The 40,858-nt window shown below is 69.7% G+C and carries 28 protein-coding genes (1 of these 28 cut by a window edge); 10 read left to right on the forward strand and 18 right to left on the reverse strand.

From position 1 onward, the window contains the following. Together ABZ803_RS17895 and ABZ803_RS17900 are read left to right on the forward strand one after the other, a co-directional pair. On the forward strand, positions 1-12,203 hold the end of the coding sequence (locus tag ABZ803_RS17895; protein ID WP_357038893.1) for a non-ribosomal peptide synthase/polyketide synthase. Its footprint begins 13,072 nt before the window's first position; only the last 12,203 of its 25,275 coding nucleotides appear in the window; its start codon lies off the left edge, out of view; its stop codon occupies positions 12,201-12,203. A 38-nt stretch (positions 12,204-12,241) separates the two neighbouring features. Further along, positions 12,242-12,460 (forward strand): MbtH family protein, encoded by a 219-nt coding sequence (locus ABZ803_RS17900; protein ID WP_357038896.1) that lies wholly within the window; start codon positions 12,242-12,244, stop codon positions 12,458-12,460. A 60-nt stretch (positions 12,461-12,520) separates the two neighbouring features. Here the strand turns inward: ABZ803_RS17900 and ABZ803_RS17905 are convergent, their stop codons facing one another. Beyond that, the gene (locus ABZ803_RS17905) at positions 12,521-14,245 is read right to left on the reverse strand and encodes a helix-turn-helix transcriptional regulator (protein ID WP_357038899.1); all 1,725 of its coding nucleotides are present in this window, start codon (positions 14,243-14,245) and stop codon (positions 12,521-12,523) included. Positions 14,246-14,317: 72 nt separating this feature from the next. Between ABZ803_RS17905 and ABZ803_RS17910 the strand changes: the two genes are divergently transcribed. Then, positions 14,318-14,584: a hypothetical protein gene (locus ABZ803_RS17910; protein ID WP_357038903.1), complete on the forward strand. Its 267-nt coding sequence runs from the start codon at positions 14,318-14,320 to the stop codon at positions 14,582-14,584. 257 nt (positions 14,585-14,841) lie between these two features. Here ABZ803_RS17910 and ABZ803_RS17915 read toward each other — a convergent pair whose 3' ends face one another. The 4 genes from ABZ803_RS17915 to ABZ803_RS17930 form a co-directional block, all read right to left on the reverse strand. Then, positions 14,842-15,717, reverse strand: a complete 876-nt coding sequence (locus ABZ803_RS17915; protein ID WP_357038905.1) for an aldo/keto reductase — start codon at positions 15,715-15,717, stop codon at positions 14,842-14,844. Positions 15,718-16,045: 328 nt separating this feature from the next. Beyond that, positions 16,046-17,299, reverse strand: coding sequence for a helix-turn-helix domain-containing protein (locus ABZ803_RS17920; RefSeq protein WP_357038908.1), 1,254 nt, complete (start codon positions 17,297-17,299; stop codon positions 16,046-16,048). 149 nt (positions 17,300-17,448) lie between these two features. After that, on the reverse strand, positions 17,449-18,690 hold the full coding sequence (locus ABZ803_RS17925; RefSeq protein WP_357038911.1) for a TetR family transcriptional regulator: 1,242 nt from the start codon (positions 18,688-18,690) through the stop codon (positions 17,449-17,451). Between the two features lie 288 nt (positions 18,691-18,978). Further along, positions 18,979-20,316: a cytochrome P450 gene (locus ABZ803_RS17930; RefSeq protein WP_357038914.1), complete on the reverse strand. Its 1,338-nt coding sequence runs from the start codon at positions 20,314-20,316 to the stop codon at positions 18,979-18,981. Positions 20,317-20,531: 215 nt separating this feature from the next. Between ABZ803_RS17930 and ABZ803_RS17935 the strand changes: the two genes are divergently transcribed. From ABZ803_RS17935 to ABZ803_RS17945, 3 genes are all read left to right on the forward strand, one after another. Next, positions 20,532-20,714 carry a hypothetical protein gene (locus ABZ803_RS17935; RefSeq protein ID WP_357038917.1) on the forward strand — a complete coding sequence of 61 codons (183 nt, stop codon included), beginning with the start codon at positions 20,532-20,534 and terminating at the stop codon, positions 20,712-20,714. A gap of 256 nt (positions 20,715-20,970) precedes the next feature. Then, positions 20,971-21,180 carry a type II toxin-antitoxin system VapB family antitoxin gene (locus tag ABZ803_RS17940; RefSeq protein WP_357038920.1) on the forward strand — a complete coding sequence of 70 codons (210 nt, stop codon included), beginning with the start codon at positions 20,971-20,973 and terminating at the stop codon, positions 21,178-21,180. Beyond that, positions 21,177-21,611: a PIN domain nuclease gene (locus ABZ803_RS17945; RefSeq protein WP_357038923.1), complete on the forward strand. Its 435-nt coding sequence runs from the start codon at positions 21,177-21,179 to the stop codon at positions 21,609-21,611. The genes ABZ803_RS17940 and ABZ803_RS17945 overlap by 4 nt, the downstream gene beginning before the upstream one ends. A 47-nt stretch (positions 21,612-21,658) precedes the next feature. Here ABZ803_RS17945 and ABZ803_RS17950 read toward each other — a convergent pair whose 3' ends face one another. From ABZ803_RS17950 to ABZ803_RS17975, 6 genes are all read right to left on the reverse strand, one after another. Continuing rightward, positions 21,659-23,608: an acetoacetate--CoA ligase gene (locus ABZ803_RS17950; RefSeq protein WP_357038926.1), complete on the reverse strand. Its 1,950-nt coding sequence runs from the start codon at positions 23,606-23,608 to the stop codon at positions 21,659-21,661. 31 nt (positions 23,609-23,639) lie between these two features. Beyond that, positions 23,640-24,452: a CoA ester lyase gene (locus ABZ803_RS17955; protein ID WP_357038929.1), complete on the reverse strand. Its 813-nt coding sequence runs from the start codon at positions 24,450-24,452 to the stop codon at positions 23,640-23,642. A 166-nt stretch (positions 24,453-24,618) separates the two neighbouring features. Then, complete coding sequence (locus ABZ803_RS17960; protein WP_357038932.1) at positions 24,619-25,104, reverse strand: MaoC family dehydratase; 486 nt, start codon at positions 25,102-25,104, stop codon at positions 24,619-24,621. Beyond that, positions 25,101-26,261, reverse strand: coding sequence for an acyl-CoA dehydrogenase family protein (locus ABZ803_RS17965; protein ID WP_357038935.1), 1,161 nt, complete (start codon positions 26,259-26,261; stop codon positions 25,101-25,103). The genes ABZ803_RS17960 and ABZ803_RS17965 overlap by 4 nt, the downstream gene beginning before the upstream one ends. Then, positions 26,258-28,312, reverse strand: a complete 2,055-nt coding sequence (locus ABZ803_RS17970; protein ID WP_357038938.1) for a biotin carboxylase N-terminal domain-containing protein — start codon at positions 28,310-28,312, stop codon at positions 26,258-26,260. Before ABZ803_RS17970 ends, ABZ803_RS17965 begins: the two co-directional genes overlap by 4 nt. 5 nt (positions 28,313-28,317) lie before the next feature. Further along, positions 28,318-29,916, reverse strand: coding sequence for a carboxyl transferase domain-containing protein (locus ABZ803_RS17975; RefSeq protein ID WP_357038941.1), 1,599 nt, complete (start codon positions 29,914-29,916; stop codon positions 28,318-28,320). Positions 29,917-30,009: 93 nt separating this feature from the next. Between ABZ803_RS17975 and ABZ803_RS17980 the strand changes: the two genes are divergently transcribed. Beyond that, the gene (locus ABZ803_RS17980; RefSeq protein ID WP_040870070.1) at positions 30,010-30,603 is read left to right on the forward strand and encodes a TetR/AcrR family transcriptional regulator; all 594 of its coding nucleotides are present in this window, start codon (positions 30,010-30,012) and stop codon (positions 30,601-30,603) included. Between the two features lie 8 nt (positions 30,604-30,611). On the opposite strand, the gene ABZ803_RS17985 is transcribed toward ABZ803_RS17980, so the two are convergent. Both ABZ803_RS17985 and ABZ803_RS17990 read right to left on the reverse strand, forming a co-directional pair. Further along, positions 30,612-31,358, reverse strand: coding sequence for a 3-hydroxybutyrate dehydrogenase (locus tag ABZ803_RS17985; RefSeq protein ID WP_357038944.1), 747 nt, complete (start codon positions 31,356-31,358; stop codon positions 30,612-30,614). Further along, positions 31,355-32,740 carry an MFS transporter gene (locus ABZ803_RS17990; protein ID WP_357038947.1) on the reverse strand — a complete coding sequence of 462 codons (1,386 nt, stop codon included), beginning with the start codon at positions 32,738-32,740 and terminating at the stop codon, positions 31,355-31,357. The genes ABZ803_RS17985 and ABZ803_RS17990 overlap by 4 nt, the downstream gene beginning before the upstream one ends. Positions 32,741-32,841: 101 nt before the next feature. On the opposite strand from ABZ803_RS17990, the gene ABZ803_RS17995 reads away from it, so the two are divergent. Further along, positions 32,842-33,798: a LysR family transcriptional regulator gene (locus ABZ803_RS17995; RefSeq protein WP_357038950.1), complete on the forward strand. Its 957-nt coding sequence runs from the start codon at positions 32,842-32,844 to the stop codon at positions 33,796-33,798. Between the two features lie 146 nt (positions 33,799-33,944). On the opposite strand, the gene ABZ803_RS18000 is transcribed toward ABZ803_RS17995, so the two are convergent. Continuing rightward, positions 33,945-34,772 (reverse strand): class I SAM-dependent methyltransferase, encoded by an 828-nt coding sequence (locus tag ABZ803_RS18000; protein ID WP_357038953.1) that lies wholly within the window; start codon positions 34,770-34,772, stop codon positions 33,945-33,947. 70 nt (positions 34,773-34,842) lie between these two features. Between ABZ803_RS18000 and ABZ803_RS18005 the strand changes: the two genes are divergently transcribed. After that, positions 34,843-35,445: a TetR/AcrR family transcriptional regulator gene (locus ABZ803_RS18005; protein ID WP_357038956.1), complete on the forward strand. Its 603-nt coding sequence runs from the start codon at positions 34,843-34,845 to the stop codon at positions 35,443-35,445. Between the two features lie 98 nt (positions 35,446-35,543). Here the strand turns inward: ABZ803_RS18005 and ABZ803_RS18010 are convergent, their stop codons facing one another. Beyond that, complete coding sequence (locus ABZ803_RS18010; RefSeq protein WP_357038958.1) at positions 35,544-36,194, reverse strand: hypothetical protein; 651 nt, start codon at positions 36,192-36,194, stop codon at positions 35,544-35,546. Positions 36,195-36,869: 675 nt separating this feature from the next. Here ABZ803_RS18010 and ABZ803_RS18015 point away from each other — a divergent pair. Further along, positions 36,870-38,744 (forward strand): arabinofuranosyltransferase, encoded by a 1,875-nt coding sequence (locus ABZ803_RS18015; protein ID WP_357038961.1) that lies wholly within the window; start codon positions 36,870-36,872, stop codon positions 38,742-38,744. A 7-nt stretch (positions 38,745-38,751) separates the two neighbouring features. Here ABZ803_RS18015 and ABZ803_RS18020 read toward each other — a convergent pair whose 3' ends face one another. The 3 genes from ABZ803_RS18020 to ABZ803_RS18030 all read right to left on the reverse strand — a co-directional run. Beyond that, positions 38,752-39,081, reverse strand: coding sequence for a hypothetical protein (locus ABZ803_RS18020; protein ID WP_357038964.1), 330 nt, complete (start codon positions 39,079-39,081; stop codon positions 38,752-38,754). Between the two features lie 978 nt (positions 39,082-40,059). Next, the gene (locus ABZ803_RS18025) at positions 40,060-40,317 is read right to left on the reverse strand and encodes a hypothetical protein (RefSeq protein WP_357038967.1); all 258 of its coding nucleotides are present in this window, start codon (positions 40,315-40,317) and stop codon (positions 40,060-40,062) included. A gap of 14 nt (positions 40,318-40,331) precedes the next feature. Beyond that, on the reverse strand, positions 40,332-40,858 hold a 527-nt coding region (locus ABZ803_RS18030; protein WP_357038970.1), incomplete at its 5' end, for an ADP-ribosyltransferase domain-containing protein.

Here is a 40,858-nt window from a genome sequence, read left to right on the forward strand (position 1 = left end):
ACGACGCGGAGCGGGCGCTGGTGCTCGACCGATGGAACGACACCGCCGCCGCCGTCGACCCGGCCGCCACGCTGGTCTCGCTGTTCGAGGCGCAGGTGGCCAGGACTCCGGACGCGCCCGCGGTCACGGTCGAGGGACACATCGTGGCCCACTCGTCGCCCGACCACCACCCCCACATGAGTAGTTACGCGACGCTCACCTACTCCGAGTTCGCCGGACGGGCGCGACAGCTGGCGCGCTGGCTGGCCGGGCAGGGCGTCGGCCCCGGCACCCCGGTCGCGCTCGGCATGCGCCGGTCGCTGGACCTGGTGCTCGGCATCTACGCGGTCACCCTCGCGGGCGGCGCGTACGTCCCGCTCGACCCCGACCATCCGGCCGAGCGGCTGGAATACGTGCTGTCGACCGCGCGACCGGTGTGCGTGCTCACCTCCGGCCTCGATCTGGACGCGGGCGCGGCACGACAGGTCCGGATCGACCGGCTCGACCTGACCGGGTACTCCACCGCCCCGCTGACCGCCCTGGACCGGCTCGGGTCACCCGCGCCCGGGCACACCGCCTATGTGATTTTCACCTCGGGATCGACCGGACGCCCGAAGGGCGTCGCGGTCACCCACGGGGCGATCGTGAATCGCCTCACATGGATGCAGTCGGCCTATCCGCTGGCCGCCGACGACGTGGTGCTGCAAAAGACCCCCGCCACCTTCGATGTTTCCGTCTGGGAGTTTTTCTGGCCCTTGGCTTTCGGTGCCCGGCTGGTGGTCACTCGTCCAGATGGTCATCGCGACCCGGCGTATCTGGCGCGCGTGATCGTCGAGCAGCGCGTCACGACGGTGCACTTCGTGCCCTCCATGCTGGGGGTTTTCCTGGCGGAGCCACGCACAGGTGAGTGCATTACGCTGCGCAGCGTCTTCGCATCGGGCGAGGCATTGCCCGCGGTTACCGCGCAGCGGGCGCGAGAGCTGATCGGAGCGCGGGTGCACAACCTGTACGGCCCTACCGAGGCCGCTGTCGACGTCACCTATCACGAGGTGACCGACGAGGACCTGGTGTCCGTGCCGATCGGCAGGCCGGTGGCCAACACCCGCTTGCTGGTGCTGGATGCCCGGCTGCGGCCGGTGCCCGTCGGCGTGCCGGGGGAACTGTACCTGGCAGGCGCGCAGCTGGCGCAGGGTTACGTGGCGCGCCCGGAACTGACCGCCGATCGGTTCGTGGCCGGTCCGTTCGGGCCCGCCGGGGCGCGGATGTACCGCACGGGCGACCTCGTGGCCTGGCGGCCGGACGGTGAACTGGAGTACCTGGGTCGGACGGACTTCCAGGTGAAGCTGCGCGGGCTGCGCATCGAGCCGGGCGAGGTCGAATCGGCGCTGCTGGCGTCGGCCGCGGTCGCGCAGGCGGTGGTGCTGGTCCGTTCGGACGAGCGGTTGGGTGATCAGTTGGTCGCCTACCTGGTCGCCTCGGGCGGCCACACGATCGACACCGAGCAGATGCGTGCCGCGCTGAGCGCCGAACTGCCCGCGTACGCGGTGCCGACGGCGTTCGTCGTCCTCGAGCGGTTCCCGGTCAACGCTTCGGGCAAGCTGGACCGGGCCGCACTGCCCGCGCCGGAGTTCGCGACCGCGGGCTACCGGGCGCCGGCCACCCGCGTCGAGGCGACCGTCGCGCGGATCGTCGCGGCGCTGCTCGGCGTCGAGCGCGTCGGCGCCGACGACGACTTCTTCGCCCTCGGCGGCAACTCGCTGATCGCCACCCGGGTCGCCGCCCGGCTGGGCGCCGAACTGGACGCCGAGATCCCGGTGCGCCTGCTGTTCGAGGCGCCGACCGTGACCGCGCTGGCCGCACGGGCCGAACGGCTCGCGGGTACGGGCGCCATGCCCGCGCTCGGGCCGCGGCCGCGTCCGGAACGCGTACCGCTCTCGCCCGCGCAGCAGCGCATGTGGTTCCTCAACCGCTTCGATCCCGCCGAGACCGTGCACAACATCGCGGTGGTGGTCCGCCTCACCGGCTATCTGGACCCGGACACCCTCGCCGCCGCCGTCGGCGACCTGGTCGGCAGGCACGAAACCCTGCGCACCGTGTACCCCGACCACGACGGCATCGGCTACCAGCGCATTCTCGACGCCACCCACGTTCCGGCGATCCAGGTGCTGGATGCGGCGGGCGCGCTGCGGCAGTTCGTCGCCGCCCCCTTCGACCTCGCCGCCGAGGTGTCGCTGCGCATCGGCCTGATCACCCGGTCCGACCGCGATCACCTGCTGGCCCTGGTGGTGCACCACATCGCGGCCGACGGCTTCTCGATGGGCCCGCTGGCCCGCGATCTGGCCGCCGCCTACGCGGCCCGCGCGACGCGCACCGCCCCGGTCTGGACCGAACTCGACCTGCAATACGCCGACTACGCGCTCTGGCAGCGCGAGGTGCTCGGCGCCGAGCACGACCCGCGCTCGGTGGCCGCGCGGCAGCTGGCGTACTGGCGCGAGACGCTGCGCGCGCTGCCCGCTCAGCTCGACCTGCCCGCCGACCGCCCGCGCCCCCCGATCGCCTCGCACGCCGCGGCGAGCACGACCACGACGCTGCCCGGCGAGGTGGGCGACGGCATCGCCGCCGTGGCCGCGCGCTACGAGGCCACACCGTTCATGGTCGTGCACGCCGCGCTGGCCACCCTGCTGGCCCGGCTGTCCGGCACCGACGACATCGCGATCGGCGCGCCCGTCGCGGGCCGCGGTGACGCGGCGCTGGACGATCTGGTCGGCATGTTCGTCAACACCGTGGTGTTGCGCGCGCGGGTCCCCGGCTCGGACACCTTCGCCGCTGTGCTGCGCCGGGTGCGCGAGGGCGACCTAGACGCCTTCGCCCACGCCGACGTGCCGTTCGAGCGCCTGGTCGAGGCGCTCGACCCGCCGCGCTCGCAGGCCCGGCACCCGTTGTTCCAGATCGCGCTGTTCTTCCAGAACCTCGCGCCGGTCACCCTGGACATGGCGGGCGTCGCCGTGGCGGAGCACGAATTCGACTACGAGACAACGCCGTTCGACCTCCAGCTCACTGTCACCGGCGACGCGCTGCGCTTCACCTACGCCACCGATCTGTTCGACGCCGCCACCGTCGAGACCTTCGCCGCGCGCTTCGCCCGCCTGCTCGCCGCGGTCACCGCCGACCCGGAACAGGTGGTCGGCGACATCGATCTGTTCGGCACGGGCGAACTGCGCCGCGTGGTCACCGAGTGGAACGACTCCGCGCACACCGCCCTGGCCGACGAACTGCTGCTCGACGAATTCGAGGCGCAGGCCGCCGCGACGCCCGATGACCCGGCGCTGGTGTTCGTGCCAGACAGCGCGACGCCCGCGTCCACCGTGACCTACGGCGATCTCGACCGGCGCGCCAACCGGCTGGCCCGCCACCTGATCGCGGCGGGCGTCGGCCCCGAATCGCTGGTGGCGCTGGCGATCCGGCGCTCACCGGAGCTGGTGATCGCGATGTACGCCGTGCTCAAAGCGGGCGGCGCGTACGTGCCGATCGACCCCGACCACCCCGCGCGGCGCATCGCGCACATTCTCGAGACCGCGCGGCCCGTGGCCGTGCTCACCACGACGGCCGATCGGATCGACGCGGGCGAGTCCGTCGCCACCGTCCTGGTCGACGCCATCGCGCTGGACGGCTACTGCGACGACCCCATCGCGGCGGACGAACGTTCCGCGCCGATCCACCCCGGCAGCCCGGCCTATGTGATCTTCACCAGTGGCTCCACCGGAAAACCCAAGGGCGTCAGCGTGTCACACGCGGCGATCGTCAACCAGATGACCTGGATGCAATCGCGATACGGCCTCACAGCCGACGACGTGTACCTGCAAAAGACCGCGACCACGTTCGACGTGTCGCTGTGGGGCTATTTCCTGCCCCTGCGCGTCGGCGCCACACTGGTGCTGGCCGCACCGGACGGCCACCGCGACCCGGGCTACCTCACCCAGGTGATCGCCGAACGACGAGTCACCGTCACCGATTTCGTGCCGTCGATGCTCAGCGTCTTCGCCGGGCACGTCGCGGCCGCCGGGCACAGCGCCGCACTCGAGTCGCTGCACACGGTGTTCGTCATCGGCGAGGCGCTGCCCGCCGAGACCGTGCGGGCGTTCGGCGCGGTGAGCGCCGCACGGGCGCACAACCTGTACGGCCCGACCGAAGCGGCGGTGAGCATCACCCACCGCGACGTGACGGGCGAGAGCGACCGCACCGTCCTGCCGATCGGCAACCCGGAATGGAACAGCCGGGTCTACGTGCTGGATTCGCGGCTGCGCCCGACGCTGCCCGGCGTCGCGGGCGAGCTGTATCTCGCGGGCGTCCAGCTCGCGCGCGGCTACCACGACAGGCCGGATCTCACGGCGGAGCGCTTCGTGGCCAATCCGTTCGGCGCGCCGGGGCAGCGGATGTACCGCACCGGCGACCTGGTGCGCTGGGACACCGGCGGCGACACCGCCGAACTGGTGTATCTGGGCCGCACCGACTTCCAGGTGAAGTTCCGCGGCCAGCGCGTCGAACTCGGCGAGATCGAGGCCGCCCTCGCGGCCGCCCCCGGAGTGGCGCAGGCGGCGGCCCGGGTGGTAACCACCGTCACCGGCGACGACCACCTGGTCGGCTACCTCACCGCCGCGCCGGGCGCGGCGTTGTCGGACGCCGAGGTGCTGCGCGCCGCCGCGGCCGCGCTGCCGTCGTACATGCTCCCATCGGCGCTGGTCACGCTGAACGCCTTCCCGCTCAACGTCTCCGGCAAGCTGGACCGTAAGGCGCTGCCGGAACCGGTGTTCGACCGCGTCGCCTACCGCGCCCCGGTGACGCCCGCCGAACGGGTGGTGGCCGACGCCGTCGAATCGGTGCTGGGCTCCGGCCCGATCGGCCTCGACGACCACTTCTTCGCCTTGGGCGGCAACTCGCTCAGCGCCACCCGGGTACTGGCCAGGATCGGCGACCGGCTCGGTCGCCGCGTCCCGGTTCGGCTGCTGTTCGAGGCGCCGACCGTGGGCGCGCTGGCCGAACTGCTCACCGCGGACGCCGCCGCGACCGAGCGGGTGGTGCCGCTGGTGGCGGGGCCACGCCCGGAACGCATTCCGCTCGCGCCCGTCCAGCGCGGCATGTGGTTCCTCAACCGGCTCGACCCGGCTTCGCCCGCCCACAACATCCCGGTCGCGCTGCGCATCGAGGGCGAACTGAACGTCGACGCCCTGGTGGCCGCGTTCGCCGACGTCGTGGCGCGGCACGAGAGCTTGCGCACGCTGTACCCGGCCGACGCGACCGGCGCGGGTCACCAGGTGATCCTGCCGCCGGACAGCGCCGCCGTGCGATTGACGGTCGAAGCGCCGGACGGCCGTGCCGTCGACGACCGGATCGCCGAAATCCGCGCCGCCGGTTTCGATGTCACCGCCGAGGTCCCGGTGCGCGCCACACTGCTGCGCGAGCACGCCGCCAGTCACGTACTGGTCGCGGTGGTGCACCACATCGCGGCCGACGGCTACTCGATGAGCCCGCTGCTGCGCGACCTGCTGACGGCCTATCTCTCCCGCGTCCTCGGCACGCGCCCGGTCTGGCCCGCTCTCGCCGCCCAGTACGCCGATTACGCCCTGTGGCAGGACGCCGAGCTGGAAAGCACCGTCGCGCAGCAGCTTCCGTATTGGTCCGAGACGTTGCGCGACCTGCCCGACGAACTCGAATTGCCCGCCGACCGTCCACGTCCGGCCATCGCGACCGGGCGCGGCGCGAACGTGCGGGCCAGAATCGGCGGCGGTGTCGCCGCGCGCGTCGCCGAACTGGCCGCGCGACACGACGCGACGCCGTTCATGGTGGTCCACGCCGCCCTCGCCGTCCTGCTGGCCCGCCTGTCCGGCTCCGACGACATCCCGATCGGCACTCCGGTGGCAGGCCGCGGCGCGGCGGCCCTGGACGACCTGGTCGGCATGTTCGTCAACACCGTGGTGCTGCGCGTCCGCCCGGACCAGGACCGCTCCTTCACCGACCTGCTCGCCCGGACCAGAGCCGCCGATCTCGCCGCCTTCGAGCACGCGGGCGTGCCGTTCGACCGGGTGGTCGACGCACTCGGCGTCGAGCGCTCCCAGGCCCGGCATCCGCTGTTCACCGTGGCGCTGAGCTACCTGAACGCCGGAACCGGCCCCTTCACCGTGCCGGGCCTCGAGCTGACCGCCGTCGAGTTCGACGAGCCGGTGGCCCGATTCGACTGGCAGTTCACCGTGTCCGCCGAGCCGGACGCCGACGGTCATCTCGCGGTCGAACTGGACTACGCCACCGACCTGTTCGACGGCGCCACCGCTCGCGCCGTGCTGCGCCGCTTCGGCAGGCTGCTCGGCGCGCTCACGGCGCGACCGGACGCGCCGATCGGCACGGTCGACCTGCTGGCGCCCGCCGAGCGCGCCGACCTGCTCGGCCGCCGGGGCGACGCGCCGGTGCCGCCGCACACGCTGGCCGAACTCATGGCCGTCGCGGTCGCGTTCGATCCGGACGCGGTCGCGCTGGTCGCGAGCGACCGGCAGCTGACCTACCGGACGCTGGACGAGCAGTCGTCGCGGTTGGCGCGCATGCTCATCGGACACGGAATCGGCGCCGAGGACGTGGTGGCCGTGGCGGTGCCGCGCTCGATCAGCTCCGTGCTCGCGGTGTGGGCGGTGGCCAAGACCGGCGCGGTGTTCGTCCCGGTCGACCCCACCTATCCGGCCGAGCGGATCGCGCACATGCTCACCGATTCCGGTGCGGCGCTGGGCCTGACGATCGCCACCTGCCGCGCGGCACTGCCCGGTGCCGTCGACTGGCTGGTGCTGGACGCGCCGTCCACGGCGGCGCGGATGCGCCGCAACAGCGGAGCACCGATCGATGCCGCCGAGCTGATCCGCCCCGTGCGGGTGGAGAACCCGGCTTGGATGATCTACACCTCCGGCTCCACCGGCACGCCGAAGGGCGTGGTCGCCACGCACGGCGGCCTCGCCGGAGTCGCCCTCGCGCAGCGGGACCGGTACGCCGTCACCGCCGACGCGCGCGTCCTGCACGTGGCCTCGCCCAGCTTCGACGCGTCCATGCTCGAACTGCTACTGGCCCTGTCCGCCGGGGCGGCGCTGGTGATCGCGCCCCCTGGCGTCTACGGCGGCGCGGAACTCACCGCGCTCATCCGCGACCGGCGGGTGACGCACGCGTTCCTCACCCCGGCGGTCCTGCCGACGCTCGACCCGGCCGAGCTGAGCTGCCTGCGGCAACTGACGGTCGGAGGCGAGGCCTACGGCCCGGACACGGTGCGGCACTGGGCGCCCGGCCGGTCGTTCCACAACACCTACGGCCCCACCGAGACCACCGTCATCGCGACGATCGGCGCGGCGTTGCGGCCCGGCGATCCCCTCGATCTGGGCACGCCGATCCACGGCATGTCCGCGCTGGTGCTGGACGGCAGGCTGCGGCCCGTGCCGGTCGGCGTCACCGGCGAGCTGTACCTGCGGGGTCCGGGCCTGGCCCGGGGATATCACGCGCGGCCCGGTCTTTCGGCGTCCCGGTTCGTCGCCGACCCCTACGGCCCCGCGGGCGGACGGCTGTACCGGACCGGTGACCTGGTGCGCTGGACCCGGTCGGGCGCACTGCGCTATGTCGGGCGTTCGGATCACCAGGTGAAGGTGCGCGGCCTGCGCATCGAACTCGGTGAGATCGACGCCGTGCTCGCGGCACACGAGACGGTGCGCACGGCCGTCACCGTGGGCCACACCGACGCCTCGGGCGCGGTGTCGCTGGTCTCCTACGTCGTCGCCGCGCCCGGCCACACGATCGTCGTCGCCGACCTGCTGGCGCACGCCGCTCGCTCGCTCGCCGGGTACATGGTGCCGAGCGGCCTGCTGGTACTGGACGAACTGCCGTTGACGCCGGTCGGCAAGCTCGACCGCACCGCGCTGCCGAGGCCCGAGCTTCGCGCGGCGCCGTTCCGCGCGCCCGGCACCGAGGTCGAGCGAACGGTGGCGCGAACGGTCGCGGAGGTCCTCGGACTCGAGCGCGTCGGCGCGGACGACGACTTCTTCGCTCGCGGCGGCAACTCGCTGACCGCGACCCAGCTGGCCGCGCGGCTCGGGGACCGGCTGGCGGTCGCCGTCGGCGTCCGCGCGGTGTTCGAGCACCCGACGGTCGCCGCGCTGGCCCGCGCGCTGGAGATCGCCTCCGGTGCGGCACCCCGCCCCGCGCTCACCCGGCGCGCGCTGACCGGCCCCGTGCCCCTTTCGCTCGCGCAGCAGCGAATGTGGTTCCTCAACCGCCTCGATCGGCAGTCCACCGCCTACAACATCCCGCTCGCGGTGCGCCTGACCGGCGAGCTGGACGTGGCGGCGCTGAACGCCGCGATCGGCGACGTCGTCGCCCGCCACGACGTGCTGCGCACGGTCTACCCGCTGCACGCGTCCGGGCCGGTGCAGGTCGTCTTGCCGGTCGCCGACAGCACACCGGTGCTGGCGCCCATCGCCGTCGCGACCGACGATCTCGCCGCGGCGGTGGCCGACTTCGTCGGCGGCGGGTTCGACGTCACCGACACCGTCCCCGTCCGCGCTCGGCTGTTCGCTCCGGTCGACGGCGCCGCGGCGGATCCGGTGACCGAGCACGTGCTCGTCGTCGTGGTGCATCACATCGCCGCCGACGGCTCGTCGCTGGCGCCGTTGGCCCGCGACGTCATGCTCGCCTACGCGGCACGCAGACGCGCAGCCGCGCCGGACTGGTCGCCGCTTCCGGTGCAATACACCGATTTCAGCGTGTGGCAGCGCGAACTGCTCGGCGCGGAAGACGATCCCGCTTCGCTGCTGGCGCGTCAGATCCGGTTCTGGACCGAGACGCTGGCCGATCTGCCCGCGCAGCTGAACCTGCCCGCCGATCGCCCGCGCCCCGCCGTGGTCGCGACGCGCGGCAGGCACGTCGATTTCGCGATCGCCCCGGACGTGCACGCCCGGCTGACCGAACTCGGCCGCGAATCCGGCGCGACGCTGTTCATGGTGCTGCACGCGGCGTTCGCGGTGCTGCTCGCCCGCCTCTCGGGCACCGCGGACATCGCGGTGGGCACGCCGGTGGCCGGGCGCGGAGCGGCCGAACTCGACGACGTGGTCGGCATGTTCGTCAACACGCTGGTCCTGCGGGCCCGGGTCGACGCGGGTGAGGGTTTCGCGGGCCTGCTCGCTCGCGTCCGCGCCACCGATGTCGCGGCCTTCGCGCACGCCGACGTGCCGTTCGAGCGTCTGGTCGAGGTGCTCAACCCGGAGCGGTCCACCGCCCGCCATCCGCTGTTCCAGGTCGGCTTCTCCTTCCACAACCAGGCGGAAGCCGATTTCTCGCTGGACGGATTGACCGCCACCGCCGCCGATTTCGACTCCGAGGTCGCCCAGTTCGACCTGCACTTGGTCGTCACCGACCGCTATGGTCCCGGCGGAACCCCGGCGGGCATGGCGGCCTCGCTCACCTACGCCACCGCCCTGTTCGACGAGTCCACGGTGGCCGGGTTCGCCACCCGCCTGCAACGGCTGCTGAACGCGGTGTGCGCGGACCCGTGGCTGCCCGTCGGTGATCTCGCGCTGCTGGACCCGGCCGAGACCGAGCGCGTGCTGGTGACCTGGAACCGAGCCGGGCAGGCCTTCGCCGCGACGACGCTGATCGCCGAGTTCCAGGCGCAGGCGGCCAGGACCCCGCAGGCGGTCGCCATCGTCGACGACGCCACCACCCTCACCTACGCGGAGTTCGCCGCGCGGGTCAACCGCCTGGCCCGTGTGCTCATCGCACGCGGGATCGGCCCGGAGGCGCCGGTGGCGCTGGCCATTCCGCGCAGCGTCGACCTGCTCGTCGCGATGTACGCGGTGGTGACGGCCGGCGGCGCGTACGTTCCGCTCGACCCGGCGCATCCGCTGGAACGCACCGCGAGCGTGCTCGCCGCCGCGGGACCGCACCTGGTGCTCACCTCGGCGCGCGAGCCGATGCTGCCCGTGACGGCGTCGGAACACGGTGTGGTGCTCGATATCTCGACCGTCGCCGACACCGTGGCCGACCATCCGGTGCGCGACGACGAACGGATCGCCGCGCTCTCGCCCGCGAACACCGCGTACATCATCTTCACCTCCGGTTCCACCGGTGTGCCGAAGGGTGTGGCGGTGCCGCACGCGGCGGTCGCGCATCAGCTGGACTGGATGCAGTCGGAATACGTGCTCGGCTCGGACGACGCGGCGCTGGTGCTCACCTCGGCTGCCTTCGACCTGTCGGTGTGGGAGTACTGGTGGGCGTTGCGAACCGGAGCCCGGCTGGTGCTCGCCCCGCAGGACGCGCAGCGCGACCCGGCGGGCCTGCTCGACCTGGTTCGCCGCGCGTCGGTGACGACGCTGACCCTGGTGCCCTCGCTGCTGGCGATGCTGGCCGAAGCCTCCGGCGAGCGCAGGCTGCCGCGTTCGCTTCGCCGGTTGCTCGTCATCGGCGAGGCGTTGCCCGCCGCGACGGTGCGGCGGGTCGCGGCGCTCACCGCGGCCGGGATCGACAACCTCTACGGACCCACCGAAGCCGCGGTGTCGGTCACCCGCTTCCGGGCGGAAACCGATGTCCGGCAGGCGCTGGTGCCCATCGGCACGCCCCAATCCGGTAACCGGGTCTACGTGCTCGACGACCGGCTGCACCCGGTGCCCGCCGGGGTGACCGGTGAGCTGTACCTCGGCGGCGCGCAGCTGGCCCGCGGCTACCACGGCCGAGCCGAACTCACCGCGGAACGGTTCGTGGCCGACCCGTTCGGGCCCGCGGGCGCCCGCCTGTACCGCACCGGCGACATGGTGCGCTGGGCCGCCGACGGCAACCTCGAGTACGTCGAGCGGCGGGATTTCCAGGTGAAGATCCGCGGTTACCGCATCGAACTCGCCGAGATCGAGCACGCGCTGCGCTCGCGGCCCGAGATCGGCGCGGCGATCGTCCTCGCCTACGACACCGACGGCGCGAACGCCGTGCTGGCCGGTTACTTCACCGCCGCCGAGCGGCTCGACCCGAGCGCGCTGCGCGCCGCGCTGGCCGATGTCCTGCCGAGCTACATGGTGCCCACGCAGCTGCGGCAACTGGAGGCCTTGCCGCTCACCGCGAACGGCAAGGTCGATCGCGCGGCCTTGCCGCGCCCTGAGCCGCACGCGGGGGAATCCCGCGCCCCCGGCACCGATCTGGAACGTGCCGTGTGTGGGGACTTCGCCGAGGTGCTCGCCGCCGAGCGGGTCGGCCTGGACGACAACTTCTTCGAACGCGGCGGCAACTCGCTGCTGGCCACCCGCTTGGCCGCCCGCCTGAGCGCGGCTCTGGGCGAACAGATCCCGGTGCTCTGGCTGTTCGCCGCGCCGACGCCCGCGCGCCTGATCGCCCAGCTGGAGCAGCACCGCCGCGGTCGCGGCCGGGTCGACGCGGCCGCCGCGTTCGACGTCGTGCTCGCGCTGCGCACCGGCGGCGCTCGGGAGCCGCTGTTCTGCATCCACCCCGCCGGTGGCGTGGCGTGGTCGTTCGCGGGTCTCGCGGCGCACCTGGACCCGGAGCGGGACGTGTACGGCATCCAGTCGCCGATGCTGAACTCGGGTGAGGGCCTTCCGGAGTCCATCGACGACTGGGCGCGCCGGTACGTGCGGGAGATCCGCGCCGTGCAGCCCGAGGGGCCGTACCACCTGCTCGGCTGGTCGCTCGGCGGCGTCCTGGCGCACGCGGTGGCGACGCAATTGCAGGAGCAGGGCCAGCGGGTCGCGGTCCTGGCCATGATGGACAGCTCGCTGCGGGTCGAGGCCGAGGAGGCCACCGCCCTGCCGGTCGCCGATCTGCTCGGCGGGTTGCTCGGCGAAGCGGCCGACGACGGCTATGCCGAACTGGACCTGCCCCGCCTCGCGCGCCGGATCGCACAGCTGCCCGAGCCGTTCGCCTCGTTCGGCGCCGACCGCCTCGACCGAGTGCTGAGCGCGGGGGCCGGATCACTGGAGCTGATCCGGCGCTACCGTCCCCGCCCGTACAAGGGCAACCTGCTGTACTTCACCGCCGCGCTGGACGATCCCACCGGCGCCGCGGGCGCCGCGAGCTGGGCCGACGCCGTGGACGGCACCGTGCACAACCACGCGGTGCACGCCTCGCACTGGCGGATGACCTCGGAGTCCGCGCTGGCGCGGATCGGCCACGTCCTCACCGCGGCAATGGCGGACACCGAGCGCCCCTAGATCCCCCCTGACCCGACCAGGAAGAAGGAAAACCCGCAATGACCAATCCGTTCGAGAACGACGACGCCAAGTTCTACGTCCTGATCAACAAAGAGGGCGAACACTCCCTGTGGCCGGTCTTCGCCGCCGTCCCCGGTGGCTGGACCATCGCGTACGGCGCGGCCAATCGCAAGTCCTGCCTGGAGTACGTGGAGACGCACTGGGTGGACATGCGCCCCAAGTCGCTCATCGTGGCCATGTCCAGCGAGGCGAACTGACCACCTGAATGCGCGGGGCGCGCCGGTCCCCATCCCCCCTGCCGACCGGCGCGCTCCGCCTCAGGCCTTGACCTGCGCCGACTCGATCACCGCGTGCGCATGCTGACGCCATTCACCGACGGCTCTGGTGCGCAGGCCGCCGAGCGCCGAGTCGAACTGCTTGGCGCGCTGGGTGACGGTGAGCCCGACGTAGGTGTGCGCGTTCGTGATGGCGCTGGTCGCCACCGCGCAGGCTTCCTCGATCTCGCCGGAGGCCAGCAGCGCCGTGGCGTGCTCGAAGCGGACCAAGGCGGGCTCCATGGTCTCCGACGGGTCGTACAGCGCCATCGCGCGGGCGGCCGCCACGGCGGTCTCCTCGGCGCGGCCGAGGCGGGAATATCCGATCGCCTGATAAAAGGCGAGTTTCTCGGGGCGGAAAGAAAAAATACCGACCGAAAGGTCTTCCGGCCCGACGTCTTCCAAAGCCGATGCCGATCGCGTGATACAGCGGGCGAATTCGTCGGCGTGCCCGAGACTGGCGTGCGCGCGCGCCGCCATTCCCCACAACCACGCGGCGGCCGCGCCGTAGGACGGATTTTCTTGCAATCGGCCGTCGAGTAACTGCAAAACTTCCTTCGGCTTATCGCTATAGGTGGGCAAATACGCGAGCCCGGCCAGGGCGATGTCCTCCGAATAGCGGTCGCCGATGTCCTGCGCGGCATGGATCGCGGTGGCGTACCACATCCGGGCTTGGCCGAAATGCCCCTCGTTGAAGAGGATCTCGCCGACCACGTTCGCCAGTCTGCCCGCCGTGCGCACCAGCCGGACCTGATGATGGGTGGGCTGCCGTTCGCCGAGACAGCTTCGGACCATCCGGAATTGCTCGAGCCCGGTCTGCAGCAGTTCGTGCGGCGGCACCTGTACCACCCGCGTGCCGAGGACCTCGGCCGACTGCTCCAGGAACGCCAGTCGCCGTTCGCTGATCGACCCCGCGTCGAGGGTTGCCAGCATCCGTTCCGGTTCGCTCGCCACCAGGTCCGCCGCCTGGCCTGCCAGGCCCGCGCCGATGCAGGCCAGCAGTTCTCGCCTTCTCACGTCGTCTTCCTCGACTTCCTTGTCGAGCCCGATTTCCCTACCGAGCTTGGTGTGCCTTTCGGGCGCCGAATCGGCGCTTTCGTAGTCGGGGGCGGTCGCCCGGCCCGTGACGATCGCACGCTCGAATCGTTCGGCGACGACGGAATCGACCTGCGACAGGACTCTGTCGAGGAGACGCTGGCTAGCGGCGTGCATCCGGGTTGTCCGGCCGTTCTCCCACAGGACCACGGTGCGCGGTGTGACGCCCACCAGACGCGCGAATTCGTAACGGCTTCGCTTCATCGCCGTGCGAAGCGCATGTACAGCTTCGCCCGTCCAGTCGACCTCCACCATAGGTCTCTCTTCCTCGCTCCAGGCCGCTACAAACGGAAAGTACTCGCAATTACCGCATTCGGGTCTGTTATCTACCGAATCGCAACGCGCACTGTTGAACCGCACCCGGCATCGGGGGTCCGCCCAAACCCTGTCGAGGGCGCCCGTTGTCCGGAACCCGGCGCACGGTCCCGACACGGCCCGATCCATCCGTGTCGAGCGCGATCCGGCGGCGCCTTCTCGGTGCCGGGTGCACTGCTCAAGTGGAGGTGAAAGATGGACGTGTTGCACTCGGACGTCAGAGAATTGTGGCTGGTACAAAGCCGCGATTGCACGCAGGAACCGCTCGGTCTGACCTACGACCGCGCACGGTTTCTCTGCGCCGTCCACGCCGGTCACGGCGCGAGCTGCCGTCAGTACCTAACCGCGTCGGCGTTCTGTTTCCGGCAGGACGCCGGCCAGTAATCCGCCGTGGAACCGCTGCTGAGCATGCTCGGCGCGTGCACGCTGCTGGTGGCCGCCATCATCGGTGTCGGATCGTGTCTGCCGCACGGCGGCGCCGAGGACGCGCACCGTCCGCCCGAGCATCCGTTCACCATCGAACAGGCGCACCGGGTGATGCAGGGCCACCGCCCTTGCCGCGCCGACGCCTGCCCCCGCAAGCAGGCGGCCTTCCGCACCCTGGTCGCCTCCGGCCGCGTCATCCCCGACAGCCGGGCCGACGGATACTCGCGCTGACCGACCGTCGGCGCGCCGAACTCGTTGCCGCCCAGCGTAATCCGCCAGACAGCGCAGTTCACTCACCGGTCGGGACTCGGCGAGGGAGTCCCGACCGGTACCACCGTCCCCCCATACTTCCAATCCAGAGTCGATGTCGGAGGGGAACATCGACCCACACCCACCTCGCCGCCGCCACCGGTCGTGAGTGGCACACGGCTGCGGCGAATCGCGAGTAGACCTCTCGCCGATGTGCTACTCGGGCGGGCAGTTCCCGTCTATTGGGTGGCTGCCGAGAGGGATTCGAATTCTTCGTCGCTCAGCGTGATTCGCGCGGCGGCGATGTTCTCCTCGACGTGCGCGACGCTCGAGGTGCCGGGGATCGGCAGCATCACGGGGGAGCGGCGCAGCAACCAGGCCAGGGCGAGTTGGGCGGGGGACGCGCCGTGGTCGGCGGAGATGGCCGCCAGCGGACCGCCGGGGGCGGCGAGTTGGCCAGTGGCGATCGGGAACCACGGGATGAAGCCGATGTTCTCCTGCTCGGCGTAGTTCAGCACGTCCTCGTCGGCGCGGTTGGCCAGGTTGTACAGGTTCTGCACCGAGACGATGGTGGCGAGTTCGCGTGCCTGGCGCAGCTGTTCGACGGTGACCTGGGAGAGGCCGATGTGCCGGATCTTGCCCTCCTGCTGGAGCGCCACGAGTTCACCGAGCTGGTCGGCCAGCGGCACCTGGGGGTCGATGCGGTGCAGCTGGTACAGGTCGATGCGGTCGACACCCAGGTGGCGCAGGCTGAGTTCGGCTTGCTGGCGCAGGTATTCGGGCCGGGCGACCGGGCGCCACTCGTTGGGCCCCTGACGCGTGAGACCGGCCTTGGTGGCGATCACCAAGTCCTCCGGGTAAGGCCGCAGGGCCTTACGGATCAGCTTCTCGCTGACGAACGGGCCGTAGGAGTCGGCGGTGTCGATGAAGTTGACGCCGAGCTCGACCGCGCGGCGCAGAACGCGCACCGCCTCGTCCGGGTCCTCGGGGTCGCCCCACACCCCGGGGCCGGTCAACTGCATCGCGCCGTACCCGAGCCGATGCACCGGAAGATCGCCGCCGATGGCGAAGGTTCCGGACGCCGCCGCGGTCTGCGCGTCGAGATTTGTGCTCATGTGGATGTTCCTTCCGAAGTCGGAAACTGCGCGAATGCTCTACCCGAGTCGCGCCGGTACGTGCGCGCGCTCCCTGCCGCAACAGCGCTGTCGCGAGGTCGATTCCCACCGCGGTGTTCGCCGGTGGCGTAAACACCCACCGGGTCCCCGGCCGACCCGACATCGACACCTGCGCCTCGCGTCCGGCGCACCGGCATCCCCCCGGTGGATGGCACGAGCCCCACCGTACTCGGCCCACCCGCGGCGAGTGGCACACCACCGAGGGCGTACTCGCGAAATGGCGCAGTCATGTGCCACTTGTGGGGCGTTTCGTCCGCGAATCGGCGGCCTACGGCGTGGGGACCGCGGGCCGGTCGAAGAGGATCGCCTGCATCAGGCGGATCACGCGGCGCGGCGAGCACGCCGGGTCGGTGGAGCCGAAACGCTCACCCAGGTCGACGACCAGTGCGAACGCGGCGTGCACCAGCAGGCGCGCCTCGGCGGCCGACAGCTCGGGCCGCACGCCGACCAGCAGTTTGGCCCACTCCTCGACATTGAGCCGCTGGATGTTGCGCAGCACGGTGCGCTCCTCCGGCGGCACGTTGCTGATCTCGGCGTAGTAGACGAAGGTGAGCTCGCGCTCGGCGAACGAGCCCGCCACATACAACTCGATCAGGGTGTCGAGCGCTTGCTCCGGCGTCTCGGCCGCGGCGACGGCGGGCCCGATGGCGGCCGACACTCGATCGGCCGCCCGGCGGAACGCCGCTGTGAGGATGTCGCCCTTGCCGCGGTAGAACCGGTACACCGCCGATGAGGCGGGCAGCCCGGCGGCCGTCGCGATGTCCTCCACGCTGACGTTCGGGTATCCGCGCTGGTGGAACAGCTCGACCGCGCGCATCAGCAGCAATTCGTGTTTGAAGGTCAGCGGGATCTCGGTCGCGGCGAAGCTCCCCGCTTCGGTGGTACCGGCAGGCGGCAGCTCGCACGCGGCGAGTGCGCGGCAGGCCGCCGTCAGCCGCGCGGTGAGCGCCCGCACGGGAATCGACACGTGGTGATCGCCGATGCTGCTGAGCACACTCAGCTCCGCGGCGGCGAGCACGGAGCGATCGGCCTTGGGCAGCGCGGGCCTGGTCTCCGCGAGCAGCGAGGTGAGCGCCGCGTTCACCCCCGCGAGCTGATCGGCCAGGGTGGCCGCGTCGGCGTCCTCCAGGTAGCGCCGCTGCCAACGCAACAACGCGGTGCTGCGCCGGTTGGCGATCGCCGCGTCGATCAGGGCGTCGAGCACGCGTTCGAGCCGTTGCGCTGGGGGCAGGCCGGTGGCATCGGGCAGCCGGGCCGCTTCCTGACTGACCGTGCCCAAGCGCAGCACTTCCTCGCGGAACAGGGCGTACTTGCTCGGATAGTGGCGATACAGCGCCGCGGAGCTGATGTCGAGCCGGGAGGCGATGTCGTCCATGCTGACGCCGTGGTAGCCCAGCGCGCCGAACGCCTCGGCCGACGCGGCCGCGATCTGCGCGCGGCGGTCGCGTGGGCGGCGCCGGATCACCCGTGCCGGTGTCCCGTCGGCCGCCTTGTCCGCAGCGTGGCGGTCCTGGGCACCCATGCCGCGATGGTAGCCCAAGCCAACGTTTGGTACGCCGATGCTGCCCTGCCTGGGGAACAAGTGAATGATAGATCACAAAGAAGCTGTGAACCGGCCCTCATGTCGCTCTATAGAGCCGGTTGATCGAGAATTCTCGATAACATACCGGGCTAGCGTGCGGGCCGCCCGAACAGCACCAATTGCATCAGCAGCCGCACCCGATCCTGGGCGGCCAGCGGCTCGTCGCCGAAGGCGCGGCCCAGATCGACCACCACCGCGAAGGCGGCGTGCACCAGAATGCGTGCCTCCGCCGCAGCGAGTTCCGGGCGCACCTCGCGCAGCAACCGGGCCCACTCCTCGACGCTGAGCCGCTGGATATTGCGCAGCACCGTGCGCTCCTCGACCGGAACGTGCTGGAACTCCGTGTAATACACGAACGTGAGCGCGCGTTCGGCGAACGATCCGGCCACATACTGCGTGATCAGCGCCGTGAGCGCGTCCTCGGAGCTGGTGGCCGCCGCCACGGCGGGGCCGACGGCGCCCGAAACACGTTCGGCGGCGCGCCGGAACGCGGCGGCCAGGATGTCGCTCTTGCCGCGGTAGAACCGGTACACCGCCGAGGCGGCCGAAAGTCCTGCGGCCGTGGCGATGTCCTCGACGCTGACGTTGGGGTAGCCGCGCTCGTGGAACAGCTCGACCGCCTTGCGCAGCAGCAGTTCGTGTTTGAAGGAGTCCGGGATCTCCACCACCGCGACCGGCTCGACCGGCCGCGTGGCGGGCAGCTTCGCGTGCGCGACCGCCCAGCAGGCCGAATGCAGAAGGCGGGCAAGAGGTTTCACCGGGAGGGCGGCGTGGTGGTCGGCGATGCTGGTGATCGTGCTGAGCAGGGCGGCGCGCAGCACACGCACGTCCTGCTCGGCGAGTTCCGGGCGCAGCGCGGCGAGTTGGCTGCCCAGCGCGCCGAGCACCGTGGCCTGCTGGTCGTTGAGCGTGATCTGGTCGTCCGGCTCGAGGTACCTGACCTCCCAGCGCACCAGTGTGACGGTGGGGCGATTGTCGATGGTGACCGCGATCAGCGCGTCGAGTACGTGCTGGAGCCGCTGTTCGGCGGGCCGGTCCGCCGCCTCCTCGGGCAGCTCCACCGATTCGGTCATCGCCCGGCCGACGCGCAGCAGTTCCTCCCGGAACAGCGCGTACTTGCTCGGATAGTGGCGATACAGCGCCGCGGAGCTGATCCCGAGGCCGGAGGCGATGTCGTCCATGCTCACGCCGTGGTAGCCCAGCGCGCCGAACGCGGCCGCCGACGCCGCGGCGATCTGGGCACGGCGATTCTTCGGCCTGCGCCGGATCTCCCGAGGTGCCGAGTCGCCGCTGCTCGCCTTCCGCGCCGTACGGCGATTGTCGACACTCATGAGGAACATCGTAACGACCTGGCCGTATGGCCGGGGTCGCCGCGTCGCGGGATACGGCTCCCGGGGATGAGCGGCCCCCGGGAGCCATACCTGTTCTCCGGTGCGCGCCGGCATGCGATAAGGCGGGATGTGCGCGCCGGTGCGTCCGGAAGTCGACAACCGGAATCGGCCGAGCGTAGGGGCACCATGCGCGCCAGGCCGGACAGGCTGTCGAACAAAGATAAACTTACACCACGATAGAGCCAGTACAACAGCAGATCATGCAAAGAATCGTTGTTCACATATTTGTCAGCCGCGCGGGCTGATCACCACCCGAGCCCGCCCGCCCGGCACGGTGGTGATGTTGCGGACCTTGCCGCGCTCCGGCTTGCCGTCCGCCGGCAGCGAAAGGGCGTGGCGGAGGAGGACTTCCCGCAGCACGGTGACGCCTTCCAATAGCGAGAACCCCGCGCCGATGCATCGCCGCACGCCCCCGCCGAACGGCAGCCAGGTGTTCGGCGCCACCGCGCCGTCCAGGAAGCGAGCCGGACGGAACACGGCGACGTCGGGGTAGGCATCGGTACGCCGGTGTGCGAGGACGATGGAGGTGGCGACCACGGTGCCCGCGGGGAGCCGCCGTCCTCCGATCGTCATGTCCCTGGTCAGTTTTCGATTGGTGCCGGAGATGATGGTGTGCAACCGCATGGCCTCCTTGAGCACCGCGTCGAGGTACTTCTCGTCGCCCGTGCGCGCGGCCTCCGCCGCCGACCGCTGGATCTCGGGGTCGGCGGCGAGTTCGTAGAGCGCCCAGGACAGCGCCGAGGCGGTGGTCTCGTGCCCGGCCAGCAGCAGGGTGATGAGCTGGTCGCGCAGCTCGGCATCGGTGAGCGGCGCGTCGTCGTCGCCCGTGCCGACTTGGAGCAGGCGCGACAGCACATCGGCGCGCTCGGCCAGATCGGTCGCGCGCCGCCGTTCGGCGATCTCGGCGTAGAGCAGGTCGTCCACCGCCGTCAGGTTCTCGGCGAACTTCCGCCACGGCCCGATCCGGCGCATTCGGTCGTCCTTGAAGCCCAGGAAGATCAGCGGGTTCAGGTGGACGATCCGGTTCAGTCGCGGGCTCAGTTCGGCTTTGGTCCGCTCGTCGGTCACGCCGAAGACCACCCGCGTGATCACCTCGAGGGTGAGCGCGTTCATCCGGTCCAGCATGCGCACCGTGGACCCGGCCGCCCAGCTCCCCGCTTCCGCCGCCGCGATCTCGGTGATCAGTGCCCGGTAGCCGCGCAGTGCGGAGCCGTTGAAGGCGGGCATGAGCAACCTGCGCGCCCGCGCGTGCTCGGCCTCGTCGGTCAGCAGCAGCGAATGCGGACCCATGATCGCGCCCAGGATCTGATTGCCCTCGCCCGCGTGCAGATCGTGCGGGTCGCCCGCGAAGATCTCCTTGATGTGTTCGGGGCGGGAGTACACCACCACGCGGTCGGCGAACGGCGGAACCCGCAGGGCGAAGACGTCGCCGTAGCGGCGCGCCATCGCGGTGAGGAAGCGGGCCCGGTCCCGCTGGAACAACACGCTCTGCACGAGCGGCGGCAGCGGCGGCCCGGGCGGGAACCCCTCGTGCTCGGTCCGCTCTCGGACGTCCTGTGCGGCCACGATGCCACCTCCACGCGGGTATCGGACTGGCTGTCGCTTCCACGCTAGGAGAAACCCGGACGCCGGTCCATGCCCGAAGGCCACCGCCAGGGCGCAGTCGCCGCCCGGGGCCCGCGTCGATCCGGAAGCGCGGATCTCCGCGAACCGCATACCTCGCGACCACGTGTCGGCCGAATTCGACTGTACCGGTGCGTCTTTCTGGTAAGGAGTTCGTCATGGCCTCGGCTTTGCGCCCGGTGGACCCCGTGCCGGTGCTGGGCGACGTGATCGCCGCGGCACGGCGGATCGCGGCGCGCTATCGGCTCACCCCGCAGGAGAAGCGCAACCTGGCCGCCACCCGCGGCGCACGGCCGGCGGTCTTCACCGCGTCGATCGGCGGCCGCGCCTACCGCGGATAGGAACCCGCCGCACCCCGGTCGAACCCGGGACCCTCAGCCGCGCCGCATGCTGCCGTACCAGTCGAGCAGGTCCGGGTTGTCCACCGCGCGGCGTTCGGCGACGCCGTTCGGAGCGGCTATCTGCACTTCCGGCTTCTCGCCGGTGCGGGGTGCCTGGCGAAGGACGAACGTGAGTATGCGCAGGGGCTGACAGCCGTAGCGTGCCCGCCGTCGGGCATGTTGCTTTACGGGTTTACGCGAATATATCCTCGTATATATGAAGACTATGATCGATCTGAACGACGAAGCCCTAGCTCTCGCTGCCAAGGAACTGGGGACCACCACCAAGAAGGACACGGTGAACGCGGCGCTGGAATTCGTCGCCGAGCGGAGACGCCGCATCGAACAGGTCTTGACCGATCCGTACGGGTTCGGCGTCGGTCAGGATATCGGTGATGCCGAAGTAATGCGCGAGGCGCGCCGTTGACCGAAACCACTCCTCTGCGACTCCATCTCGTGGACACCTCCGCGAGCGCCAGACTCGGGCATGAGCCAGTGCGTGCGGTGATCGCCGGGCTCATCGCCGACCGTGCGGCCGCTACCTGCGTCACGGTGGATCTGGAAGCGGGTTACTCCGGCCGCAACCTCGCAGACGTGCAGAACATCGGCCAGCGCCGTCGCGCTCTCTACGTCAACCTGCCGATCAACGAGACGATCGCCGACCGCGCGCAAGAAGTCCAGCAATTGATGGCACGCAAAGGTCACCACCGAGCCGCGGGGATCGTGGATCTGCTCACTGCCGCCGTTGCCGAGTTCCACGGGGCCGTACTGATCCACTACGACGCGGATTTCGAGCACATCGCGGCAGTGACGAGGCAGCCCCAGGTCTGGGTCGTGCCACAGGGCAGCCTCGACTAGGTTGTTGTGACCCGCGAAACTACTGCGCCTTAGTCGAATTCGAGTTCTCAGCCCTGCCCGCCGCGCCGGATGGCGCCGTACCAGTCGAGCAGGTCCGGGTTGTCCACCGCGCTGCGTTCGACGACGCGGGCCGGGTCGGCGCCTTGGAACAGTTTCTTGATCGGCACCTCGAGTTTCTTGCCGGTGCGGGTGTGTGGGATGCCGGGGGCGAGGATGATCTCGTCCGGGACGTGGCGGGGGGAGACCTCGGTGCGGATGGTGCTGTTGATGCGGGCTTTCAGCTCGTCGGTGAGTTCGGCGCCGGGGGCCAGCGTCACGAACAGGGGCATCCAGTAGCCGCCGTCGGGTTGCTCGGCGCCGATCACCAGTGCCTCGGCGATCTCCGGGAGCCGTTCGACGGACTGGTAGATATCGGCGCTGCCCATCCGGATGCCGTGCCGGTTGAGCGTGGAATCCGACCGCCCGTGCACGATCACGCTGTGGTGGTCGGTGATGGTGATCCAGTCGCCGTGCCGCCACACGCCGGGGTACATGTCGAAATACGCGTCGTGGTAGCGCTTTCCGTCCTCGTCGCGCCAGAAGGCGACCGGCATGGACGGCATCGGCGCGGTGACGACCAGTTCGCCCACCTCACCGCGCACCGGCTGCCCCGCCGGGTCGTAGGCGTCCAGCGCGACGCCGAGATAGGGCGCCGACAGCTCGCCCGGCCACACGGGCACGGTGCGCACGCCGCCGATGAACGCGGACACCACGTCGGTGCCGCCGCTGATCGAGGAGACCTGGACGTGCTCGCCGACGTTCTCGCCCAGCCACAGCGCCGAGGAGGTGGGCAGCGAGGAACCCGTGATGCCGACCGCGCGCAGCGCCGACAGGTCGTGATCGGTCCGCGGTACGGAGCCCGCTTTGATGCACGCCAGCACATAGCCGGGGCTGGCGCCGAGCACGGTGGCCCCGACCTCGGCGGCGATGCGCCACAGCGCGTCTGGGGTGGGAGCGGTCGGGCTGCCGTCGTAGGTGACGATGGTCGCCCCGGTCAGCAGGCCGGCGATCTGGAAGTTCCACATCATCCAGCTCGGGCTGGTGTACCAGAAGAAGGTGTCCTCGGGGCCGATGTCGGATTGCAGGGCAACGGCTTTGAGATGTTCGAGCAGCACGCCGCCGTGGCCGTGCACGATGCCCTTCGGCAGGCCGGTGGTGCCGGAGGAGAACACGATCCACAGCGGATGGTCGAAATCCACCGATTCGGTGGTGATCACCGGCGGCAGCGACTCGGTGCTGGTGATCGCGTCGTCCCACGAGGTCGCGTCCGGTACCTCGAGCCCGAGCCGGGGCACCACGACCGTGCCCTTCAAGCTGTCCAGGCCCGCGCGCAAGGCGGCGACGTCCTCGCGCTTGTCGTGCGCCTTGCCGCCGAAACGGTAGCCGTCGGCGGTGACCAGCACGGTGGGTTCGAGCTGCCCGAGCCGATCCAGCGCGGCTTTCGGGGAATAGTCCTGCCCGCAGGCGCTCCAGACCGCGCCGATGCTCGCGGTGGCCAGGAACGCGATCACCGCCTCCGGGATGTTCGGCAGATACCCCGCCACCCGGTCACCGGGCCGCACACCGAGCGAACGCAGCGTTTGCGCGAAAGCGGCGGTGTGGTCGATCAATTCGGCCCAGGACACCTCCCGGATCGGCGCGTCCTCGCTGACCGCCTTGATCGCGGGCCGGTCGGTGCGCAGCTGCCGGATCACCTGGTCCACGTAGTTCAGCCGGGTGCCGGGAAACCATCGCGCCCCCGGCATCTCGGCGTTCGCCAATACCTCGCCCGCGACGTCGCCGAGTTGGAAATAGTCCCACAGCGCGTGCCAGAACCCGGCGAGATCCTGCACCGACCACTGCCACAACGCGTGATAGTCGGCCGTGCGCACGCCGGTGCGCTCGGCGACGAATCGCGCGAAGTCGGTGACTTTCGCTGCGGCTATGTCTTCTTCGGTCGGCACCCATTGCGGCTGCATCGCGGTCCTCCTGACTGTGGAAACTCGGTGCTCAGGCGCGGTCGGCGCGCCGCACGATCTGCTCGGCGTGCCGGAACACGGGGCCATCGACCATCCTGCCCTCCAAGGCGAAGACCCCGCGGTGCTTCGGCGCTTCCTCCAGCACCCGCCGCGCCCAGGTGACCTCGTCCTCCGAGGGCGCGTAGGCGGCGCGCAGCACCGCCACCTGACTCGGATGGATGGCGACCTTGGCGTCGAACCCGACCGCGACCGCGTCCTGTGCCTCCACGCGCAGCCCGTCCAGATCCCGAATGTCCAGAAACACCGAGTCCAGCGCGAACTTGCCGTAGGCCTTGGCCGCCAGCAGCGTGCTGGAGCGCACGTGGCGGGCCACGTCGCGGTAACCGCCGTCGGCGTGCCTGCTCGCGGTGCCGCCGAGCCCGGCCACCAGATCCTCCGCGCCCCACATCACGCCGATCGCGTTGTGCGCCGTCATCACATGGCCGACGGTGAGCGCGCCGAGCGGCGACTCGATCAGCGCGATCACCTCGTGCTCGGGCAGCGCCGCGACCTGTTCGGCCGACTCGCATTTCGGCAGCATGAGCCGCCGGTAGGCGGTGCCTGCGAGGGCCGCGAGATCGAGCGCGTGGTCCTCGGTGCCCGCCGCGTTGACCCGCACCACCGTGGTCGCCGGATCCAGCGGGGTGTCCACCAGCGCCTTGCGCGCCGCCGCCTTGTCGTGCGCGGCGACGCCGTCCTCGAGGTCGAGGATCACCACATCCGCCGCGGCCGCGGCCTTCGCGAAGCGTTCAGGGCGATCGGCCGGGCAGAACAACCAGGCCGGGCCCGCCATCTGCCAGCTCATACCGTGTCCTTTCACGCTGTGTCTGGTCTGCTGTCGGCGTGAGCGGGGGCCTGCGTGGTTACGCTGCGCTGCCGCCTCCGGCCCTGACCGCTCACGCTGTGTCTGTTGTCGGCGTGAGCGGGGGCCTGCGTGGGTACGCTGCGCTGCCGCCTCCGGCCCTGACCGCTCACGCCGGGCCCTCTGGGGCTTTGCGGACGAGCGTCTTGCGGACGGCCGTGGCGATGACGTCGCCGTGCTGGTTGCGCCCGGTGTGCGCGAAGGTCACGATGCCCTCGCCCGGACGGCTCTTGGACTCGCGCTTGTCGGTGACCACGGTCTCGGCGTACAAGGTGTCGCCGTGGAACACCGGCTTGGGGAACGCGACCTCGGAGAACCCGAGGTTGGCCACGATGGTGCCCTGGGTCAGCTGCGCCACCGACAGCCCGATCAAGGTGGACAGCGTGAACATCGAGTTCACCAGCCGCTGGTGGAACGGCGGCAACCGGTCGCTGAACGCCGCGTCCAAGTGCAACGCCTGGGTGTTCATGGTCAGCGTGGTGAACAGGACGTTGTCCGCCTCGGTGATGGTGCGGCCGGGGCGGTGCTCGTAGATCACCTCGGTGTCGAACTCCTCGAACCACAGGCCGCGCTGCACGACCGTACGCCGGGTCACAGGCCCAGCTCCCGTCCGATCAACATCAGCTGCACCTCCGTCGTCCCTTCACCGATTTCCAGGATCTTGCTGTCGCGATAGTGCCGGGCCACCGCGTATTCGTTCATGAACCCGTAGCCGCCGAAGATCTGCGTCGCGTCGCGGGCGTTGTCCATGGCGGCCTCGCTGGCCACCAGCTTCGCGATGGACGCCTGCTTCTTGAACGGCTTGCCCGCCAGCATCAGCGCCGCCGCGTCGTAATAGGCGGCCCGGGCGGCGTGCGCCCGCGCTTCCATCCTGGCGATCTTGAACGCGATGGCCTGGTTGCGCCCGATCACTTGGCCGAACGCCTCGCGCTCCTTGGCGTAGCGCACACTCTCGTCCACACAACCCTGCGCGGCCCCGACCGAGAGCGCGGCGATGGCGATGCGCCCCTCGTCGAGGATGCGCAGGAAGTTCGCGTAACCGCGGCCGCGCTCGCCGAGCAGGTTCTCCTCGGGCACGCGCACGTCGGTGAAGCTCAGCGGATGGGTGTCGGAGGCGTTCCAGCCGACCTTGTTGTACGCGGGCTCGGCGACGAAACCTGGCGTGTCGGTGGGCACCAGGATGGTGGAGATCTCCTTCTTGCCGCCGGTCTGCCCGGTCACCGCGGTCACCGTGACGAGCTTGGTGATGTCGGTGCCGGAGTTGGTGATGAACTGCTTGCTGCCGTTGATGATCCACTCGCCGCCGTCGGCGACCGCGGTGGTCCTGGTGCCGCCCGCGTCGCTGCCCGCGCCCGGTTCGGTGAGCCCGAACGCGGCCAGGTTGCGGCCGTTGGTCAGCTGCGGCAGCCATTCCAGCTTCTGCTTGTCGTTGCCGAAGCGGTAGATCGGCATCGCGCCGAGCGAGACACCCGCCTCCAGCGTGATCGCGACGCTCTGGTCGACCTTGCCGAGTTCCTCCAGCGCCAGGCACAGCGCGAAGTAATCGCCGCCCATGCCGCCGTACTCCTCGGGGAACGGCAGGCCGAACAGGCCCATCTCGGCCATGCCCGCGACCACCTCGTACGGGAAGGTGTGGTTCGCGTCGTGCTCGGCCGCCACCGGAGCGACCACCGACCGCGCGAAGTCTCGCACGGTCAGCGCGAGGTCCCGGTACTCCTCCGGCAGCGTGCCGGTGGACAGGAAGTCGGTCATGTGGGGATTCCTTCTCGTTCGGCGTGATTCGTTTCGGCCTGCGCGACCACGCGCGCGAGCACCTGGTCCAGGCGCACCTGCGCGCCCGGCTCGACCAGTAGTTCGACGGTTCCGGCGACCGGCGCGGTGAGCGAGTGCTCCATCTTCATCGCCTCCACGATGACCACCGGATCGCCCGCGGCGACCGCGGCGCCCGAGGCGCCCGAGGCGAGGGGTACCGCGATCACCGAACCCGGCATGGGAGAGCGGATCTCGGCGTCGCCCACGTGTTCGTCGCCGCCGCGCACGTTGACCTCGGCCACTTCGCGCAGCGCCGCGATACCGGAGGGTCCGGCCACCCACAGCAGGCCGTCCTGCTCGGCGACCCGGTAGGTGCGGCGCAGGCCGTCCAGCGTGAGGGTGAGCACGCCCGCGCAACCATCACCGGTGAATGCGGCTGTCAGCGAACGTATTTCACCATTGTCGCCGACTCGAACCGCGCCGTCGCCGGGCGTGCCGGAGAGATGGACATGCTCGACCCGATCCCCGCCCGCGAGCCGGATCGGTGTGGGCGCGTCGGCTCCGATGCGCCAGCCGGACGGGATCTCCCATGGATCGCGCGGCGTGGCGGGCCAGCGGCGCAGCCAATGCCGGGCGGCGGCGGCGACGAACTCGTCGTCGCCGACGGAAGCGGGACGGAAGTCGGCCACCCGCCGGTCCAGCAGGCCGGTGTCCAGTCGTCCCTCGGCCACGTCCGGATCGGCCAGCAGGAAGCGCAGGAACTCGATATTGCTGGTCACCCCGAGCAGCACGGTGTCGGCCAGCGCCCGATCGAGTTTCGCGAGCGCGGCGGTCCGGTCGGCGGCATGCGCGATGACCTTCGACAGCATCGGGTCGTAGTCGCTGCCGACGCGCGTGCCGATCCGCAGACCGGAATCGACGCGGACACCGGGGCCCTCCGGCTCGTCGAGGTCGAGCACCGTGCCGCCGGTCGGCAGGAACCCGCGTCCGGGATCCTCGGCGTACACCCTGGCCTCGATCGCGTGCCCGACCATGCGGATGTCGTCCTGCGCCACCGCCAGCTTCTGCCCGGCCGCCACCCGGACCTGGCATTCCACCAGGTCGACGCCGGTGACCAGTTCCGTGACCGGATGCTCCACCTGTAGGCGGGTGTTCATCTCCATGAAGAAGAACTCGTCGGGGCGGTCGGCGGAGACGATGAATTCCACGGTGCCCGCGCCCACGTAGTCCACGCTGCGCGCGGTGTTGCAGGCGGCGGCGCCGATCCTGGCCCTGGTGGCCGCGTCCAGCAGCGGCGAGGGCGCCTCCTCGATCACCTTCTGGTGGCGGCGCTGCAAGCTGCATTCGCGCTCGCCCAGGTGCAGCACGTTGCCGAACTGGTCGGCGAGCACCTGCACCTCGATATGCCGCGGCCGGGTGACGAAACGCTCCAGGAACAGCGTGTCGTCACCGAACGCGGCGGCCGCCTCGCGCCGGGCGCTGCGCAGCGCCTCCGGCAGCCGGGCCGGATCGTCCACCCGGCGCATGCCCTTGCCTCCACCGCCCGCCGACGGCTTGACCAGGACCGGATAGCCGACTTCGGCGGCCGCGGCGATCAGGTCGTCGTCGGTCAGGCCGGGCGTGGCGATGCCGGGCACCACCGGGACGCCGAACGCGGCCACGGTGTTCTTCGCGGTGATCTTGTCGCCCATCACCTCGATGGCGCGGGCGGGCGGGCCGAGGAAGACGATGCCCGCCTCGGCCAGCGCCGCGGCGAAAGCGGCGTTCTCCGAGAGGAACCCGTAGCCGGGGTGAACCGCTTGCGCGCCGGCGCGCACGGCGGCGGCCACCACCCGGTCGATGGCGAGGTAGCTCTCCCGGGCGGGGGCCGGGCCGAGGCGCACCGCCGTATCCGCTTCGCGGACGTGGCGGGCGTCGGCGTCGGCGTCGCTGTAGACGGCCACCGAGCGGATGCCCAGCGCGCGCAGCGTGCGGATCACCCGCACCGCGATCTCGCCGCGATTGGCGACGAGCACGGTGTCGAACCCGACGGGAACGGATTTGTTCAGCATCGCCATCACATCCGGAATACGCCGTAGGAAACGGGTTCGAGGGGGGCTTGCGCGCACACCGAGAGAGCGAGCCCGAGCACGGTCCTGGTGTCGGCGGGATCGATGACGCCGTCGTCCCACAACCGGGCGGTCGAGTAGTAGGGGTTGCCCTGGCTTTCGTACTGCTCCCGGATCGGGGCCTTGAACGCCTCCTCGTGTTCGGCCGACCAGGGCTGCCCGCTGCTGTCGAGCTGGTCACCGCGCACCGTCGACAACACCGCCGCGGCCTGCTCGCCGCCCATCACCGAGATGCGGGCGTTCGGCCACATCCACAGGAACCGCGGCGAATACGCGCGCCCGCACATCGAATAGTTGCCCGCGCCGTAGGAGCCGCCGATGACGACGGTGAGCTTCGGCACGCGCGCGCAGGCCACCGCGGTGACCATCTTCGCGCCGTGCTTGGCGATGCCGCCCGCCTCGTAGTCGCGGCCGACCATGAAGCCGGTGATGTTCTGCAAGAACAACAGCGGGATGCTGCGCTTGTCGCACAGCTCGATGAAATGCGCGCCCTTCATGGCGGATTCGCTGAACAGCACGCCGTTGTTGGCGACGATGCCCACCGGATGCCCGTGGATGTGCGCGAACCCGGTGACCAGGGTCTTGCCGTAGCCGGCCTTGAACTCGTGGAAGCCGCCCTCGCCCTCCGGAGTCCCGTCGACCAGGCGGTGGATCACCTCACGCACGTCGTAGGGGGTGCGCAGATCCACCGGCACCACGTCGTAGAGCTCGGATTCCGGCGCGGCGGGCGCGATGACGGGCCGGACGTCCCACGGGACCGGCGTGCGCGGTCCGAGGGTGGCCACGATGCGGCGCACGATGCGCAGCGCGTCCTGGTCGTCCTCGGCCAAGTGGTCGGTGACGCCCGAGGTACGCGAGTGCAACTCGCCGCCGCCGAGTTCCTCGGCCGTGACCACCTCACCGGTCGCGGCCTTCACCAGCGGCGGACCGCCGAGGAAGATGGTGCCCTGGTTGCGCACGATCACGGCCTCGTCGCTCATCGCGGGCACATAGGCGCCACCGGCGGTGCACGAGCCGAGCACCGCGGCGATCTGCGGGATTCCCTTGGCGCTCATGGTCGCCTGGTTGTAGAAGATGCGCCCGAAATGCTCCCGGTCGGGGAACACTTCGTCCTGGTGCGGCAGGTAGGCGCCGCCGGAGTCGACCAGGTACACGCACGGCAAGCGGTTCTGCGCCGCGATCTCCTGCGCGCGCAGATGCTTCTTCACCGTCATCGGGTAGTAGGTGCCGCCCTTGACCGTCGCGTCGTTGGCCACGATCACGCATTCCCGGCCGGACACCCGTCCGATCCCGGTGATGATCCCGGCGCCGGGGGAGTCGTCGCCGTACATCCCGGTCGCGGCGAGCGGGGAGAGTTCGAGGAACGGGCTTCCCGGGTCCAGCAGCTGGTCCACCCGCTGCCGGGGCAGCAATTTGCCCCGCGCGATATGGCGCTCGCGCGCCTTCGCGGGCCCGCCCAGCGCCGCGGCATCCAGCCGGGCGCGCAGGTCGTCGACCAGCGCCGCGTGCGCGGCCCGGTTTCCGACGGCCTCTTCGGTAACGGTCATCACGCCATCCTGTCGTCCAGTTAGTCGACGATAACTGGAATTCAGGTTAGTGTTGATTAACCGAGATGTCCAGGTCGGTGGAGAGGAACGCGTGTGACCAGTGCCGAACCCGTCGCGCCCACCCGTCGCGAGCAACTGAAGGCGCAACGCAGGGCGCAATTGCTGGAGGCCGGAGCGCGGTTGATCGCCGATCGCGGCTTCCTCGGCATGCGCTTGGACGACCTGGGCGCCGCCGTGGGCATCAGCGGTCCCGCGGTCTACCGCCACTTTCCGAACAAAGAGGCGCTGCTGGTGGAGCTGCTGGTCGGGGTGAGTCAGCGCCTGCTCGACGGCGGCAAGGCGGTGGTGGCGGGCACGAACTCCGCCGAGCTGGCGCTCGCCGGACTGGTCGATCACCACCTGGACTTCGCGCTCGGCGAACCGGAGCTGATCCGCATCCAGGACCGCGACCTGGACAACGTGCCCGCCCCGGCCCGCAGGGAGATCCGCCGCACCCAGCGCCAGTACGTGGAGATCTGGGTGGGCGTGCTGCGCGAATTGCATCCGGAGCTACCCGAGGAGACGGCGCGGGTGCAGGCCCACGCCGTCTTCGGCCTGATCAACTCCACCCCGCACAGCGCGGGCGAGGCGACCGCCGCCCGGGCCCGGCCGGTGCTGCGCGGGATGGCGCTGACCGCGCTGGGCTGAGCGCGCCCTCATCGCGCGCTCCACCCGCCGTCCATCGTGTAGGCCGCGCCGGTGACCATGCTCGCCTCCGGCGAGGCGAGCCAGCCCACCAGCGACGCGACCTCCTCCGGCTCGACGAGGCGTTTGATCGCGCTCTCGGTGAGCAGGATCTTCTGCACCACCTCCTGCTCGGGCACGCCGTGCGCCTTGGCCTGGTCGGCGATCTGCTTGTCCACCAGCGGTGTCCGCACATAGCCCGGGTTGACGCAGTTGCTGGTCACGCCGTGCGGGCCGCCCTCGAGGGCGGTGACCTTCGACAGTCCCTCCAGGCCGTGTTTGGCCGTCACGTAGGCCACCTTGTACTCGGAGGCGCGCAGGCCGTGCACCGAGGAGATGTTGACGATCCGTCCCCAGCCCTGCCGGTACATGTGTGGCAGGGCCGCGCGCACCAGCAGGAACGGGGCCTCGACCATCAGGGTGAGCAGATCGCGGAACCGCTGCGGCGCGAAGTCCTCGATCGGGCTGACGTGCTGCACCCCGGCGTTGTTCACCAGGATGTCGGTGTCGAGTTCCAGCTCTTCCAGCGACGCGACGTCGAGCAGATCCACCGCCCACGACTTGCCGCCCAGTTCCCTGGCCACCGTCTTCGCGCCGACATCGTCGACGTCGGCCACCGTCACCGTCGCGCCGCGCGCAGCGAGCACGCGGGCGCATGCCGCGCCGATGCCGCTCGCGCCGCCGGTGACCAGGGCGCTGCGCCCCGCCAAATCGCTCATCGCACGGTCACTTCGGCCCGCGCGCCGAGGGTCTCGGCGTCGGCGTGATCGATGCTTTCCAAGGTCAGCCCCTTCGTCTCTCGTGCGGCGAGCACGGCGATCGCACTCACCGCCGCGGCGCCCGCCAGGTACCAGGCGATCGGCACCGCGGAGTGATAGGTGTTCAGCAGCCGGACGGCGATGATCGGCGCGAGCGAACCGGCCACGATCGAGGTCACCTGATAGCCGAGGGACACGCCGGAATAGCGCATCCGGGTGGGGAACATCTCGGCCATGATCGCGGGCTGCCCGGCGTACATGAAGGCGTGGAAGATCAGGCCGATGATGATGGCGGACATGATGACCGCGTTGTGGCCGCTGTCCATCATCGGGAAGGCGAAGAAGCCCCAGGTGCCCGCGGCCAGCGCGCCGATCAGGTAGACCGGTCGCCTGCCGAAGCGGTCGGACAGGTTGCCCACCAGCGGGATCGTCACGAAGTGCACGGCGTGCGCGGCGAGCAGCCACCACAGGATCACTTGGGTGTCGGCGTGCACCTCGACCTTGAGATAGGTGATCGTGAACGTCACCACCAGGTAGTACATGACGTTCTCGCCGAAACGCAGCCCCATCGCGGTGAGCACGCCGCGCGGGTAGCGGCGCAGCACCTCGACCACGCTCAGCGAGGTCGCCTCGATCTGCTCGGCCTCCCGCTGCGCCGCGACGAAGATGGGCGCGTCGGTGATCTTCGTGCGGATGTAGTAGCCGATCAGCACCACCACCGCGGACAGCCAGAACGCCACCCGCCAGCCCCAGCCGAGGAACGCCTCGTCCGACAGCGTGGAGGTCAGCACCAGCAGCACCACCGTCGCCAGCAGGTTGCCCGCGGGCACGCCCGCCTGCGGCCAGCTCGCCCAGAATCCGCGGCTGCGGCTCGGGCTGTGTTCGGCCACCAGCAGCACCGCGCCGCCCCACTCACCGCCGACCGCGAAACCCTGGATGAAGCGCAGGGCGACCAGCAGCGCGGGCGCCCAGTAGCCGATCTGTCCGAAGGTGGGCAGGCAGCCCATCAGGAAGGTCGCGCTGCCCACCAGCACCAGGCTGAATTGCAGCAGCTTCTTACGGCCGTATTTGTCGCCGAAGTGCCCGAACACCACGCCGCCGAGCGGACGCGCCGCGAAGCCGACCGCGTAGGTCACGAACGCGGCCAGGATGGCGTCCAGGTCGCTGGTGTCCTTGGCGAAGAACACCTTGCTGAACACCAGTGTGGCGGCGGTGCCGTAGAGGAAGAACTCGTACCACTCCACGATCGTGCCCGCCATCGACGCGGCCACCACGCGGCGCAAGCCGCTGGTCGTCGCGCCCGAATCCGCCGCCGCGGTCGCTGCGGCGCTGTGCTCCCTCATCGCACTTCTCCTTCGTGCCAGGGGCCACACTTCGTTCTCGATGTGACGGCTCCCACAATGCTTGGCTGCACCGAGTATTAGTGCAGACGAATCGCGCCGCAATGACCATTTGTGCAGTGCCTCTCTGCAAAGATGCAGATATGCGCCCGGCGTCGCCTGGTCGTCCCAGTGCCGACGACCTCCTCGTGCTCCTGGCTGTGGGGCGGTCGGGCCGATTCGTCACGGCCGCCGAAGAACTCGGCATCAACCACACCACCATCTCCCGGCGCATCGCCGCGCTGGAGCAGACGCTCGGCGGCCGAGTGCTCACCAGGGTCACCGGTGGCTGGGAACTGACCGATCTCGGCAGGGCGGCCCTCGCCGCGGCCGAGGCGGTGGAGTCGGCGGTGAAATCGCTGGCCGCGGACGCCGGCGGCGACCGGGTGCTGGAGGGCGTGGTCCGGGTCTCGGCGACCGACGGCTTCAGCGCCTATATCGCCGCGCCCGCCGCCGCGGAGGTGCAGCGGCGGCATCCGAAGATCTCGGTCGAGATCGTGGCGACCACCCGGCGCGCATCGCAGCAGCGTTCGGGCCTGGACTTGGAGATAGTGGTGGGGGAGCCGCAGGTACACCGCGCCACCGCCACGCATCTGGCCGACTACTGCCTCGGCCTGTACGGCTCCCACGAATACCTGCGCGAACACGGCGCGCCCGCCACCATCGACGATCTGGCGCGGTATCCGCTGGTGTACTTCATCGATTCCATGCTGCAAGTCGACGATCTCGACCTGGCCTCCAGTTTCGTACCCGCGATGCGCGAATCGGTCACCTCCACCAACGTTTTCGTGCACGTGGAAGCCACCCGCGCCGCCGCCGGTCTGGGCCTGCTGCCCTGCTTCATGGCCGACCGGCACGCGGATCTCGTTCGCGTCCTCGCGGATTCGGTGACCGTCACGCTCGGCTACTGGCTCGTCGCCCGCACCGAAACCCTCCGCCGCCCGGAAGTGGACGCCGTCGTCACGGCGATTCGCGCCATGGTGGCCGACCGGCGCGACACCCTGCTGGGCCGCCCGCGCTGAGACTCGCCAGTCGTCGGAAGTGCTCGGCGTCGCCGCCCGCGTGCGCGGTTGGCGGCTTCGCGGACGGGGCCGCGCACCGTGGCGGCCCCGCGATCCTGGAACCGGGCCGGGCCGCGAAGTAGCTCGCGCGGTGCCGAGCGCGGCCGTCAGGGAGTGTCTGCGCGTGCGGCCGTCGCGGCCAGGGTGGTGTAGTCCATCGTGAAGGATCCGCCCAGCGAGTCGATGGCGGCTCCGACCGCGTCCAGTATCTCGGCCAGCTGATCAGCCTGCAGTCGGGTGAGGCCGCCTGTGGTCGGGAGCAGCTCCAGCCATTGGTCGCGCGTATAGGACTGCTGCCAGTCGAATCGCCACTGCTCGGGATCTCCGAATTGTTCGGTCTCTCGGATCTGGTCGGCGAATTTCGCGTATCCCGCTTGGTAGAACTCGAGGGGGCGCCGAGCCGGTTGGCCGCTGAACGGAGAGTCCGGCGCGACCCGCCGGTAGGCGGCGGCGAACGGTTCCGCGACTTCGGCGGGTGGCTCGTACACGTGCCCGAAGATCGCCAGCCGTCCCCCTGGACGCAGCACGCCCGCCGCCTTCGCGGCGCCGGTGACCGGGTCCACCCAATGCCACGACTGAGCGGCGACCACCGCGTCGAACATCCGGTCGCCCGGCTGCCACGCCTCGAAGGTCGCCACCTCGACCCGCAGCCCGCGGGCTCGCGCGAAGTCGGCCATCCGCGCATCGGGTTCCACGCCGAGCACCGTGCACCCCGCCGCCTGGAACTGCCGACCGGCGATACCGGTACCGCAGCCCACGTCGAGCACGTTCGTCCCCGGAGTCTCGGCCAGGATGCGCGCCACCAATGCGTCGGGGTAGGCGGGCCGGGCCTGGTCGTAGCGCTGTGTGTCCACGCCGAACGACACGGCCATCTGCTGGAACTGTCCCGGCTGCGCCTGGGACGGTGCTGGTTGCTCCTGCGGCATTGTGGGCATGCGCCCACCTTAGTGGGCGCATGCCCACTGAGCAATAATGCCGCTGGATCGACCGCGAAAGGATTTGTGAGTGCCGACTGGGATGCACCTTCGCGACGCACGGCAGCAACTGTTCGACGCTGCCGAGCGCGTACTGCTGCGCGACGGGCCGAACGGGCTGACCAGCCGGGCTGTCACCGACGAGGCGGGCTGCGCCAAAGGCGTTCTGCACCGGCACTTCACCGACTTCGACACCTTCCTCACCGATCTCGTGCTCGATCGGGCCGCGCGACTCGAAGCGCAGGCCGGTGCGCTACGCGCCGCCGTGGGCTCCGGCACGGTGGCCGCCAATCTGACCAGCGCTCTGACCATCCTGTTCGGACCCGTTCCGCTGGCGATCATCCCGCTCATCACCTTCCGTGACGAACTGCGCGCCCGACTGCGGCAAGCCAGGCCCGGCGGCGGCATGGCGATCCTCGCCGAGGCGACGACCGCGATCTCCACTTACCTGACCGACGAGCGCGAACGGGGCCGTATCGCAGCCGACGCGGACATCGACTCACTAACCCTCTCCCTGGTCGGTGGCGCCCACCTGTTGTTCACAGGCCGCGACCCCGGCCCACCGACTACATCGGCAGTCGAAAAGTTCGTCGCAGCAGTCATCTCCGACGCCGTGCGACGACGACCGGCCTGAACCCGGCCCGCGTCGAGGGGACTGTGGATCCAAGGGCTCTTCTCTGTGTCAAGCCTTGATGAGCAGAAGGCGCACCCCGACCGGCTGCGGCGGGTACGTCAGTAGGCGGGATCGAACAATTCACGCTGCTCATGGGCGAACTCGGCGAATGTAAACGGTCGTCGGCCGATCAACCGCTCGAGGCCGGCCGGGTCGGCGGGCGATGTCGGTGCTCCGGCCGCCTGGATAGCCGCCCCGACCGCGCTGATGTGTGCGGCCATATCGGCGTTGATCATCGTGTCCTGCTGCGCTGCGGCAAGCGCGGTCAAGTCGTCCTGCCACGCCTGGCTGGATATCCCCTCGAAACGCACCGGTCGTCCCAGCTCCGCGGAGAGCACGCCGGCCAGTTCGGTATGCGAGGCGATCTCGGAGCCACTCAGTCGCTCGACGATGGCGCCGGAGAATCGCTCCGGGTACAGCAGCGCGGTTACCGCCAGCTCGGCCGCGTCGCTGCCCGCGATCCACGGTGCCGGCGCGTCTCCGAAACTATTACCGAAGGTGTTGTTCTCGCGGATCGACTGGGCGTGCAGGACTGCCACATTCTCGTGGAACAACGCCGTGATACGCAGTATCAGCAGATCGATCCCCGCCCAGGTGAGGACTTCCTCGGCCAGCCATTGCGCACGGCCGAGAGCAGCTGCTGGTGGATGGCTGGTCTTCTGGGTCCAGCTTCCAGTCGCGGGACTACCGTTGCCTTGGTACGGGCACAACGCGAGGATGTCCCGAGGATCTTCATGATCTTCGCCGAGGCATTCGGCCGTCGCCCAGCCCTTTCCCGGCGAACTCGCTATCCCACTGCGTCACTAAGACCGGCGCCTGCAGATCGGACGGTTGATCAAGAGGTGATCGAGAACGGTGAGGAGTCGTGGTGAAGCGGTATCGACATCAGCGTGATCGTCTCGCCGACCGCGTAGCGGACAGTTTCCTTCGCCAGGAGGTTACGGCAGCGCTCGAAGGCTTGCCGACCGCCCGAAGAGCCTGATCCTCAGGCATTTCCTTCGTGGAGAGTCCTTCGAAGACATTGCGAAGGACTTCGGCTTCCATGACCCTGACTGGGCGGTCTACTGGATAGAGGAAGCCGTGAGAGAGCTGCGGGCACCGGAGCTACGTGAGACTCTTTCGTCCTACCTCTACGGTGAGCCACCATCCGAAGAGCACGTTTGTCCAGGATGCGGGAAAGTTTTGCCGCGACCGCCTGCGGGCAAGCGTGGCCCCAAGCAAATCTGTTGCAGCCCCAGATGCCGCAAACGTGTCCAATACGCACGCGCCCGCGCAGCCCGGAACGGCTCAGGAGAGGGATAGAGGATGCTTCAGCCCAGGAGCTTCGCTCCGGCGTAGCTCCCCCACTGCACTTCGAGAGGTGGGGGACCACGTAGTTTCCGATCATGGAGGTTTCGTCGGTCCTGCTCGGACAGATCTCTTCGCGTGGCGGTCGCACCGGTGCCGCGAAGTCACCCGCTGATTCCCAACTCCTGCCCGGGCAGGGGCAGGACGGTGAAAGGCATGGCGGCTCGCGGCCTGTGGCGGTGGTGGTCGAGGGTGTTGCCGCTGCCGGTGTAGCGGCACTGGTCGCGGCGGTCGTGATCACGCTCGCCTCAAGTGTGCGTTGGCCGGCCTACACCACCTCGAATGTGCTGCGAGCGTTGACCACTGTCGGTCAAGTCGCGGCGATCGCCACGCTATGTGTGGCGGTTGCGCTGACGCGGGCACGAGCGTCGGTGCAGGCCGACGCCTCCGGGAGACAGTGGATCCCGAGACTGGTGCGTCCGCTGTCGTGGATCGGTCTCTCGGGGTTCGTGGCGATCACCCTCGGTATGCCGTTGGCTGCGTCGAACCTGTACTTGCTGGGTTTGTCCCCTGATCAACAGTGGCGCAGTGAGTTATTGGGACGTTTCGCCGACAGCGCGGTGCCGCGGGATGGAACCTATGCCGGACTGCCACCGGACCGAGCAGCGGGCTGGTATTGGCTGGGTGGACGTGTGGCGGCGGTAGCTGCAATACCTGGCTGGGAGGCGTTGAAGTCGTATGCGATCACGTCCATCGCGATCGCGGCGGTTCTCGCGCTGGTGTGGTGGTCGCGTTTGTTGCGCCGCGCGGATATCGCGATCGTTGTCGCCGCGACGACGGCGGCCGTGGCGGTGGCTTATGCCGCACCAGATCCGGCGTTCACCACCTGCCTCCTGCTGTTGATGCCCGCACTGGTCGCCACATGGAGTGCGGTACAAGGTTCGGTCGGCGACACAGCAGCGTCCGCGGGTTTGCTGCGTCGCGCGTCCAGTTCGCGTCAGGTGTGGGCACGGCTGCTCGGAGTGGGGGCCTATCTGGGGGTGTGCGTAGCCTTCGACGAGGCTGCCTTCGTGGGCGCTGCCAGCACTGTAACTGTCGCGGCGGTTTTGGCGGGAGTAGTCGCGATGAAACGGGCCGATGCAACAGACCGACTCCGGCAATGGCGTGGTGTGCTCGGGCGGTGGCTGGTCGTTGCATTCGTAGCAGCGATCGCCGCCGCACTGGTGTGGTCCGCCTACCTCCGGCAGAGGGGCACGGCGATGTTTACAGAGATCGAGGTTTCCGCAGCCGAATGCGGGGCGATGGTACGAGTTGTTTCGGCAGGGGCCGCAGTGGCCGTGGCCATCGTCGCGATACGTGCGGTTTCCGCGATGGTGCGCGAACACCGGTCGTGGGGTCGTGTTGTCGCCGCGGTCTGGTTGATCGGTGCGATCGGGTTCTCTCAGCAGATCCCCGAAGTGCTCGCGGTGCCAATCGGTGCCGCCTACAGCGATACCGACGGCAAAGGCATACGTGCGGACGGATACCCGACCTCAGCGGTGGCTGAATACTGGCGCGTCGACCAGGCCATCGCCGCGACGACGCGAGGTACCCAGCGCAATAGAGTGGTACTGACCGGTGACACGACACTGCTAGCGATCTATCCCTATCGCGGGTACCTGGCCCAAAGCGCCCGATACTCGAACCCGTTGGCCGACTACAACTCCCGCGTGCAGCAGGTCAAGGACTGGTCGGCACTGTCCTCGTCCGACGAGTTGATCGCCGAACTCGATCGCAGCCCCCGACCAGCGCCCGCGGTGTTCGTGCTCCGCCGCTCTGGCTCGGACTACGTGCTGCGTTTGGCCAGCGACCCCCGTAGCGACAACGGGCTCAGCCGCACCTACACGACGATCTCGTTCCCTGCTGCACTGTTCGACAACGAGCATTTCACTCACACCGAGGCCGGCCCGTTCACGGTCTTGGTGCGCCGTTGACCTGCATCTAGCGCAAATACATTGCGGCACTTCCCTTTACATGGCGATGATGTCTGATAGCATCTACGTCGCATCTAGGGGAGGAAAAAATGCGCAGAAAATTCGCCGTCGGCGTCATCGCAATCGCAGCCACGTTCTTCGGAGCGGGAGTCGCCGCCGCCGGAGACGGGAACCGGCCACCGGACAGGGGTTTCTCTCCCTCACAGCCGACCGAAACGTTCTCCTTCAACAGCCGCAACGATTGCGTGAACGCCCGCAGCAGGGAAGACAGGGCCTCAAGCAGCTGCACATGGACGCGCAGCGGCGACGGCAACAACGAGTGGTCCTTCAGCGTCAACAGGAACCGGATCCAGCGATAACAACCGACTAACAGTGAGGCCCTGGATGAAACTCCAGGGCCTCACTCATGTCTGAGGCTGGGGAAATGGATCTTTCTCGTGGCTCATTGCTGAGCCGAGCGTAGCGCCGGGCGGCTCTGACGCAGCCTGAGATCTGGTGCTTCCCCTCGCGGCGATGTGGTTTGGCCCCAAGTCATCCCGAGCAGGATAGAGGAATAGAGGTTGCACGCCGTCGGTGCTAGGCGGCCTGGGCTGCGGCTCACATCCCCTCGCGCCCTACTCCTGACCGGGCGTGAGTTCCTGAACCACTGCGCCCCCTCACCACCGTGCCGAACTCTCCAGTGTTGACGTGCTGAGCCGACGAGGCGGCTGTTACCGCTCCCGATTCGGATCGTGGCAGCAGCGAAGTACCGAACCGCGCCGGAGCTGGTGGTCTTGCGCCGCCACTTGTTGGCACGGGTGCAACCCGCGGCGGTCGCAACCGCGCCGGCGGTGTCGCCGAGGAGAGCATCCGGAGCAGCCGGCGAGCTGATCGTCACCGCCCGTGCAGCTGCCCATCTCGCTGTCGATCGAGCACCGGCTCCCGCACCGAGGCCGCTGACGCCAACGTCGACGAGCTGGTCAGAAGTGGGTCACCGCCGCAGCCGGCACCCGGTGGCATTGATGAGCCGCGATGAGAATCGCATCCGAACCGCGCTGGAGGTCCTGGAGGTCACCGACTCATCCCGCCTGGATAGTCCCCCTGCGGCACAAATGTTGATCCTGGGAGCCCAGCCGAGAACCTAGATCATTGGCGCGCGGCCGGCGGGCACTGCGCCGCTGCGACCTAGGCGGCTGGCAGGAGAACATACGATGCGTACCCGGCCCGATCCCGACACGGACGGTCATGCCCTCGATACGGAAGTGCTGCTCGACGACTTCGCGGGCTTCGGTGTTTCCTCCCTTCCCCCCAGGTGGTCAGTCGAGCTGGTAGCCGGTCAGCCCCAGTACTCGCCGCGTTTCTTGCGTTCCTCTACATCGGCCAGGTACGCGTCTTCCTGGTCGGTGCCGAGCTTGTCTTCGTCGCCGAACCGGTCCCGCAAGTGGATTCGCTCGTCCTCCGGAACAGCGTCGCGGCGCGCGTTGAATGCCGCGAATCCCGCTTTGATCTTCTCCAGTTCTTCAATGGAGATATCGTCGCCGTGCGGATATTCGCCAGGCGCGTAAAACGTTTTCCCGTTGATTTCTTCCGGCATTTCCTATGTCCTTTCTATGACCGGGGCAGTTCGCGCATTTGAATGATGATGCGCCCTGTCTCCGGATCTGGGAATTTGTCGACCACCCGGAACGGGGTGTCGGACTTGAACACGACTTCGAGTTCTTCTGGCACACTGGAATGATGGCCGATGTAACGGCCGTCTGCCGACCATATCTGCATTTCCACCGGCCTATCCTTCGCAGCCGCCGAACTGGCGGACGCCGAGGTAAACGGCGCTTCGGTCACCGTTGATCCCGGCTCGTACCTCGCCAGGTCTTCCGAGGACAGCTCCACGCGCCGGGTCACCGGCCCTTCGTAGACGGGGCACTTATCCAATGCGGCATTCATGGCATCACGCTCGGCTATCTGCGCGGGTGTCAGATTGTCGCCGGATCGGATAGCGGTATTGAGTGGTGCACTGTCGCCGGTGTAGCGGCCGATCGCGTCGATATCCGCCCGTGGTAGGTCAACCTTAGGAATGCCTTCGGGATGCTCGATCTTGGGTAACTCGACCGGATCCTTTTTCGGCGGCCCGACCG

Origin of the sequence: Nocardia sp. NPDC047648, from assembly GCF_040642815.1 — a bacterium.
Lineage (GTDB): Bacteria > Actinomycetota > Actinomycetes > Mycobacteriales > Mycobacteriaceae > Nocardia > Nocardia gamkensis.

What these genes read in the sequence shown, in the direction of transcription:
- ABZ803_RS17995 (WP_357038950.1), top strand. Translation starts at nt 32,842, where the DNA reads ATGACCATTTGTGCAGTGCCTCTCTGCAAAGATGCAGATATGCGCCCG.
- ABZ803_RS18000 (WP_357038953.1), bottom strand. Translation starts at nt 34,772, where the DNA reads ATGCCCACAATGCCGCAGGAGCAACCAGCACCGTCCCAGGCGCAGCCG.
- ABZ803_RS17915 (WP_357038905.1), bottom strand. Translation starts at nt 15,717, where the DNA reads ATGAGCACAAATCTCGACGCGCAGACCGCGGCGGCGTCCGGAACCTTC.
- ABZ803_RS18025 (WP_357038967.1), bottom strand. Translation starts at nt 40,317, where the DNA reads ATGCCGGAAGAAATCAACGGGAAAACGTTTTACGCGCCTGGCGAATAT.
- ABZ803_RS17900 (WP_357038896.1), top strand. Translation starts at nt 12,242, where the DNA reads ATGACCAATCCGTTCGAGAACGACGACGCCAAGTTCTACGTCCTGATC.
- ABZ803_RS17975 (WP_357038941.1), bottom strand. Translation starts at nt 29,916, where the DNA reads ATGACCGTTACCGAAGAGGCCGTCGGAAACCGGGCCGCGCACGCGGCG.
- ABZ803_RS17970 (WP_357038938.1), bottom strand. Translation starts at nt 28,312, where the DNA reads ATGCTGAACAAATCCGTTCCCGTCGGGTTCGACACCGTGCTCGTCGCC.
- ABZ803_RS17950 (WP_357038926.1), bottom strand. Translation starts at nt 23,608, where the DNA reads ATGCAGCCGCAATGGGTGCCGACCGAAGAAGACATAGCCGCAGCGAAA.
- ABZ803_RS17955 (WP_357038929.1), bottom strand. Translation starts at nt 24,452, where the DNA reads ATGAGCTGGCAGATGGCGGGCCCGGCCTGGTTGTTCTGCCCGGCCGAT.
- ABZ803_RS17925 (WP_357038911.1), bottom strand. Translation starts at nt 18,690, where the DNA reads ATGAGTGTCGACAATCGCCGTACGGCGCGGAAGGCGAGCAGCGGCGAC.
- ABZ803_RS17990 (WP_357038947.1), bottom strand. Translation starts at nt 32,740, where the DNA reads ATGAGGGAGCACAGCGCCGCAGCGACCGCGGCGGCGGATTCGGGCGCG.
- ABZ803_RS17940 (WP_357038920.1), top strand. Translation starts at nt 20,971, where the DNA reads ATGAAGACTATGATCGATCTGAACGACGAAGCCCTAGCTCTCGCTGCC.
- ABZ803_RS17935 (WP_357038917.1), top strand. Translation starts at nt 20,532, where the DNA reads ATGGCCTCGGCTTTGCGCCCGGTGGACCCCGTGCCGGTGCTGGGCGAC.
- ABZ803_RS18015 (WP_357038961.1), top strand. Translation starts at nt 36,870, where the DNA reads ATGGAGGTTTCGTCGGTCCTGCTCGGACAGATCTCTTCGCGTGGCGGT.
- ABZ803_RS17920 (WP_357038908.1), bottom strand. Translation starts at nt 17,299, where the DNA reads ATGGGTGCCCAGGACCGCCACGCTGCGGACAAGGCGGCCGACGGGACA.
- ABZ803_RS17985 (WP_357038944.1), bottom strand. Translation starts at nt 31,358, where the DNA reads ATGAGCGATTTGGCGGGGCGCAGCGCCCTGGTCACCGGCGGCGCGAGC.
- ABZ803_RS17965 (WP_357038935.1), bottom strand. Translation starts at nt 26,261, where the DNA reads ATGACCGACTTCCTGTCCACCGGCACGCTGCCGGAGGAGTACCGGGAC.